49 protein-coding genes, 1 tRNA gene and 2 pseudogenes (1 of these 52 running past the window's edge) are annotated in these 42,631 nt (G+C 49.3%); 31 read left to right on the top strand and 21 right to left on the bottom strand.

The genetic code is table 11. The features are described from left to right. The 12 genes from C510_RS0110615 to C510_RS0110540 form a co-directional block, all read left to right on the top strand. The coding region (locus C510_RS0110615; protein WP_018711320.1) for a TetR family transcriptional regulator C-terminal domain-containing protein at positions 1-294 on the top strand (294 nt) is incomplete at its 5' end. 296 nt (positions 295-590) lie between these two features. Further along, complete coding sequence (locus C510_RS0110605) at positions 591-1,085, top strand: hypothetical protein (protein WP_018711319.1); 495 nt, start codon at positions 591-593, stop codon at positions 1,083-1,085. Positions 1,086-1,237: 152 nt separating this feature from the next. Beyond that, positions 1,238-2,002: a DUF4274 domain-containing protein gene (locus C510_RS0110600; RefSeq protein ID WP_013616524.1), complete on the top strand. Its 765-nt coding sequence runs from the start codon at positions 1,238-1,240 to the stop codon at positions 2,000-2,002. Between the two features lie 89 nt (positions 2,003-2,091). Next, positions 2,092-2,454: a hypothetical protein gene (locus C510_RS0110595; RefSeq protein ID WP_005650152.1), complete on the top strand. Its 363-nt coding sequence runs from the start codon at positions 2,092-2,094 to the stop codon at positions 2,452-2,454. A 69-nt stretch (positions 2,455-2,523) separates the two neighbouring features. Continuing rightward, a complete protein-coding gene (locus C510_RS0110590) occupies positions 2,524-2,967 on the top strand; it encodes a hypothetical protein (RefSeq protein WP_018711318.1) in 444 nt (147 codons plus the stop codon). 69 nt (positions 2,968-3,036) lie between these two features. Next, positions 3,037-3,762, top strand: a complete 726-nt coding sequence (locus C510_RS0110585; protein WP_025892393.1) for a hypothetical protein — start codon at positions 3,037-3,039, stop codon at positions 3,760-3,762. A 77-nt stretch (positions 3,763-3,839) separates the two neighbouring features. Next, the gene (locus C510_RS0110580; protein WP_018711316.1) at positions 3,840-4,175 is read left to right on the top strand and encodes a hypothetical protein; all 336 of its coding nucleotides are present in this window, start codon (positions 3,840-3,842) and stop codon (positions 4,173-4,175) included. A gap of 76 nt (positions 4,176-4,251) precedes the next feature. Continuing rightward, positions 4,252-4,728: an HU family DNA-binding protein gene (locus C510_RS0110575; RefSeq protein ID WP_018711315.1), complete on the top strand. Its 477-nt coding sequence runs from the start codon at positions 4,252-4,254 to the stop codon at positions 4,726-4,728. Positions 4,729-4,936: 208 nt separating this feature from the next. Further along, on the top strand, positions 4,937-5,380 hold the full coding sequence (locus C510_RS0110570; protein WP_018711314.1) for a hypothetical protein: 444 nt from the start codon (positions 4,937-4,939) through the stop codon (positions 5,378-5,380). A gap of 1,005 nt (positions 5,381-6,385) precedes the next feature. Next, positions 6,386-6,580, top strand: a complete 195-nt coding sequence (locus C510_RS0110555; protein ID WP_018711310.1) for a hypothetical protein — start codon at positions 6,386-6,388, stop codon at positions 6,578-6,580. A 180-nt stretch (positions 6,581-6,760) separates the two neighbouring features. After that, the gene (locus tag C510_RS0110545) at positions 6,761-7,618 is read left to right on the top strand and encodes a helix-turn-helix transcriptional regulator (RefSeq protein WP_018711308.1); all 858 of its coding nucleotides are present in this window, start codon (positions 6,761-6,763) and stop codon (positions 7,616-7,618) included. Positions 7,619-7,701: 83 nt separating this feature from the next. After that, on the top strand, positions 7,702-8,313 hold the full coding sequence (locus tag C510_RS0110540) for an RteC domain-containing protein (protein WP_018711307.1): 612 nt from the start codon (positions 7,702-7,704) through the stop codon (positions 8,311-8,313). 1 nt (position 8,314) lies between these two features. Here the strand turns inward: C510_RS0110540 and mobC are convergent, their stop codons facing one another. From mobC to mobA, 3 genes are read right to left on the bottom strand one after another with little or no spacing between them, the layout of a single operon-like run. Continuing rightward, entirely contained in the window at positions 8,315-10,330 is a 2,016-nt protein-coding gene (gene mobC, locus C510_RS0110535; RefSeq protein ID WP_018711306.1) for a conjugal transfer protein MobC, read from the bottom strand. Positions 10,331-10,390: 60 nt separating this feature from the next. Next, positions 10,391-11,617 carry a conjugal transfer protein MobB gene (gene mobB, locus C510_RS0110530; RefSeq protein ID WP_018711305.1) on the bottom strand — a complete coding sequence of 409 codons (1,227 nt, stop codon included), beginning with the start codon at positions 11,615-11,617 and terminating at the stop codon, positions 10,391-10,393. Further along, complete coding sequence (gene mobA / locus C510_RS0110525) at positions 11,592-12,035, bottom strand: conjugal transfer protein MobA (RefSeq protein WP_025892394.1); 444 nt, start codon at positions 12,033-12,035, stop codon at positions 11,592-11,594. Before mobA ends, mobB begins: the two co-directional genes overlap by 26 nt. A 747-nt stretch (positions 12,036-12,782) precedes the next feature. Here mobA and C510_RS0110515 point away from each other — a divergent pair. Genes C510_RS0110515 through C510_RS0110445 form a run of 15 tightly spaced genes read left to right on the top strand, consistent with a single transcriptional unit; the run spans position 12,783 to position 24,080 of the window. Next, positions 12,783-13,541, top strand: coding sequence for a ParA family protein (locus tag C510_RS0110515; protein WP_018711302.1), 759 nt, complete (start codon positions 12,783-12,785; stop codon positions 13,539-13,541). Positions 13,542-13,544: 3 nt separating this feature from the next. Then, entirely contained in the window at positions 13,545-13,904 is a 360-nt protein-coding gene (locus C510_RS0110510) for a DUF3408 domain-containing protein (RefSeq protein ID WP_018711301.1), read from the top strand. Between the two features lie 11 nt (positions 13,905-13,915). Beyond that, positions 13,916-14,626, top strand: coding sequence for a hypothetical protein (locus C510_RS0110505; RefSeq protein WP_018711300.1), 711 nt, complete (start codon positions 13,916-13,918; stop codon positions 14,624-14,626). Between the two features lie 30 nt (positions 14,627-14,656). After that, complete coding sequence (locus tag C510_RS0110500) at positions 14,657-14,959, top strand: DUF4134 domain-containing protein (RefSeq protein ID WP_018711299.1); 303 nt, start codon at positions 14,657-14,659, stop codon at positions 14,957-14,959. Positions 14,960-14,985: 26 nt separating this feature from the next. After that, complete coding sequence (locus C510_RS0110495) at positions 14,986-15,309, top strand: DUF4133 domain-containing protein (RefSeq protein ID WP_018711298.1); 324 nt, start codon at positions 14,986-14,988, stop codon at positions 15,307-15,309. After that, complete coding sequence (locus C510_RS0110490) at positions 15,306-17,810, top strand: TraG family conjugative transposon ATPase (protein WP_018711297.1); 2,505 nt, start codon at positions 15,306-15,308, stop codon at positions 17,808-17,810. Before C510_RS0110495 ends, C510_RS0110490 begins: the two co-directional genes overlap by 4 nt. A gap of 4 nt (positions 17,811-17,814) precedes the next feature. Further along, positions 17,815-18,099 (top strand): DUF3876 domain-containing protein, encoded by a 285-nt coding sequence (locus tag C510_RS0110485; protein WP_018711296.1) that lies wholly within the window; start codon positions 17,815-17,817, stop codon positions 18,097-18,099. A 27-nt stretch (positions 18,100-18,126) separates the two neighbouring features. Next, positions 18,127-18,756, top strand: a complete 630-nt coding sequence (locus tag C510_RS0110480; RefSeq protein WP_025892395.1) for a DUF4141 domain-containing protein — start codon at positions 18,127-18,129, stop codon at positions 18,754-18,756. A gap of 2 nt (positions 18,757-18,758) precedes the next feature. Next, positions 18,759-19,766, top strand: coding sequence for a conjugative transposon protein TraJ (gene traJ / locus C510_RS0110475; protein ID WP_018711293.1), 1,008 nt, complete (start codon positions 18,759-18,761; stop codon positions 19,764-19,766). A 30-nt stretch (positions 19,767-19,796) separates the two neighbouring features. Then, positions 19,797-20,420 carry a conjugative transposon protein TraK gene (traK, locus tag C510_RS0110470; protein ID WP_018711292.1) on the top strand — a complete coding sequence of 208 codons (624 nt, stop codon included), beginning with the start codon at positions 19,797-19,799 and terminating at the stop codon, positions 20,418-20,420. A gap of 6 nt (positions 20,421-20,426) precedes the next feature. Next, complete coding sequence (locus C510_RS0110465) at positions 20,427-20,720, top strand: TraL conjugative transposon family protein (protein WP_018711291.1); 294 nt, start codon at positions 20,427-20,429, stop codon at positions 20,718-20,720. Beyond that, positions 20,698-21,984 (top strand): conjugative transposon protein TraM, encoded by a 1,287-nt coding sequence (gene traM / locus C510_RS0110460; RefSeq protein ID WP_018711290.1) that lies wholly within the window; start codon positions 20,698-20,700, stop codon positions 21,982-21,984. Before C510_RS0110465 ends, traM begins: the two co-directional genes overlap by 23 nt. Before the next feature lie 34 nt (positions 21,985-22,018). Next, positions 22,019-23,017, top strand: coding sequence for a conjugative transposon protein TraN (gene traN, locus C510_RS0110455; protein ID WP_025892396.1), 999 nt, complete (start codon positions 22,019-22,021; stop codon positions 23,015-23,017). A 1-nt stretch (position 23,018) separates the two neighbouring features. Next, positions 23,019-23,606, top strand: a complete 588-nt coding sequence (locus tag C510_RS0110450; protein WP_018711288.1) for a conjugal transfer protein TraO — start codon at positions 23,019-23,021, stop codon at positions 23,604-23,606. Between the two features lie 15 nt (positions 23,607-23,621). Continuing rightward, the gene (locus tag C510_RS0110445) at positions 23,622-24,080 is read left to right on the top strand and encodes a DUF3872 domain-containing protein (protein WP_025892397.1); all 459 of its coding nucleotides are present in this window, start codon (positions 23,622-23,624) and stop codon (positions 24,078-24,080) included. 208 nt (positions 24,081-24,288) lie between these two features. On the opposite strand, the gene C510_RS0110440 is transcribed toward C510_RS0110445, so the two are convergent. The 7 genes from C510_RS0110440 to C510_RS0110410 all read right to left on the bottom strand — a co-directional run bounded on the left by C510_RS0110440 (position 24,289) and on the right by C510_RS0110410 (position 26,472). Further along, positions 24,289-24,534, bottom strand: coding sequence for a DUF6956 domain-containing protein (locus C510_RS0110440; RefSeq protein ID WP_018711286.1), 246 nt, complete (start codon positions 24,532-24,534; stop codon positions 24,289-24,291). Next, positions 24,531-24,761, bottom strand: a complete 231-nt coding sequence (locus C510_RS0110435) for a DUF3873 domain-containing protein (RefSeq protein ID WP_025892398.1) — start codon at positions 24,759-24,761, stop codon at positions 24,531-24,533. The genes C510_RS0110440 and C510_RS0110435 overlap by 4 nt, the downstream gene beginning before the upstream one ends. An 11-nt stretch (positions 24,762-24,772) precedes the next feature. Further along, on the bottom strand, positions 24,773-25,030 hold the full coding sequence (locus tag C510_RS0110430; protein ID WP_018711284.1) for a hypothetical protein: 258 nt from the start codon (positions 25,028-25,030) through the stop codon (positions 24,773-24,775). A gap of 28 nt (positions 25,031-25,058) precedes the next feature. Beyond that, positions 25,059-25,646: a hypothetical protein gene (locus C510_RS0110425; protein WP_025892399.1), complete on the bottom strand. Its 588-nt coding sequence runs from the start codon at positions 25,644-25,646 to the stop codon at positions 25,059-25,061. A gap of 123 nt (positions 25,647-25,769) precedes the next feature. Next, positions 25,770-25,961 (bottom strand): hypothetical protein, encoded by a 192-nt coding sequence (locus C510_RS0110420; RefSeq protein ID WP_025892400.1) that lies wholly within the window; start codon positions 25,959-25,961, stop codon positions 25,770-25,772. A 19-nt stretch (positions 25,962-25,980) separates the two neighbouring features. After that, entirely contained in the window at positions 25,981-26,202 is a 222-nt protein-coding gene (locus C510_RS0110415) for a hypothetical protein (protein ID WP_025892401.1), read from the bottom strand. Positions 26,203-26,211: 9 nt separating this feature from the next. Then, a complete protein-coding gene (locus tag C510_RS0110410; protein ID WP_025892402.1) occupies positions 26,212-26,472 on the bottom strand; it encodes a hypothetical protein in 261 nt (86 codons plus the stop codon). Positions 26,473-27,034: 562 nt separating this feature from the next. Here C510_RS0110410 and C510_RS0110405 point away from each other — a divergent pair. After that, positions 27,035-27,313 carry a hypothetical protein gene (locus C510_RS0110405; protein WP_018711279.1) on the top strand — a complete coding sequence of 93 codons (279 nt, stop codon included), beginning with the start codon at positions 27,035-27,037 and terminating at the stop codon, positions 27,311-27,313. A 131-nt stretch (positions 27,314-27,444) separates the two neighbouring features. Here the strand turns inward: C510_RS0110405 and C510_RS16455 are convergent. The 11 genes and pseudogenes from C510_RS16455 to C510_RS17925 form a co-directional block, all read right to left on the bottom strand. Further along, positions 27,445-27,873 (bottom strand): annotated as a pseudogene (locus C510_RS16455) (ribonucleotide-diphosphate reductase subunit beta); the annotation flags it as partial. A gap of 2 nt (positions 27,874-27,875) precedes the next feature. Beyond that, positions 27,876-28,325 carry a hypothetical protein gene (locus C510_RS0110395; RefSeq protein ID WP_018711277.1) on the bottom strand — a complete coding sequence of 150 codons (450 nt, stop codon included), beginning with the start codon at positions 28,323-28,325 and terminating at the stop codon, positions 27,876-27,878. A gap of 2 nt (positions 28,326-28,327) precedes the next feature. Further along, positions 28,328-28,522 (bottom strand): hypothetical protein, encoded by a 195-nt coding sequence (locus C510_RS0110390; protein WP_018711276.1) that lies wholly within the window; start codon positions 28,520-28,522, stop codon positions 28,328-28,330. A 149-nt stretch (positions 28,523-28,671) separates the two neighbouring features. Next, a complete protein-coding gene (locus C510_RS0110385; RefSeq protein WP_018711275.1) occupies positions 28,672-29,085 on the bottom strand; it encodes a virulence RhuM family protein in 414 nt (137 codons plus the stop codon). 40 nt (positions 29,086-29,125) lie between these two features. Next, a complete protein-coding gene (locus C510_RS0110380) occupies positions 29,126-30,385 on the bottom strand; it encodes a site-specific integrase (protein WP_018711274.1) in 1,260 nt (419 codons plus the stop codon). Between the two features lie 274 nt (positions 30,386-30,659). Further along, positions 30,660-30,732 (bottom strand) — tRNA-Lys (locus C510_RS0110375). A gap of 131 nt (positions 30,733-30,863) precedes the next feature. After that, positions 30,864-31,946 carry an acyltransferase gene (locus C510_RS0110370; protein ID WP_018711273.1) on the bottom strand — a complete coding sequence of 361 codons (1,083 nt, stop codon included), beginning with the start codon at positions 31,944-31,946 and terminating at the stop codon, positions 30,864-30,866. A gap of 103 nt (positions 31,947-32,049) precedes the next feature. Next, entirely contained in the window at positions 32,050-33,261 is a 1,212-nt protein-coding gene (locus C510_RS0110365) for a DUF418 domain-containing protein (RefSeq protein WP_018711272.1), read from the bottom strand. A gap of 163 nt (positions 33,262-33,424) precedes the next feature. Continuing rightward, positions 33,425-34,855, bottom strand: coding sequence for a hybrid sensor histidine kinase/response regulator transcription factor (locus C510_RS0110360; RefSeq protein WP_018711271.1), 1,431 nt, complete (start codon positions 34,853-34,855; stop codon positions 33,425-33,427). Beyond that, positions 34,828-36,981, bottom strand: coding sequence for a ligand-binding sensor domain-containing protein (locus C510_RS0110355; protein WP_025892404.1), 2,154 nt, complete (start codon positions 36,979-36,981; stop codon positions 34,828-34,830). The genes C510_RS0110360 and C510_RS0110355 overlap by 28 nt, the downstream gene beginning before the upstream one ends. A 50-nt stretch (positions 36,982-37,031) precedes the next feature. Further along, entirely contained in the window at positions 37,032-37,262 is a 231-nt protein-coding gene (locus C510_RS17925) for a two-component regulator propeller domain-containing protein (RefSeq protein WP_018711269.1), read from the bottom strand. 221 nt (positions 37,263-37,483) lie between these two features. On the opposite strand from C510_RS17925, the pseudogene C510_RS17920 reads away from it, so the two are divergent. The 3 genes and pseudogenes from C510_RS17920 to C510_RS0110330 form a co-directional block, all read left to right on the top strand. Further along, positions 37,484-39,139, top strand: a pseudogene (locus tag C510_RS17920) (carboxylesterase/lipase family protein). 110 nt (positions 39,140-39,249) lie between these two features. After that, positions 39,250-42,432 carry a SusC/RagA family TonB-linked outer membrane protein gene (locus tag C510_RS0110335; RefSeq protein WP_025892405.1) on the top strand — a complete coding sequence of 1,061 codons (3,183 nt, stop codon included), beginning with the start codon at positions 39,250-39,252 and terminating at the stop codon, positions 42,430-42,432. Positions 42,433-42,452: 20 nt separating this feature from the next. Further along, positions 42,453-42,631 carry the start of a RagB/SusD family nutrient uptake outer membrane protein gene (locus tag C510_RS0110330; protein WP_025892406.1) on the top strand. 1,507 nt of this gene lie beyond the right edge of the window, so only the first 179 of its 1,686 coding nucleotides appear in the window; the start codon lies at positions 42,453-42,455; its stop codon lies beyond the right edge, outside the window.

Genomic DNA, 42,631 nt, shown 5'->3' with positions numbered 1-42,631 from the left:
TGCAGCTACAACTTCTACTACTTCCACCTGCTGATGCAAGTGCGGCAGTATTACCCCGATGCCGGGGCGAAGTTCGCCGCCCTGTTCGAGAAAGACCGGAAGCTGTGGCGCGACATCATCGAGCGGGCAAAGTCGTCGGGCGAAGTCCGTGCGGAGGTGGACACGGAGGAAACCGTCGCCATGTTCCGCGAGGTGTTCTACGGCTTGTCTTTCGAGCAGGCTTTCCTCTCCGGGCTGGACACGGGTGAACTCTCCCGCAAGCTCCGCTTCATTTATTCACTGATTAAAGCCTGACCCGTTCAGGCTTTTTTTATGCCCTCCGGCATCCTTTCTCTCCCTCCTGAAAAATCTTTTGCGACTTTTCCAAACCGTCTGGTTTGTTTCTTGGATTCTTTTCGTACCTTTGGGGGCATGGAGGTCAGGATATACGCCCCGCATGGCGCGGGTTAGCGGAATGTCTGACATCTGACGGGTGTTGCTATTAGAGATCAGGAAACACACCTGCCAGGTGTCGGTTATCGAAATATCCTATACCTACAGGTGTATTTATAAACAAATTACCGATAATAACAAAATAAATTAATTTCATTATGGGACTATTTTTAAGAATTACATATCAATCGCAAGGAGGTAGAACACCTGAAACAGCATTTAAGAATCAAAAGATTTTAGATGAAATTATAGATGGCTTAAACGATTTTGATTGGCAAGAATCAAATTCGACCAAACTAACTACTCTTGATCCTCAATATAGTCATATTGCAATTGACGCAATTCTTAGATTTTTCCTTTCTGAAAATATAGAAGGTGGCAACTTAAAATCATTTTACAGATACCTTAAAAAAGATGATAAACTTATAATAGACCAAATGCTCACAATTGACAAATATGATAACTTGTCCGAAATTGAAACAAGAAAGGCACTTTGTGATGATATATTCCTATATTTCAAAGATGTTATCTTGAAATATAAAGAACGCTTTCTTGATTTTGATGCTGTTGTTTTTATCCCATTGCTTGAAGAAAGGTTTGAGGAAATAAAAAACGGTAAAATAGTAAGTAGAAGAAAATATGAACAATGGTAATTATAGTTTATCAGAGAAGGCGAGTAAATAGCTTTATCTCATTTCTTCATCGAAATTTTATAAATCAAAATAAGTAAAAAATATCGGTAACAAAGCGTGATAACGCTTGACAGCGTTCCCCGCTAAACCATTATCGTCAATATTCATAAAATATGAAAGATGAAATAAAACAATATATAGACAACCACATTGTTGAAAATCCAAACATTGACTTAAACAAGTTGTCTGTATTAACAGAACCTGACGAACTACACTATCTCGCAAGTGTTGTGAATTGGGATATTCATATACCATTAATAGAATGGATTGTGAAGCAATCTATATGTAGCGAAGCTACTGCTTTAATGATTTTTTGGCAGGCACAACCACAAGACTTTACTGTTTATAGGTGGAATGAAACTCAAATAAAAGAGGACATCTCTGTCTTCCACCTTATAAAGATTATCATCATCAACTATATTAATGGATTTTATCTTAAAACAGATATACATTACAATCCGGCAAACGACAAAAAGGATATTTCTGTTATTCCGGATTTTATGTATAAAGACGTCAAAGGAGAAGAACCATATAGTATTTATGATGAACAGGACGTGAAGTCTTGGTTTGGTGAATATCTGTATAAGCAGATAAATTCTTGTTCATCAACTATGGATTTATATGGTATAGCTTGTAATCTTCCCATTCTTGGAAATATAGATACAGTCTTTCATATTTTAAGGCATCCATTATGTGATAAAGGTATAGCTTTTATGTTGTTTTGGCGATTTGAGCCTATTGTCAGTGAAGATATTCTCAAACAATTTATTTCAGAAATCTGCCAAAAGAATTATCCCGAAATAATTGAATATAAACATGATTGGAATAATTCAAAAGCTATGTGGAATATTCCTGAAATAATGATGAAACCCGTATAAAATGACGATAACAAGCACCTGTGCCGCCTAACGGCGGCAAGCTGCAAACCATTAGTCACAACTTGAAATAACTTATAAATTAAAGCAATATGAATAAAGATATAATAGTAGTAGAAGATGAAAAAGAAATAGCCATCTTTCATTACAAAGCGTTTTGCGAACTTTTGGTAGAGTGCATATCTATATATGGAAATACTACCATAGAGAATGCACAGCAATTGGTTAAAAATTTTTATCCGATTCAACATCCAATAGAAAGTACTATTGCTGTTTCTATCTTTGCTCACGAACCCTTTTATTACTGGGCAATGCTTGCTCGATATGGTGAAATGTATTGGCTTGGACATCCTGAACGTGAAGAAATCCCCGACAGTTATCAGGAATGGTTAGATAATGCTTTAGCCAGATATGGTTTGGATGAGTTTTATGATTTTATAGATAAACAAGAATAATAACGTGACTAACAAAGCGTGATAACGTTTAATAACGTTCCCCGCTTAGCCATTAGATATAATTGATTCATGAGATATACAGTTAATATAATAGTGAGTATAAAGGATGTTATTAAGAAGATGGATATTGAAATACCAGAGTACATTTCAAATATCCAGTCTTTCTATTTATATCTTAAAGAGAAATGTGACTTACCACAGCTTAGCCAAGGTGAAGTATGTATTTGCAGTAAGGACAAGAATAGAAATATAACTTTATTTGTTGTGACTAATACAGAATCAGTTCTTTACACTCCTTTTAAGGATATAAGTATGTTTGCTTCTATTTCTCCTCTTTATATTTCTTATTGTAGCACTATTGCACGAGCAGAAGAAATATTTCTCGCAAATGAAGGTTCTCACTATTATATGTGGCATGAGGGCTATGAAGATGAGTACTCAAAGTATGGAATTACTAAAGAACAAGAGGAAGAATGGCTACAAGAACACTGTTTATCTCCCAAGATTCCTTAAATATATCTAACAAGGTCGAGCCAACAGCTAAACGCTGTTTCTCACCAAACCATTAGCTGTAATAGAAGCATGAAAAAGATTATTTTCTATATATTGGCATTTCTGCTTTGTCTGCCTACACAAGCACAACAGCGTTTCTTCGGTGTCATTCAGGATGCGGACGGATATACAAATGTACGTGACATAAGTGGAACGGTAATAGGCAAATTATTGGATAATCATGTGTTTGTTGATTGGGATGCACAAAAGAGCCATAAAGAATGGCATAGCGTAGAATATGGAACAGAAACGGGCATAACCAAGACATACCCGAATGGAAACACTCATACAGGAGAAATTCATAAAAACCGCATTCGTTATTTGGCTGATTTGCCACAGTTGAAGAAACAGCCGCAAAGTACGGATAAATATCTTGTATATGCCAACGACACATTAATCGTAGAAATAGGCTTCCAAGATTTTAATCCCCAAAGACACACCATTGTTTACGATTTGGGAACAGGTTTTATTCGGAGCATTGACGGTTGTTCTGACTTGATAGGCATAGAGAATAATATTCCGCATGAAGAATATGCGTCTATCACTGTCAAGCATCCTGCCGGAATATTGGAATTTCCAACAGTATATATAGCGCATCTGTATGAACCAAGCCCGAACAATGTTGTCGTGGCATTGGGTAAAGGGAATACACTGTTCATCAGCACACAGAACAGTGACGGTGCAGGTGGATATTATGCCGTATGGACAGTAGAAAATTATTTTGTTAAAAGTCTGTTTGTGTTACATGACTTTTGACTAAAATACAGCTAACAACGCAGGATAACGGACAAGCCGTTCCCTGCTAACCATTATGAACAATTAGAGTACACGATATGAGAAATGAAATTTTACAGTTGAAAGATTTAGGTCGTATGCCTAATGAAAGTATCAATGATTCTGATAGCATTGATGAATTGGTAAACACTTATGATGCTTTATTAGAGCAAATACAACTCCCTATATCATTCGATGAAGCTATGGTGCTGGTACAAATCTTCCCTGAAAATGCTTTTTATGATTTGCAGTGGAGCTTACTAAGACTTGTAGAGTCCGTTTGTGTTGATGATGATAGGTACATTCAATTAATAAACTCTTGCCCAAGTCAAGAATGGCGGGACACTCTAAATGTTCGCTATGCAAATTATAAAAAGGCACAAGAGGTAAAGTAAGTTCATAACAAGCCGGGATAACGGACTAACGCCGTTCTCTGCTAAACCATTATAAACCCCTTAAAAACAAACGACAATGAGCATTTTTTTGAAAGCGGTACAACGCATCAACCCGTCAGAACCGGACGAGCCTAAGAAATGGTATCCCGTTCAGTACACCACCAAGATGGTGGACGAGAACGAAGTGGCTATGCTGATAGCCGACGAGACGACCCTCAACCCGATGGAGGCGGCGATGGCGATACGCCAGTTGCGCAAGGTGGTGCAACGCCTGCTGCTGGACGGCAAGAGCGTGAAGCTGGGCGACTGGGGCACGTTCAACATCACCCTCAACACCGAGGGCGCCGAGCGCAAGGAAGACCTCACCGCCCACAACGTGAAGCGGGTGAACATCAACTTCCAGCCCGCCGACGAGATGAAAGCCGCCATGCAGAAGGCGGACTTCGTGTGGCTGGACAAAATCGTGGAAGGCGGCACGGCTTCCGGCGGCGATGACGAGGAAGGGCTTCCCTCCGTGCAGGACGACGAGACGGAAACCCCGTCCGAAGTCTGAACGACTCGCCCCGGCAGGTTGCCCGACCCGTTTCCGTGAGTCGGGCAACTTGAAATCGTGAGTTGGGCAACTCAAAGTTCTGAGTTGGGCAACTCAGCTCGGTGAGTCGGGCAACTCACGGAAACGAGTTGGGCAACTCGGAAAAGTGAGTTGGCGGGGGATTGGTGCTTGGCAGGTGTTGTTTGGGATATATTAGATACAATTAGAAATGAATATACCAACCGTAATAAAGGAAATACTTGTTCATAACCATTGGGACGAGTTTAATTTTCAAATGATGCAGGATTGTTATATAAACAAGTTAAGACAATCCTATTCAAAGTTTGATTATCCTTTGAATGAAAGGATTATAAGCAAAATTGCTCTATTCTATAACATGAAATTAAAGTTGAACCAGTATGATATTCTTTATTTTGATTTCAAGAAAATAAAGAAATACAGTCCGGAAGCTATGCAAAAACAGGCTTTGAAGTTAAAGGTCAATAAGGTTATTTATTTGGCAGACATTCATCCCGGTTATTTAACCGTATGGTTAGATGAACAAGAGCAAGTGTGGGCTGATTATGACAATCTTGTTTATTATTACGGCAGTGATATATTCAGTGGCGTTCAAAATATAGTATCGGGCAATATTCTTGAAACCATAAATTAGTATCTAACGACGAAAGATAGCATCAGACGATGTTCCTTTCCAAACCATTATCAAATCCGGCACACTGGATTGCATCCCGATTGCTATCCCCTCCCGTAAGTTTAGTCCGTCCTTTTGTATATACATCCAAACTGGCTTAAACCTGTTTCCATCGGCAGCAAAGTATGTGCCCGGCGAAAAAGAGAAAGCGGCATTTCCTTTTTCGCCAGTTTCAAGGCTGATGGCTCCGGTGGTTGGCGGGGGAAATGGCAGGATGCCTACAGCCTTTCTTCCCCTTCCGCCAACTCTTTTGCGACTTTTCCAAACCGTTTGGTTTGTTTCTCCGATTCTTTTCGTACCTTTGGGGCATGGAGGTTAGGATATTCGCCCCGCATGGTGCGGGTTGGTGGAATGTCCGATGCTTGGCAGGTGTTGTTGTCAATAAACAAATAACGTACATATATGAATAATACAACAAAAGTAAGAATTGTATATGAATGTAGCATAATAGGCATTGTTTTGCTGACATTCTTAAAAAGTATGTTCCCATACATGGGGGCATGGTGGCAAGTAGCTATTATCGCTTCACTTGTAGGACTATGGTTCTCGTTGTCTTATCTGAAACGTCATAATTATAGATGGGGTTTCAGCTACATAGAAAATCACTTATACATTGACCTGTTATTGAAAGTACAGAAATGGTTTCAGAACGCTACAATCATAGCCCTATTGATACCTGTCTTCTTAACAGACCTCATGTATAATCATTTTTGTTTTGTAGCATATATATTGCTTGTAGGCATGTTCTTAGGTGTGAAGCTGGCTACTTACACTGTAGAGTACGCCATATATAAAAGCAAATTCATTGGAAACAAAGGAAGATAACCCCTGAACGGTTGTTTTCCACCAAATCATTTGTCTGTTCTATTACTGTATCTATGTCGTTTCCCTTGTTGTCCAGTTGGCGACTTTTTATCTGTTGCTTAGTAGCGCATGAGGAAATTCAAATTGGAAAGTAAAATAATTATGGACTATATTACAGCAGAAAGATTGGGTAGAGTTCTTATATGGGCATGGAACAAGTATGTGAAGAAAACTGCCATTCCTTACAAGGAGATTGACTTTCATTATCCGGATTGGCTCTTTCTCTTGACAGGTCTTGTCTTTTGTGGAATTGCGCTGGGGATTATCCTGCTTTATTTTGCATTTTGGAGAACATAATCGTTTTGGATGAATGAAACAATGAGCAAACCGGGCAAATTAAAGGCATTTGGCAGGGAACGATAAACATAAACAAGCTAAATCCCTACTGTGCGGCATTTCCGGCGGAAATCGGAACAAGCGGACACGTGCAACCGGTTATCTTTACGAATTCATCGAACAATAAAAAACATACCGCTTATGAATACAGACTTCATCGAACAGTTGTCCGCCACCGCCCCGGCAGGCTTGGAACAGACCACCGCCGCCCTGTGCGGAGAAATGAAAGGGCTGCTGAAAGCCCGCACCCCGAAGCATTACCTCGCGCTGGAACCCTACGCGCGGGACACAAGGCTATGCCACCACATCCTTGACCTACTGACGGGACAGCCCGCGCTGCCGGAGGTGTCGGCTCCCGGATGCCGCCCGCTGCTGATGCTGCTCGCCCTGTCGGAAGACACGGAGGTGCAGAACCGGCTGCTGCACGAACTGGCAGAGCCTTGGCGGAAAGCCTGCCGCACGCCGGAGATGCTCTACCTGTGCGACGTGCTGTACCAGACCGGCATCCCCCGCCCCCTGTACAATCTGTGCAACGAGGTGTGCGACTATTTCTTTGTGGAGCGGCGCAAGCAGATAAGCCGCCAGCCCACACCGCTCACCGAAGCGGAGCTGCAACATGCCGAGAAACGGCTGAAGCCCCTGTATGCCGCCGTGTTCCGGCTGAAGGTGAACCGTTACAGCTACCGCACGAACAGCGTGGAGGAACTGGCGGGGATGCTCTGCATGAGCGTATCGACCTTCCGCGAGAAATTCAGCAGAATCTACCGGAAGTCCGCCAACAAATGGTTGCAGGAGCAGCGCATCGGTCAGATACGGCGGGACTTGAAATACCACTACGACCGCCCGCTCAGGGAGATAGCCGAGAAGAACGGCTTCGAGTCGGCCAACCGGTTCTGGGAGTTCTGCACGGGACAGATGAAGCAAAGCCCCAGCGAGCTGCACAAGGAGCTGTACGACGAGCTGTGCGAGGAACGGCGGAAGTTCTATCTGGGCGAGTGACGGCATTTCCGGCGAAAAGCGGAACAGCCGCGCCTGTCCCCGTCGCTATTTTTGTCATCCATAACCGACAAAAATAGTTTCATATGGATATCTTCTATCTGTGCCCCTACCTGCTGTTGCTGGAACAGGGGGATTGCGATACCGAAAGGCTGAATGAGGCAAGCGACGATTTCATACGCCACCTCAGCCATCTGCATGAGGAACACGGCAACCACACCTGCGTGTTCCTCCATCTCCAATACACGAAGTTCCGGCTGACCATCCTGCGGGAACGCTACCACAACAACGGGCAGAGCCATCTGGTGTGCTACTGCCACGTGGTGGGAGCTATCATGTATGTGGAAAACACGATGGAAAGGATGGAAAAAAGACGGGCGGGTTCCGGAAACGGAGAAGCCCGTCCGCCCGGCGACGGGCCTCCCGTGCTGTGGACGGACGACGCCATCCACCTTGTCGAACTGCTTTATGCCTGCCATGAACTGAAGCTGTTCAATGACGGCGAAATCACGCTCAAGCAAGTGGTGGAATATGTGTGCAGCGCACTGGGCGTGGATGTGAAGAACGCATCGAGCTACTATGCCCGGATGCGCCGCCGCAAAGCGGATGACCGCACCTATTTCATCGACCGCCTGCGTGAAGCCCTGCTGCGGAAAATGGATACGGACGACGAGAAGCAATACCGGCGGAACAAATAGCCTACGCCTGTTTGTTCAACTCCAGCAGGTGCTTCAGATTCGGGTCATTGGCAATACGCTCCAGTTCGTCGGCGACAATCTGCCGGGCTTCCTCCTTGATGCGGTTGTAGTTCTCCTGCACCATTTCCTTCATGCGGTCGATGCCGTCGGCATCCCTGAAGTCGGTGATGACCGGTATCTTCTGGTAGGTCTTTTCCTCTTCGGCGATTTTCTTGGCATCGACCACAATCTCGCAATGGAAAATCTTCTGCTCGATTTTCTCGCCGAAGTTGTCCGCCACCGAACCGACGAACATACCCTGTGTCAGCGAGGAAATCTTGCTCGGCGGGATAAGGCTGTCCATCTGGGTGGAGATGGAGGTGGACACGTCGTTGCGGTTGATGGAGATGGACTGCCGTTTCTGCAAGATTTTGCCGAAGCGCTCGGAGAGCGTCTTGGCTGTCTCGCCCACCACCTGTCCGGAGAAGATGTTGCCGACGGTGTTGATGATGACCTTCGCCTCCTTGTCGGTATAGTCGCGGATGAGCTGCGAGAAGTCCTGAAAGCCCAGCAGCACGGCCACCTTGTTGCTACGCGCGGTGGCGATAAGGTTATCCAGTCCCTTGATGAACACGGTGGGCAGCTCATCGATGATGATGGAGCTTTTCAGCCTGCCTTTCTTGTTCACCAGTTTGACGATGCGCGAGTTGTACAGTCCGAGCGCCGCCCCGTAAATGGCCTGCCGGTCGGGGTTGTTGCCGATGCAGAGCACCTTCGGCTCGTCAGGATTGTTGATGTCGAGGGAGAACTCGTCGGCGGACATCACCCAATAGAGCGCCGGGGAAATCATGCGCGAGAGCGGTATCTTGGCCGAAGCAATCTGCCCCATGAGCTGGTCGGCAGCCCCGGCGAGCCATGCGTCGAGGAAAGGGCTGAGGTAGTTCTCCAGTTCGGGATAGGAGGACATGATGGGGAAAATCTGCTCGTAGGGCTTGTTCAGGAACTCGACCGCATGGGGGAAGGTGCAATACTTTCCGTTTTTGTAAATGCGTAAAAACCAAATAATTGCAGCAAATAAGATGGTGGGGGACTCGACGAAGAAGTCGCCCTGCTTGGCCGCCCAAGTGCGGTTGAGGTTGAGCATGATGTTGTAGGAACTCTCGTAGGCATCGGAGATGTCGGTCATGAACTTCGGGTTGAGCGGGTTGCAGCGGTGGCTGCGCGAGGGGTCGTCGAAGTTGATGACATAGAACTTCGGCCTGACCTTGTAGCCGTCCAGATGGCGGAGCAGGTGGTTGTAGGCGATGGTGCTCAAGTCCGGAAACTTGAAGTCGTAAATATAGGTGGCATAGCCCTTTTCAATCTGCTGTTTGATATAGGAATTGACCACGGCAAAGGACTTGCCGCTGCCCGGCGTACCCAAGACAATGGAGGCACGGAAGGGGTTCACCACGTTTATCCAGCCGTGCCACATCTTTTTCCTGTACCAGAAGCGGGTGGGCAGATTGACGGAATACTCGTTCTCGATGAGCCGGGTCTCCTGCATGAAGGATTCGTTCTCGTTGTTGAACACGTCCTCCATCAAGTTCTGCCGGAGCAGGCGGGACATCCATACCCCGGCGGCCAAGAGGCAGCCGTACCCTGCGGACAAGGTGAGCAAATAGAAACCGGTACGCGCCGAAAGGGGCAGCGGCAAATCAAGCAGCCACCAGTTGAAGAAAAACAGCACGATGCCGGCGGCAAGCGCCGCCCAGATATGCGTCCACCTGATTTTTTCCTCCTTCACGCCTTTCGTTCCCAAGCAGGAGAGCGCCAGAAACACGAGGGCGAACAGCTTCGTCCAGAGGATGGACGAGAACAGCCCGGTCGTCCGCTGGAAATTGAGCAGAATCCTGTCCACCACCCCGATGTCGATGTTCCATTCCTTCATCGAGGGGTAGCAGAACCAATATACATTGACTATGACGAACAATACGCTGAGGGCACGCATGAAGTCCATGACTTTGGCCAGCCCTCTCAAATCATCTTCCTGTGACATAATGAATAAGTTGTAATTAAACGGTGATTGAAAATCGGTTGAATGTTATCCGGACTGCATTCAGTCCTGCCGCCCGTACCTGCGGCGGCGTTTCTTCTTGTCAGGCTTGAGCAGGCGCGGATAGCGCGGCACGGTGCCGGTCTCCGGCTCGATGACGGACAGCAGCCCTCCCAGTACCTTGCCGTCCGTACCGGGTTCCGGCGCAGGCGCTGCCATATCCGGCTGTACCTTGCAGACCGGTTCGGATTGCGGGTTGAAACGCGCTTCCAGCGCATTGGCGGAGAACTCCTTGCCGAGCCGGGAGCCGTTGAGCACGGTACGGCTCTCGTGGTCGATGAAGGTTACTCCGTAAATCCTGCCGGATTCACCCAGACGGAGCACCAAATCCACGTTCATGGCAGCCAGACGGCGGCGGAAATCCGCCTCGTCCCTTGCCTCCCGCAATGCCCCGGCCAACGGAGGGCGCAGCCGCTCGCGGCATCCGTCCGCCCTGATTCGGGAAGCCGACCACTCCATGCGCCGTTGCAGCCCCTCCGCCCCGGCCATCTTGCCCAGCCGTGCCGACTTGATGGGAGTCACCACCTTGTTGCCGTCCGCATCCAACGCCGTATAGACAATGCCGTGATAGGTGCGCCCGCCCGCTTCGCCCCTGACTTCCTCCATGCCTATGTTATATAAGGAGAGCAAAGCCCGGAACTCGCCCATCGACTGGAACCGGTAGAGCTTGAGCAGCGGCTTGACGGTATCGGCTATCTGCCGGCGTATGTCGCCGCGCCCGGCATCCACCGGGCGGAGCTTCCAGTCCTCCGCCTTCTTCTGCCCCTTGGCCGGATGCAGCCCGTACTTCTGTTCCAACTGTTCGGTTATCTCTTTGCTCCGGCGGTGCTCGAAACGGTCGGAAATCTTCCTGCCCCCGCTGTCCACGCGCAGGGACACGATGTGGATGTGGTGGCGGTCGATGTCCTCGTGCTTGAAGATAAGGAAAGGCTGGCTGCCGTAGCCCAGTTTCTCCATATACTCCCTGCCGATGGCGGCAAGCTGCCCGTCGGTCAATACATCGTCGGGATGCGGATTGAGCGAGATGTGTATGACCGGCTTCTCGGTGCGGTAGTGTGAGGGGAGCCATGCCGTGAAAGCCTCCATCGCTTCGCCCATGCGGAAATGCCCGTCTTCCGGGTACGGGAGCAGGTTGGCGTCCAATATCTTCGCGTGCCCTTCCTCCACCTTCGTCTGGTTGTATGCCAACGCTCCGTACAAGTCCTTACCCGTGCTGATTTTCGCCACCATACCTTTTGAGTTCTTCGGAAAGTCCGACAATGCGGCGGCTGAGCGCCACCAGTTCGAGGGTCAGCTTCTCCAACTTGTAGAGCAAGGCCAACGCCTTTTTCTCGGTAAAATGCACGTGCAGTTCCTTGACCGTCTGGTTGTAGTTCACCCCGACGGCACGGTACTGCTGGTACAGGGCGGTGAGTCTGGCCACATACTCCATCGTGCCCCGGTCGGTGCGTATAACCCGGAAGCTGTCGCCGAAGATGCGCGCGGCGATGAACTTCGACTTGGACGAAAGGCCGGACTGTTCGTAAAGGGTGAGGAACCGGGCGTGCTGCGCGGCATCGAGATTGACGGTCTCGCGGTGGAAAGCGGGCGCGGACTTGGGTGTCCGTCCGCCTTTCCTTCTTTTCGGATGCTGTTGCTGTTCGTTCATGCTTGCTGTCATTAAAAGGTGAAAACTCCCCGTCTGCGGTCTTGCCGCCGTTATGCCCCTCCCTTGCAATTTGCGACTTCGGAGCCAAATTGCGCCCCCTGCAAGGGCAAGCGTTTTTTGCGGCAGAAGCGGATGCGTGCTGCAAAAAACACAGCTTGCTATGTTCTGGCGAACATACATTTTCCCCGCCGGCGGGGAAAACGCTTTCCTTGAAAGCGGACAATAGCGTAACGGTCGGCCTCTGACCATACCGACGGATTTCATGCCGCAAAGGTAGGAAGCGAAGCCGTTTGCCGCACACGGGCTGCACCGGCCACATCATGCCATTTTACAGCCACTTCGCACGCAAGGGATAAAAACCGCCCGGACAGTCCCGTTCCCGGCGGGCTTCAGTGCCGGATCGTCTGATTAATCCTCCTTCTGTTGCAACGTTGCAGCGTCGGTACAGTCAGCTGACCAACCATTTGGGTAGCCAACCGGACTGACGGTTGTCCGGCTGCACCGTCAGACAATCTGCCAAAGGGATGATGAAGCAGGCAGCCGTTCAGCCGAACCTGCCTCCAGCCCTACCGCTAACCAGTCCTCCGGCTGTCCGACAGGCAGTCCGGCCGGTTGCACGCACAGCCGACCAACCAGCCACTCCGCGCCAAAGCCGCGCCACTCGTACCCCGTCCCGCCAAAAGCCGGCATTTTCTCGCCCGTTCCGCTTTCCTTTGCCGCATCATTTGAAACGGAACGGTTATGACAATGGAAAAGGAAACACTTTACATCGCCTTCTCCACCCAGAAGGGAGGGGCGGGCAAGACCACCCTGACGGTGCTTACCGCCAGTTACCTGCATTATGTCAAGGGGCTGGACATAGCGGTGGTGGACTGCGACTACCCGCAGCATAGCATCGCCGAGATGCGCAGGCGCGATTTGAAGACGGTCATGGAGGACGAACATTACAAGGCGATGGCCTACCGCCAACTACAACGCATCGGCAAGAAAGCCTACCCGGTCATCGAAAGCACGGCGGAGGATGCCGTCACGAAGGCGGAGGAACTGCTGGAGAAGCTGCCCGGCACGGATATCGTGTTCTTCGACCTGCCCGGCACGGTGAACAGCGGCGGCGTGTTGCAGACGCTGGCGAACATGGACTACATCTTTTCCCCCATAGCCGCCGACCGGGTGGTGATGGAAAGCACCCTGCGCTTCGCCACCAAGCTGAAGGAAACACTGGTGGACACGGGCAAGACGCACATCAAGGGGCTGCACCTGCTGTGGAACATGGTGGACGGGCGCGAGAAGTCGGAACTGTACGGCGTGTACGAGGAAATCATCCGGGAGCTGGGGCTGGACGTGCTGGACACGTTCCTGCCCGACAGCAAACGCTTCCGCAGGGAACTGACGGGGGAACACAAGGCGGTATTCCGCTCGACCCTGTTCCCGGTGGACGGCACGCTCGCCAAAGGGAGCCATATCCGGGAGATAACCGAAGAAATCCTACGTATTATCGGGAGGTAAGCCATGAACGGACGGAAGAAAATCAGCCTGACGGAACTGGACGAAAGCTCCATAGTCGCTTCGTTCAAGGAAGAAAAGCCCGTACAGCCCGTCACCCCGGCGATGAAGCCGGAGGCCGGAACGGAGCCTGAAAGCGAATACCTGCGCCTGTTCATCCATGAATCGCCCGTATGCGCGCGGCTGGGCAAGACCATCTACCTGCGCAAAGAGTTCCACGAACGGATACAGCGCATCGTGCAGACCATCGGCGGCAACCGCGTGTCGCTGTTCAGCTATGTGGACAACGTGCTGGAGAAGCATTTCGCCGACTGGCAGGGAGAGATAGAGAAAGAATACAGCAGACAACAGACCGGAATTTTCTAAATGGAACCATCATGACAACAGCCATCATTCTATGTATTGCGGGCTACCTGCTTTGGGTAGCGGCCTACCTCGCCTACGAGCGGTATAGCCGGCAAAGAAAACAATGTAAAAACGACGAAGTGCTGCCCCGGAACATCGCCGACGCAGCCGAGATTTTAGGCAAGAGCACATTTTTCCTCAGCCACTCCACGCCACAAGAACCCCGAAAAACGGAAACCGGCAAACCGGCGGAGGAAGGGGATACTTTTGCAACGGAAACGGGGAAATATCCCAAAGTGGTGTCCGCCGACGAACTGGACGCGCTCTTTGCTGAAGGCAATCCCCTGCCGGATGAACTGGAGCACATGGAGGACATGAGCGAGCCGATGGAGTACCGGGACACGGAAGCCGGTGAAGAACCGATAGACGAGGACGAGATGCTCGAAGGGTGCACGCCGCAGGCATCCGGCCTCCGCTTCGAGGACATGGGGCTGGCGGTGCGCATAGCGGTAGATGACACCGGAGCCACCGAAGCGGAACGGCAGCAGGCCGGGCGCACGTTTGCCGAACTCAGGGGGACGCCGATGCTGGAGCAGCTCACCGCCGGGGACGCGGAACGGGAACGGCGCATCGCCTCGCTCATCGAGCAGCACCTTGCCGGCTACCGCAGGCAGCGGCAGCCCGGACATTCCCCTGAAGACAGCGGCGTGCCGGAGGGCTTTTCCATCAACGACATTGTTTAACGCGGTCTATCCGCATAAAAACCATATTTTATGAACACAACAAAGAAAATCTTTTTCATGGCGGTCTGCCTGACGGCAGCCGGGGCGCTCTATGCGCAAGGTAACGGACAGGCGGGCATCGAGGAGGCCACGCAGATGGTGACCTCGTATTTTGACCCGGGGACGAAGCTCATCTACGCCATCGGCGCGGTGGTCGGCCTGATTGGAGGCATCAAGGTATACAACAAGTTCTCGTCGGGTGACCCGGACACATCGAAGACGGCGGCCTCGTGGTTCGGGGCGTGCATCTTCCTGATAGTGGCGGCCACCATCCTGCGCTCGTTCTTCCTCTAATCCTTCCATATATAATAAAGGTATCTATGGAATATGAACTGAACAAGGGCATCGGGCAGAACCCGGAGTTCAAGGGGCTGAAGGCACAGTACCTGTTCATCTTTGCCGGAGGGCTGCTTGCCGTGTTTGTGGTGTTCGTCGTGATGTACATGGCGGGGATAGACCAATGGGTATGCATCGCCTTCGGCGCGGTATCCGCATCGGCGCTGGTATGGCTTACGTTCCGTCTGAACGCCAAGTATGGAGAACACGGGCTGATGAAACGGCTCGCCAAGCGGCAGCACCCGCGCTACCTGATAAACCGGATTACCGTCCGGAGATTGTTCACCCCAAAGAAAAAGAGCGTATGAGAAACCTGTTGAAAACTACGACATTGGAAAGCAAGTTCCCGCTGCTTGCGGTGGAGTCAGACTGCATCGTCTCGAAGGACGCGGACATCACCGCCGCCTTCGAGGTGGAACTGCCCGAACTGTTCACCGTGACCTCCGCCGAGTATGCCGCCATCCATGCGGCATGGGCAAAGGCCGTGAAGGTACTGCCGGACTATACGGTGGTGCACAAGCAGGACTGGTTCGTGGGCGAGACATACCACAGCCGGGAAGAAGGGGAACGGCTCGGCTTCCTCTCACGGAGCTACGAACTCCATTTCAACGAACGCCCGTTCCTGAACCACCGGTGCTACCTGTACCTGACCAAGACGACGAAAGAGCGGATGCGGATGCAGAGCAGTTTCTCATCCCTGTGCCGGGGCTTCATCCTCCCCAAAGAGGTGAACCGCGACATGGCGGCGCGCTTTCTGGATGCCGTCGGGCAGTTCGCCCGCATCGTGAACGACACGGGGCTGGTACGCCTGCGCCGTCTTCCGGGCGACGAGATTACCGGCACGGAGGAAAAGGCCGGGCTGCTGGAGAAATACTTCTGCCTGTCGCTGGAGGACACGGCGGTGCTGGAGGACATCGAACTGGGCGACGAGGGGGTGCGCATCGGCGACAAGCGGGTGTCGGTCTATACGCTCTCGGAACTGGACGCGCTGCCGGGCAGGGTGGGCACGGACAGCCGCTACGAGCGGCTCTCGACCGACCGCTCGGACTGCCGCCTCTCGTTCGCCAGCCCGGTGGGGCTGCTGCTGCCGTGCAACCACCTCTATAACCAGTACCTGTTCATCGACGACAGCGCAGAGAACCTGCAACGCTTCGAGAAGACGGCGCGCAACATGCAGTCGCTCTCGCGCTACTCGCGGAGCAACCAAATCAACAAGGAATGGATAGACCTCTACCTGAACGACGCGCACTCCTACGGGCTGACTTCGGTACGCTGCCACTGCAACGTCATGGCATGGACGGACAACCCGGACGGGGTGAAGGCTGTCCGCAACGAGACGGGCAGCCAGATTGCCTCGATGGAGTGCAAGCCGCGCCACAACACGGTGGACGCCGCCACGCTTTATTGGGCGGGGATGCCGGGCAACGCGGCGGACTTCCCGGCGGAGGAATCGTTCTACACCTTCATCGAACAGGCGCTCTGCTTCTGGACGGAGGAAACGAACTACCGCAGTTCGCTTTCCCCCTTCGGGCTGAAGATGTCGGACCGCATCAGCGGCAAGCCGCTGCACGTGGACATCTCCGACCTGCCGATGAAGAAGGGCATCACGACCAATAGAAACAAATTCGTGCTGGGCGGTTCGGGCAGCGGCAAGTCGTTCTTCATGAACCACCTTGTCCGGCAATACTACGAACAGGGAACGCACATCGTGCTGGTGGATACCGGAAACTCGTATGAGGGGCTGTGCTCGCTGATACACCAGAAGACCGGTGGCGAGGACGGCATCTATTTCACCTACACCGACGAGAACCCGATAGCGTTCAACCCGTTCTATACCGACGACCGGGTATTCGACATCGAGAAGCGGGAGAGCATCAAGACGCTGCTGCTCACCCTGTGGAAGAAGGACAACGAACCGGCCACGCGCTCGGAGGAAGTGGCGCTCTCCAACGCCGTGTCGCTCTACATCGAGCGCATCCGGTCGGGGGAGGTGGAGGAACCCTCGTTCAACACCTTCTACGAGTTCGTGAAGTCTGACTACCGGCGGGTGCTGGAAGAGAAGCAGGTCAGGGAGAAGGACTTCGACCTTGCGGGCTTCCTGAACGTGCTGGAACCCTACTACCGGGGCGGCGAATACGACTTCCTGCTCAACTCGGGCAAGCAGCTTGACCTGCTCACGAAACGCTTCATCGTCTTCGAAATCGACCAGATAAAAGACCATCCCATCCTGTTCCCCGTCACGACCATCATCATCATGGAGCTGTTCATCAACAAGATGCGCCGTCTGAAGGGCATCCGCAAGATGGTGGTCATTGAGGAAGCGTGGAAGGCCATCGCCTCGGCGAACATGGCGGACTACATCCGCTACCTTTACAAGACCGTCCGCAAGTTCTACGGGGAGGCGGTGGTGGTGACGCAGGAGGTGGACGACATCATCTCCTCGCCGATAGTGAAGGAAAGCATCATCAACAACTCGGACTGCAAGATTCTCCTTGACCAGCGGAAGTACCTGAACAAGTTCGACCAGATACAGACGCTGCTCGGGCTGACGGACAAGGAGAAGGGGCAGATTCTCTCGGTGAACATGTCCAATGACCCGGCGCGCAAGTACAAGGAGGTGTGGTTCGGGCTGGGCGGCGTGCAGTCGGCGGTCTATGCGACGGAGACCTCGCTGGAGGAATACCTCTGCTACACCACCGAAGAGAGCGAGAAGGTGGAGGTGCAGCGCATGGCGGAGAAACTGGGCGGCAACATCGAGCTGGCCATCAAGCGGCTGGCGGACGAGAAGCGCGCCGCGAAAGGGACATGAGGCCATGGAATATGAATACCTGTTCCCCCTCCGCCACATCTGCGGACGGTGGAAAAATGGCTGCAAGTCCCCGCCCGTCCGGGTGTTCCGCGAAGGCGGGGCATACCGCATCCGTTTCAGCTACCGCTGGGGAGCCGCCCTGACCGGCACGCTCTACCGGAACGGGCAAGGGACATGGGCAGACCTGCCCGAACGGGTGCAGATTGCCTACGACGCGGAAAACGACCGGCTCGTGATAGCTTCGGAAGGAACGTATGTACGGGAGCCGGAAGAATATGAATCCGATTGACAACAAACATTTTAATCAACAACAGCAATGAAAAGAACAGCAACCATCTGCCTTGCGGCACTGCTCTGCACCGCCACGACGGTCAGAGCGCAATGGGTCACCTTTGACCCGTCGAACCTCGCGCAAAGCATCGTGAACACCACGCGGAACGTGATACAGACCACCACGACCGCCGAGAACATGGTGAAGAACTTTCAGGAAACGGTCAAGATTTACGAACAGGGGAAGAAGTATTACGACGCGCTCAAATCCGTACACAACTTGGTGAAGGATGCCCGCAAGGTGCAGCAGACCGTGCTGCTCGTGGGCGAAATATCGGACATCTACGTGAACTCGTTCCAGAAGATGCTCGCCGACGGGAACTATACGACGGACGAGCTGGCCGCCATCGCTTCGGGCTACACGAAGATGCTGGAGGAAAGCAGCGGGATGCTCGACGAACTGAAGACGGTCGTCACGCAGACCGGCCTGTCGATGACGGACAAGGAGCGCATGGACCTGATAGACCGCATCTACCGGGATGTGAAGAACCACCGCAACCTTGTGCGCTATTACACGAACCGCAACATCGGCGTGTCGTACCTGCGCGCCAAGGAGAAGAACGACACGCGGCGCGTGCTCGACCTGTACGGAACCGACAACCAAAGATACTGGTAGCCATGACGGGGGAAGGGACATTCAGCAACCTGCATGAAGTGTTGCGCAGCCTTTACGAAGAGATGATGCCCCTGTGCTCGGACATCACGGGCGTGGCTACCGGGGTAGCCGCGCTGGGCGCGCTGTTCTATGTGGCCTCGCGGGTATGGCAGGCGCTCTCGCGTGCCGAGCCGATAGACGTGTACCCGCTGCTCCGCCCGTTCTGCATCGGGGCGTGCATCATGTTCTTCCCCACCTTCGTGCTGGGGACTATCAACGGCATCATGAGCCCCATCGTCACCGGCTGTCACGGCATCCTGCAAGGGCAGACGCTCAACATGGAGGAATACGCCGAGAAGCGGGAGAAGCTGGAATACGAGGCGCTGGTGCGCAACCCGGAAACCGCCTATCTGGTCAGCGACGAGGAATACGAGCGGCAGATAGAGGACTTGGGCTGGACGCCTTCGGAACTGAAGACGATGGCGGGCATGGCCATCGAGCGCGGCAAGTATGAAATCAAGCAGACGATAAGCAACGCCTTCCGCAGCTTTCTGGAACTGCTGTTCCAAGCGGTGGGGCTGATACTGGACACGCTCAGGACATTCTTCCTTATCGTGCTCTCCATTCTGGGGCCGCTCGCGTTCGCCATCTCGGTGTATGACGGCTTTCACGGCACGATGGTGCACTGGATATGCCAGTATATCAGCATCTACCTGTGGTTGCCCATCTCTGACCTGTTCAGTTCGGTGCTGGCACGCATACAGGTGCTGATGATTGAGAAGGACATCGCCGCGCTGACCGACCCGAACTTCGTGCCGGACGTGAACAACTCGGCCTACATCATCTTCATGCTCATCGCCATCGTGGGGTACTTCACCATCCCGACGGTATCGACTTGGGTGATTCAGGCTGCCGGCGCGGGCAATTACGGCAAGCAGGTGAACAACTCCGCCGTCAAGACGGGGAAGGTGGCGGCTGCCGCCACCGGTGCCGGTGCGGGGCATGTGGCCGGAAAGCTCAGGGGCAAATGATTCATTTATTGGTAACAAGAACTAAAAGAAATGGAATTCAAGTCATTAAAAAACATCGAAACGAGCTTCCGGCAGATTCGCACGATGGCGATAGCCTTTGTCGTGCTGTGCGCGCTGGTCACGGGCTACGCGCTGTGGAGTTCGTACAGCTTTGCCGAGAAGCAGCGGGAGAAAATCTACGTGCTGGACAACGGCAAGTCGCTCATCCTCGCGCTCTCGCAGGACTTGGCGCAGAACCGGCCTGTCGAGGCGAGGGAGCACGTGAGGCGGTTTCACGAACTGTTCTTCACGCTCTCGCCCGACAAGGCCGCCATCGAGGGCAACATACGCCGGGCATTGTACCTGTGCGACGAGAGCGCCTTCCGCTACTACAAGGACTGGGAGGAAAAGGGATACTACAACCGCATCATCTCGGCGAACATCAACCAGACCGTGCAGGTGGACAGCGTGGCGTGCGACTTCGACCGCTATCCCTATATCGTCACCTGCTACGCACGGCAGTCGCTCGTCAGGAGCAGCAACATCACTGAAAGGAGCCTTGTCACCCGCTGCCGCCTTTTGAACTCGGTGCGTTCGGACAACAACCCGCACGGCTTCACGATGGAGCAGTTCACCATACTGGAGAACCGTGACTTGCGGACAATGGAAAGGTAGGCGCGTATGGGAAGAATGAGGAAATGGCTCGATTACATCCCCGACCGGATAAGCGGCGGGATGCGTTACGTGTGCGGAAGGATGTCGCCCGACGTGCGGCTCATCGTGGTGGTGGCGGTGCTGGTGGGATTCAGCGCCCTCTCCATCTACATCACCGTGTCGTCGATATACAATATCGGCAGGCGCGAGGGGGAGCGGATAAGAATCGAAAGGATGCGGCAGTTGGAGCTGCATCCGGGCACAGCCCATGACAGTATAAACATTAAAGATTGGAACAATGGAAGAAACAAAGCAGAGTAAACAGCCGGAACCCGGAAGGAAAGCCGACGGGAAACCGAAAGAGACAAAGCCGCTGACACCGGAGGAGGTGCGGCGGCGCAGGAAGATGCTGGCCTATCCGTTGATGCTGCTCGTGTTCGGCGGGGCGATGTGGCTGATATTCGCGCCGTCGGAAAGCGGCGAACCCCTTCAGGACGGCTTCAACGTGGAGGTGCCCATGCCCGAAGAAAAGGGGATGCCCTCCGACAAACGGGCGGCCTACGAACTTCAGGCGTTCGAGCGCAGGCAGAAGGAAAAGATGAACACGCTGCAAGACTTGGCTGTGGCGGAAAGAGACGGGAACGATGAAGCGGACGAAGATGTGTTCCAGACCCAAGAGCCGGCGGAAGCCGGGCAGTCCTCCATCCGCACGTCGGCGGATGCCTACCGGGACATCAACCGGCAGATTGGCAGCTTCTACGAGCAGCCCGAACCGGAGGACGACCAGAAGACGCTGGAACTGGAATGGCGCATACAGGAACTGGAGCGTCAGGCGGAGGAAGGCCGCCGGGCAAAGGAGGCGGCGGACGAGCAGCTCCGGCTCATGGAGAAATCCTACGAAATGGCTTCGCGCTACCTGCCGCAAAACGATGTGAAATCCGTCCCGACAACAGCCGGCACGGACAAACCGAAGGCCGTCCCGGTAACGCAGGTGTCGGAACAGGTCGTGTCAAGGCTGGCGCAGCTGATGTCGGATGCCGAGTTCATGGAGCGGTACAGCCGTCCGCACAACATGGGCTTCCACACGGTAACAGACCAAGCGCACACGGCAGGCAGGAACAGCATCCGTGCCTGCATCTGCCGCACGGTAACGGTCAGCGACGGCAAGGAGGCGGAAATCCGCCTGCTCGAACCGGTCGAGGTCGGGGATACCTATATCCCGGCAAACACCGTGCTGACGGCCACCGCGCGCATCAACGGGGAACGGATGGACTTGTCCGTCACTTCCGTCGCCTACAAGGGAACTATTATGCCGGTAGAGCTGGAGGTGTACGACACGGGCGGCATGAAAGGCATATCGGTGCCGGGGTCGCAGGAACTGACCGCGCTCAAGGAAATGGCGGCCAACATGGGTTCGACGATGGGCAGCAGCATCAGCATCTCTACCGATGCCGGCGCGCAGCTCGCCTCCGATTTGGGGCGCGGCGTGATACAGGGCATGTCGCAGTACCTCTCCACGAAGTTCCGCACCGTCAGGGTGACGCTCAAGGCCGGGCATGAGGTGTTGCTCGTGGCAAGAAAATAACCAATATGTATAACTTAATTATTGACAAAGACAAATGAAGAAAATGATGCTTATGGCGGCGTTCATCGCCGCAATGACCCATGCCCATGCGCAGAAAGTCGTGGAGGAGACCGACCTGAAGGAGAAGGTGGAAACGGCTGTGCCGGAAGATACGGGGGATGATGGCACAAAACGCAGCCCGTCCACCGGCGACCTGTTCGACGGGCTGACACGCCCGATAACCTTTGACCGCATGATACCTCCCTATGCGCTGGAGGTCACGTTCTACAAGACCGTCCACATCATCTTTCCCTCCGCCATCAAGTATGTGGACTTGGGTTCCGCCGACATCATCGCGGGCAAGGCGGACGGTTCGGAAAACGTGCTGCGCGTGAAGGCCGCCCTGCGCGACTTCTCCCGCGAGACCAATCTGGCGGTGATAACCGAAGACGGGAGCTACTACACCTATAACGTGAAGTATGCCGACGAGCCGACCAAGCTGAACATCGAGATGAAGGACTTCCTGCATGACGGGGAAGCGGTGAACCGCCCGAACAACTCTCAGGAAGTTTACCTGAAGGAGCTGGGCAGCGAATCGCCCCTGCTGGTGCGGCTTATCATGAAGTCCATACACAAGGACGACAAACGGCTGGTGAAGCATATCGGCTGCAAGCGGTTCGGCATCCAGTCCGTGCTGAAGGGCATCTACACGCACAACGGGCTGCTCTACTTCCATACGGAACTGAAGAACTCGACCAACGTGCCGTTCACGGTGGACTTCGTGTCGTTCAAGGTGGTGGACAGGAAGGTGGCGAAGCGTACCGCCATTCAGGAGCAGGTCATCGTGCCGCTGCGTGCCTACAACTACGTGACGGAGGTCGGCGGCAAGAGCCGGGAGCGCACGGTGTTCACCCTGCCCAAGTTCACCCTGCCCGACGACAAGCAACTGGTGGTGGAAATCAGCGAGCAGAACGGGGGAAGGCACCAGCAGTTCGTCGTGACCAATGCCGAACTGGTGCGTGCCCGTGTCATCAACGAACTGAAGGTGAAGTAAGATGAAACGGACGCTTTGTATCATCATCAGCATGGCACTGTGCCTTGCCCTTGCGGACAAGGCGCAGGCGCAACGCTGTCTGCCGGGCATGAAGGGGCTTCGGCTGACGGCAGGCATGGCGGACGGCTTCCATTCTTCCGGCAAACGGAACGAGCTGGGCTACCATTTCGGGGTGTCGGTGGATTCCTATGCGAAAAGGTGCGGCAAATGGGTGTTCGGCGCGGAGTACCTGCAAAAGTACCATCCGTACAAGGATATACGTCTGCCGGTGTCGCAGTTCACGGCGGAGGGCGGCTACTATTACAACTTCCTCTCGGATGCGAACAAGGTGTTCCTCTGCTACGTGGGCGGCTCGGCAATGGCGGGCTATGAAACGGTGAACTGGGGCGAGAGCCTGCTCTATGACGGGGCACGCATCACGGACGATGACGCCTTTGTCTATGGCGGCGCGGTATCGCTGGAGATAGAAACCTACATCACCAACCGGACGGTGCTGCTGCTCCATGCGCGTGAACGCTGCCTGTGGGGTGGCGACACGGGAAACTTCCACTTCCAGTTCGGGGTGGGGCTGAAATTCATATTGGACTAATAAACACTCAATAAAATGAAAAGAATGACTGAACTGATTTTTACCGCCGGCTTCGTACTGATAGCCGCTGTACTGCTATGCGCCTGTTCGGACAAACTGGACATCCGGCAGGCATACGAGTTTGACTTGGCGACACTGCCCGTGCAGACCGACATCGTACAGGGCGAGGAAGCCGAAATACGCTGCCAGCTGGTGCGTAGCGGCAGATATGAGGAAACGGAGTATTTTATCCGCTATTTCCAGCCCGACGGGAAGGGCGAGCTGCGCATGGAGGACGGCACGGTACTGGCTCCCAACGACCTCTACCCGTTGCCGGGCGATACTTTCCGGCTTTATTACAGGTCGCTCTGCACCGACCAGCAGACGATTGACATCTACATCGTGGATTCATTTGGTCAGACGGTAACCAAGAGTTTTTCGTTCAACAGTGCTACGGCGGAAGGTTCGGAAGATTCAGCCCAACCCGCCATATAAACCGACGGCCATGCTTTATCTTGTTATCGCTTACTTGACGCTTCTTGCCGCGACAGGATGTTGCATCGGGCGTTCCATACGCCATGCGCCGACGGACACCGAACTTTGGGGAGAAGAAACGGACTGACTTTCTTTATCTCCTATAATATATGGAAAAGGTCAGGGCTTTTATCTGCTCTGACCTTTTTCTGTTCCATGCCTGTACCGGTTATCGGACTTGCAGGCGGTCGATAGGCAAGTATTGTTCCAGCCATTCCCTTACGTGCTTCATGTTGTACTCGGAAGTGATGACTGCCGTATGGTCGTTTATCGGGGTGAAGCGTGTGGACTCGTAAGTATCGACCCATTCCTTCAGCGTGGAAACTCCCCATGTATCGGTGTCCTCAAACATGCCGTCCAAAACCCGGATGGGTTCGCTGAAAGTGATTATCAGCGTGTCATAACTGCCATTCATCGCTGTGCCTCCTTTCTTCCTTTTTCCGATAACCATCCGTCACGCTTGCGGCGGCAGTCCTCCAAAGTCGGAGCCACGCAGGAGAACAGCTCTCCATCGGATGCCCTGTAATCGTATTGCACCAGCGTGCGTTTTCTTCTTCCGATGCCGGTCTGGAACTTCTCGAACTGTTCCGAACCTGCCTTCCGGCAGGTCGAAACTCCGTTTTCCGTCATTCTTGTAGTCATAATGCAATTTGCTAAAATTCAACAATCAACAATCGGTTTTCCATGCACCTTGCCGGGTCTGACGCCATCCTCTGCGTGAGCCACAGATGGTGGCTGCCATATCCGAAGGCAAAGAAGCGGTTGAACACCTTGCTCCGGGCGAACACTTCCATCAGTCCGCGAAGTTCCTGCTCGTCCTTTGTGAGTGTCACGGAGTTGATGAACTTAATCAACGTATCGGGTATGCGTTCATCCCACCCGAAAATCATGCTTTCAATCTTTACGTCCATAATCATTTGGTGTTATATGTGTGAATAATCAGAATAGACTTAACTGCTGCGGAGCGGTATAGCGGCGCTTTACCTCCTGTAATCCGGCTTTCAGCCTGCGGATATACTTCGGGTTGTAGTTCCCCCTGTCTGTCAGGGAGCGGCGTTCCGCATCATTATAGATTCTTTCCAACTGGCGGATGCCGCTCGCTACCGCTTCCTTGTAATCGGCAATGGGTTCCTCCCATACCGAAGGGCGGCTGCCGCCTCCTGCCGTGCCGGTACACCAGCCCACCGTAACGACATACATGCCGTTCACGGACTGGCCGATGTGTATTACGTTGGAATTGTCCAGCCGGATTTCTTCCACGATGGGCAACATGCCGCTTATCCACCCGTATTCGTTAAACTGCCTGTCCACATAGCCGAAAATGAGCCTGCGTTCGTAGGTGTTCACATTCAGTACAACGTGATGCACACTTTCACCGAAACCCTCGAAGTAGGCGGTCTGTTCCTTGTCATCTTCTTGGATTGCCCGGATATAGCGGGAAACAATGTGCTGTTCACGCCTGCAAGCATGGTATTCCGTCAAAGCCTGTAACTTTTCCTCTTTCGTCATTTGGGATAATGTTTTCATACGCCTTTCTTCTTTTAGGTGGTTAAAATTCTTTGGAAAAGGTGTGCAGGGATTTTTTCATCCCATGCACACACAATCGTTTCAAATGTAATGTTCATACTGTTTCATTTTTAATCCGTATCCCTATCTGATATATCTTTCCAGATACTCTTCCTTTACGGCAAGGGCTTCGGCGTAGATACTCAGCTGGGCTGCAAACCTGCTTTGGTAATAGCTTCTCTCCATGTCGTTCTTCGACAATCTGATATGTTCCTTAATATCACTCAAATGCCTTTTTACGATATGGCTGTAATAGTAAAGTTTTCTTCTATCCATACTACATAAGATTATAATGTCAGACCATGATTTTTAGAATTTCTCTCCAATATATAGGCTCCACCTCGCTGAGAAGGAAGTCTATAAAATCTTTTCTCGCTTCTTTGCACAATTCCCAGAAAAGTTTCTCAAAGACGGTAATATTACCGTTCAGATAAGTTTCTACCATGTACACGAAAATGTTGTCCACCTCATAATACTTGCATTGCTGCGCGATAGTCTTGCTGTACCGTTTCATAATGATGTGATGTTAGAGAGTTAATAACCAGACCACGAAAGCAACAACCAAAACAAACGTAAGCAGGAACACAAGGCAGCCCCACAGGAAACGGACTACACCCGTAAGGAAGTTCCACACGAGCCACAACCCGATGAACCACACAAGGACGGAACCGCCGTACAGACCGGTGCAGATTGCCGCAAGGATGAACCTCACCGCCACTCCCAAGAATTTATGCAGAGGCAGATTGGGAAGCGACTTATTTCCATTTGTTTCTCTTGTTGCTTTCATAATCACGACATTTTTTTTATGCATTGACGAGTTGGGTGAGCTGACTTATTTCGTAAGCTGGGCAAAGGACAGGGTTTTGCAGAAGCAAATTTTTTCGCCAGAATACTACCTGAGCCTGCGAAGTGTGGAGATTGTGGAGAAAAAATTTGATTAGTCCGTCAAAACCCGAAATTACCTTTGCGCACGTAATAAGTCAGCTTACCCCACTTCTCAATCGCACTCCGTGGAGTGATGGGGAATGAAAGCGGCAAGAGAAACATTCCACAGGGGCTTTGATTTTTTTCTGCAATGGACTTTTTCCAAAGGAGGTTTTTAAGGAAGGCAATGGATTATTGACTTTATTTTCTTACCTTTGTGCCAGCGGTGCAAATAGTATCGTGGTAATGTTGTTCATTTACCGGCATCCAGAAATCGCCAATTTCAAAACACGAAGGTAAATGAACCGGGTAGGTTATACCTTGACGTAACCTGCCGGTTCACTTCGTGTTAAGCGTTTGGCGATGCTTTGGGTGCAGTGGCCGGCAGCGTTACGTCATTTTAATTATAAATATAACCGAAGATGATGGAATTACAAGCTACGCCTTTGGAGGGCATCGTCCGTTCTTCCGACGGAACACTCTTTTACCTGTTTCCTATTCAAGACATGTCTACTTTGCAGACCGTAAGAGGTCATCTTGCCTGCGCCATTGACGTGCTGAGCAATCAGGAAGAAAGCTCGCCGGAGCAACGTCTGGAGGCAATACGCACGTTGAACAGCCTTGTGGCGGCATTGAGCGTACATGACGGAGACCATTATAGTGCCATTGATTCCGCCCTCGAAGGCGGCGCCCCAAATCTATAAGTCGCCCAAGCCGTTTTTGTGAGTTGCCCAACTCATTCTGCCGAGTTGCCCGACTTGTCGGGCTGAGTTGCCCAACTCAGCACTTTGGGTTGCCCGACTTGTGGAAACGCCGGAGGCAACGGTTTTCTTTTTTATCCTTTCTCTGTCTTTACTGTCCGTCCCAAGAACAGGCCGGTAACGGAGTTGGCTCCAAGCTGCATCAGCCTGCGTTTCATCTGCGTGAAGTTCTCGCCGGTGGACACAATGTCGTCCACGAGGAACACATCGCGTCCCTGAAAACAGGCGGGGTGGAATATGAGGTTGGAGAGCTTGTCAAGGCCGTGAGTGCCTTTCATCTGCTCACGGTCTTCCCTTATCCACGTGGCACGGAAGCCGTCGGTGATTTTCAGGCGGCGTGAAAGGAGGCTGCAAAACCGGGCGAAACGCGCGGCGTTGCGCTCACGGGTAGCCGCCGGGATGGGGATGAGTACGGCATTGGCAGCCTTTTCCTTGTAGAAAGGCATACGGGCGATGCAGAGGGAGAAGATTTTGGCGACGAGGGCCGCCTGCTGCCCCTCCTTGATTAATAAACAAGTATATCTTTGAACATATTAGAAGATGATATAATTTTATTTATAATCTTATTTTGCTCTATTTTCAGCCTTGATGTATTTATTTCATATAAGTCTAAAACTGTATAAATCCCTTCAAACAAAAACTCTAATGCGCATTTATTAGGGTTAGATTGCTCCATTATAAATTTATAAGGTAAAAATATGGTGTATTCAATGTCTTTCTCCTTTTTGAAAATAGTTGGTCCACATATTTCATTTGTTAATAATTCTTTTTTTGCAGATATACGGAACATTAATTCATATTCTGTTCCATAAGATTGTTCAAATTTAGGATTCATTTCTACTAATTTAGACACTTCTTCTGATAAAAAGCGTTGAAATGATGAACTAAAGGGGAATGAAATCCCAGCTTGTATATAAAGTTGTCCAAAATATATTTTCATACTAATGATTTCCATTTTTAGGTTTGAAACTTTTTTTGATTACCTTTTGGCATCTCTCCTATTTTATCGTAATACGGTTGTAATCGTGCTATTTCTGCACTTTTTGCTTCTAAAGTTGTTGTTATACTTAAATCTTCCACAATAAGCCCTTCTACATTGCCCATAGATTCCAAAATAGCGCGCAACTCATTTCCGTGAGTTGCCCGACTCATGGAACGAGTCAGGCAACTTGCTCTTAAAAACAGGCATCATAGGGGAAGAATTGGTGTACAAAATCGCTGTTGACGGACAGCCGGTGCTTCTTCTGCGCCGTTATCCACTTTTCTATCTGTGATTTGTTTGTTGCCATGTTTCTTATTTTTTAGTTGTATGAAATGAATGTCTGGTTGTCCGAAGCGTTGAACACGACAAGGACTTCGGGCTGCTTCTCTTTCAACCGTTTGTATTCGCACAAGGAGTTGAGCACCCACTCGCGGAACAGCTTCGTACAATAGGTGTTGATGCGGAAGCTGAGAAAAATGACGGCCTCCAGATTGTAGTAGGTAACGTATAGCTTATCCTGCTTCTCCGTAATGGTCGCTTCACTTTCATTCAGGATACGCGACTTGAAGATGGAGCGCATATTGGCATCTATCGTCTGGATGAATACTCCGAACAGGCGGGCAAGCTCGTGCTTGGTGAGCCATACGTTGCCGTTCTCCAACTTGACACTGACTGTGGGGTGGCGGTTGATGTCCTCCAGCCCGGTAATGGTGATGTTTCCTCTGTGTAGCATAGGGGTATCGTTTTTTAATTGTGAGACAAATATAATGGATTTAGCCCACCTTTTGCGGTGTTCCACCCTGCATAGTTCTTAATTTACGTTCCAATACATTCATGTCATGACTCAGCTTCCTATCCACGACACGCGCATAGATTTGTGTGGTCTGGATGTTGGTATGGCCGAGCATTTTCGACACACTTTCAATGGGTACACCTTTTGTCAGGCAAATTTCGGTCGCGAACGAATGACGTGCAAGATGATAGGTTATTCGCTTGTTTATCTGGCAAATAGCTGCTATTTCCGCCAAATATTCATTCATCTTTTGATTACTGATGACCGGCAAAAGTTTACCGTTCTTTGTCTTGCCTTCGTATTTGGCAAGAATCTCCAAAGGAATGGGCAGCAAGGGGATAAGAGATTCCACTCCAGTCTTCCCTCTGTCCTTCATAATCCACTTCTTGCCGTCCACCCCGATTTTGATGTCTTCGGCGGTCAGCGTATAGATGTCGCAATACGGCAGACCGGTATAGCAACTAAAGATGAAGGCGTCGCGCACGTGTTCCAACCGTTTCGACTGAAACTCCTTGTGGTAAATCGTGTCGATTTCTTCCTGCGTCAGATAGCCTCGGTCGGTCTTGTCGAAGTTGAAGCGGAAATTGTTGAACGGGTCAAGAAAAGACAGGCCGCTTTTCTGCGCGAACAACAAAATCGTGTGGAAACGCTGCACAAACTTCATGGCTGTATTGTTGCTCACCTCGCATTGTTCCCTCAAATACAGGTAGAAGTTCTCAATGTGAGTAACGGTAATTTCCTTGATGGGAATATCCGAAATGTTATATTCGCTTTTCAGGAACTCTATCATCCGCTGCTTGGTCAGCTCATAGCGTGAGTAGGTCTTTTGTGTGGCGGTCTTGCCGACTTTTTTGGCATACTGTTCATTATGTTGGGTAAAGTAGCTTATCAGCGTCTTTTCCTTTTCCTCCAATCCCAAAAAGGCATTGCGGATTTTTTCAGGTAGGGCATAGCCATCCGTATTCATCATACGTGTATAGTGCATGGTGATAGCCGCCCGGATTTCATCGAGTGTCTTGTTCAGTGAGGATACTCTGAGGTTTTCTTTTTTCTCCGCACTCTGCTTATTGACAACCGCCCGCCCGAGTTTCGTATCCCAATTATCGGGATGAACATCCAGCTTGCTGCTGAACTGCACTTGGTCGCCGTCCACCGTGATGCGTACCATGATAACCACATAACCGTTTTTCTTCGGCTCGTTCTTCTTCAGATAAAAGAGAATTTTGAATGTCGATTTCATACCGTAACATTTTATCGTTTGCAAAAGTAATTTTCTCTGTCCAAAGTTACGGTGACAATCGAATGCCAATATTCGACAAATGAGCGATTTACCCTCAAAATCGTTACGGTTTTTGCGGTAACGGAATACCGTAACGATTTAGTAACGACGAATCTTCATAGGGTGGCTTTTTAAGGTCATTTTCCTGTCGCTACAGGGTAAGAAAAAAGCTCCCTAACCTTTTGGATTAGAGAGCTTTGTCTTTGTTTGTCAGGAGTTTGTCTTTACTCCCCAGTGATCCGCTTGGGGCTCGAACCCAAGACCCCAACATTAAAAGTGTTGTGCTCTACCTGCTGAGCTAGCGAATCAAACCTGTGTTGCAGTCATTTCCTGATTGCGAGTGCAAAGGTAGTGCTTTCTTTTGAATCTGCAAAACTTTTCGTGATTTTTTTTCTGAAAAAGTGAATAAATCGCTTTTTAAAGGCTTGGTATACTCTTTTTAAGAGCCTAACCAATACTTGGCTTTCGGTAAATAAGAGAGTAACCACACTATGATAAAGGATGTAAGAAAGCTACATAAGGTAATTACGGGTACCTGATAATATACACGTCCTAAGGTATCTTCCAGTAGTTCTCTGTATAAGTTGATAAAAATCATATGGCTGAGGTATACCGCATAGCTTAATAAAGAGAAACGGGTGATGAAATGTCCGATTGCGTTGTTTCCTTTCCATCGGATACGGCTGACCAGTGAAAAGACTGCATATGCCATAATTGCAATGTTTATTCCGCAGAAACGCCAGCATACTTCCAAGTCACTCATGGAGCTTACACGAGGGAGGCGGTATTGGTAGATACAGACCGTGACCAGGTATCCCGTAATCAGCATAATCAGGGAGGTACGTATGGAAAGCGGTCCGTAACGGCGGATGTAGTGTCCGAGCAGAAAGTAGCCGACAAACCCTGTGAAATAATGCAGCATCGGAGTCGGATTCCAGAAACATTCACCCAGAACGAGCGGAAAATACAGGTGGATGTAGGGGAGGCACGTAGTGAATAGCCATAATCCCAGGTAGGCCTGGAGCTGTTTCCGGCTACATTGCTGGAGCCATGGGGAAAGGACGGGAACCAGCAGGTAGAGGCCGAGAAGCATGTAAACGAACCAAAGGTGTCCTATTTCGGTACCGAAATTGACCGGAATGTGACAGATGTTCAGCAGACATTCCTGCCACGTATCGCCCCGCTGGAACATGTAATAAATGGCATAGACGATGCACCAGCAGACGAAAGGGAAGAGAACGCGGGTGAAACGCCGTCGGAAAAAAGTGCTGGTCTTTTCCCGAAGCGGTAGAAGAAAATAACCGGAAATCATGACAAACAGAGGAACTTCAATGGGAGTCAGGCTGTTTATCCATCCTACAATAGGGGTATCTGCGTTGCGGACAATCGTCAGGTCCGGATAGGCATAGTACGGTTCGATGACATGTTGCCAGATGACCAGGAAACAGGCCAAGGTACGGAGTAAATCGAGGGCGAACAGCCTGTTGGGCGCCGGAGCGTGCGGGGTGGGAGGCGTTTTCATATCGGTTATCTTTAAGGTATTCATTGACTTGCTTAGAATACCTTAAAGATAGGAACTCTGTGGGTTCTGGCATTTGCCCTGTGTCAAAATCGGCCGAAGGGCTTCAAATCCAGGTGAGTTTCTTCCAGATTCGTTCCAACGGTCCCTGCTTATGGCTGGAGAGCCAGAAACGGCTGAACAACATTTGAATGATGACAATTACTATTCCGATAAGCAGACAGACAGTAGCCCCGGTATATCGGTAGAGGCCTAGTCCGAAACCATAGAACAGGGTAATTCCAATGATGGACTGAGTGATGTAATTGGTCAGACTCATCCGTCCGTAAGGAATGAACAGACGTTGGAAGCCATAGCCTTTTTCCTTGCTGAACCAGGCAAGAACGAAACATCCGGCCAGTACGGTCATCAGTAGGAAATTGGAGATGGACGAGGTCGCGATTTCCAACGGCATATTGAGGGCGGCATTGCCTCCGGTCCAGTCTGGATAGGAAATCTTGAGCAGATAGAAAGGTATAAATAGCAGGACGGCTCCTCCAATCAGTCTTTTCCACCACATAATCGACTGTTGGCTTTTCACGAACAGTTGTAGTCTGCCTGCTACCAGACCGAACAAGAAAAGACCGCCTATCTGACAGATACGTCCGTTCTCTATCTGCCACAGGTTACCGTAGAGTTGTCCGTAAGTGATGTTCGACTGTACTACTTCCAGAAAACTTCCGCTTTCCATGACCGGTTTGGCCAGGCTGGCGAACTTCATCCAGTGATTCCCGTATTCGATGAAAGGAATTCCGTTGGCTGTAAGTAGCAGACGTATCCATTCCAACGGTTGCAGAATCAGCAGGATAGCCAAAGCTAAAACGGTCCGTGTCTGACAACGGCATACGGCAATGAGGAGTAATCCCATGACGGCATACAGGAACAGGATATCGCCGTTGTAGAATAGGGAGTGCAATTGCGAGAACATCACCAGCAGTAGCATTCGCCAGGCGAAGCGTCCACGGAAAGGAATCCCCCTGCGTTGCGCATTGTCATATTGGATGAAGAAACTGAATCCGAAAAGCAGTGAGAAGGCCGAGAATGCTTTCCCTGCCAACAGAAACCAGGTAGTCTGCCAGATACCTTTATCGATTGTGGTCAGCCATTGGGGAGCATTTTCCGGTATGAAGTAGAGATTGTAATGTTCTAGGCAGTGGATGATGACGATGGCACAGAGGGCGATTCCACGCAGGGCGTCCACCACTTCCAGACGCTCGTTTTTCCGGATTCCGGTAGAAGATGTCGGTTGTTGAATGTTTGTCTTTAGTTGTTGTTCCATAGTTCAGATAGTTTGGGCGCAAAGATAATTATTGTTAGGGAATGAAACAAGTTTCCATGATTTAAGATTCATGTTCTATGGAGATTGTCCGTTCATTTGATCGATTTCTTCACTTGGCTTGAAGATTGCCTGATACCAAATGGGATAGAGTCAACCTCTTTTGTCATTGAACCTCACTCGGTGGAATACCGAATTGCCGTTTAAAGCTCCGTGAGAAGTTAGCCAGTGAGGAAGCCCCTACCTTGTAACATACTTCGCTTACTGTATAATTGCCGGACTTGAGTAGCTGCATGGCTGTATTCATCCGGTAAGTGATGAGGAAATTCTGCGGTGTCTGTCCGGTGAGTGATTTGATTCTGGCATACAGGCTACTGTAACTCATCCCCAGTTCCTTGGCCAGTAGATTGATACTGAACTCCTCATCGTCCAGGTGCTGATCCAGCTGTGCATGAAGTTTCTCCAGAAAAGTATGGTCATGCTCATTCAGCATGGTTTCGTGTATCTTTTCTTGGGAAATATGTCCGGAAGTGAGATTCTGGATGATTCGCTGTATTTTTTGCCGGTTGGCTAAAAGGTTTTCTACTACCGCTTTCAGGTAAAACGGGTCGAAAGGTTTACCTACATAAGCGTCTGGGCCACAATCTAATCCTTGAATGTTGCTTTGGGTGTCACTTTTAGCTGTGAGCAGAACGACTGGAATGTGTCCCCATTCAGTACTTGCTTTGATGATCCGGCATAATTCGTAGCCGTCTTTATGAGGCATCACTATATCGCTTAGTATGAGGTCCGGCACATTCAAAGCCAGGCATTCCAGCACTTCTTCTCCATTGGATACCGCCATGATATGGTAATCCTGATTTAACAATCTCTGCAAGTAATTGCGTACCTCCATATTGTCCTCAGCTATTACCAGAGTTGCCTTTTTCTCTTTGGAGGACTGGTCGGTACTGGACGGATTAGGGAGTATTGAAGTTGTAGTAAAAAAAGATGTATTATCGGCGAACTCGTCTTTGTGGTATGCTTCCCGGTGGATAGGAAACTCTACGATAAAACAGGAACCTTGTGGCACATTGGGCTTATATGTAAAGCTTCCTTTATGTAGATGAGCCAACTGTTGTGCATAGTGTAGGCCGATACCCGATCCGGCCACATTCATTTTGGTATCGAGTCGGTTGAAACGTTTGAAGATGTTTTCTTTTTTTTCGGGTGGGATACCTATGCCGGTATCTTTGACCTCGATGTACGCATGTTGCTTGTCGGTATGAATGTATACAGTGATGTGTCCACCATCAGGCGTATATTTGATGGCATTACTGATCAGGTTATAGAGTATTTTTTCTATCTTTTCCGCATCAAAATATCCGTCCTCTACTTCTTCATGCCGGACTTCCAGCGTGATGTCTCTTTGGTGGACAATGAACTGGAAATTTTCGGTCAAAGAACAGATGAATGTTCCGATGTTTCCGGATGTTACGTGTAGTTCTTTTTCTTCTTTCTCACTCTTGTTTGAATCGACAATCTGTCGTGATAGTTGAAGTAGCCGTTCGGCATTCCGCTGCATGGTGTTCAGCAGTTGGCGGCTGCTTTCGTCCAAACGTTGTGTACTAATTCCTTGAGGGGAGCATAGGTGAGTGACAGCGGAGTACGGAACTCGTGTGAAATGTTTGTTACGAAATCGATGTGTTCCTGGTTCATTTCTTTCTGCCGTTCAGCGAGTGCAAGTCTTTCCTGCTGTACCCTCCAGCGTACAATAATCCAGATGGACAGCCCGGTAAGTGCGATACCCAACAGCCAATAGGACGTAATGGCCCATGGGCTTTTCCAAGGTGCGGGCTGGATATGTATATTCATGCTCAGCTCGTTTTTCCCCCATTCTCCGTTGAGCTTTCTGACTTTTACTTTGAACGTGTAGTTCCCTGAGGGTAGGTTGGAATACGTCACCCGCTTGTTTGTCCCTGCATTGATCCATTTTTTATCGAATCCTTCCAATTGATAGGCATAGTTTAGTGAGGCTCCATATTTGAAATCCAGTCCAGAGTACCAGAATGTAATCATGTTGTCACGATAGTCAAGCAGAAGACGATCCGGAAGATTTCGGATAACCTGATTGCCTACGATGACAAGGTCCAGGTTGAGTGGAATTTCTTCGGCTTCTTCGGCTTGCTTGTCAGGATATACAACGGTAATACCTCCAGAACCTCCAAAGTAAATGGCACCGTTAGGGGCTATGGCACAACAGTTTATTCCATAAAGGTTACCTTTTGTGAAACGTTTGTCATAAACGCAGGAGAAAATGTCGTTTTGTACATCATATTTAGTGATATGGGTGGAAGTACTGAACCAGATGTTTCCGTTCTTATCTTCGATGACTGATTTTATATTGTTTTCAATCAGTCCGGATGTTGTGTCAAATCGTTTGATTTCATGGGTCTGAGGGATATATTTGATGAATCCCGTGTTGTAGGTACCAATCCAATAGGTACCTTTGGGGTCTACCGTGATTGTATTGGGATTAGCTACGAACAAACTGTCCAGAGGTATGAACTGCTGGTCGTCTCCGAACTTATAGATACCGTTGGAGATTGTGAACAGGATCATGCTCCGTGTCGGTTTCAAGGTCCTCAGTTGAGAGAAAGAGATTCCGTTAGGGACATACTGATAGGTAAAGTCTCCATTAGGGGTCAGGATGGCAAAGCGGTCTGATAGGGTTGCCCATATTCTTCCCGATTTGTCTTCACTGATAGAAAACACATTGTTCGGAAATGAATAGGTCCGTTTCAGGTTTAGTTTTCCCTGTTGGGTGGAATACTGTCGAACTTCTAAATAATTATTTATAATCCAGATATCGTTGCGGCTGTCTATGAACAGATTTCCAAAAAAGAGATCTGTTTTCCAATGAGACACAATCTGATCGGACTGTATATTGTAACAGATGATGTCTTTACTGCTGCGTATCCATAGAAAGCCCTCCTGATCGAAAGCAAGGTCTTTGATGAAAGGGTCTTTCATGGATTCCTGTACGGAGGAAAGATTGCTGTATGTCAATTGGGCCGGATAATATTGGAAGTCATCCTTTTGATTAGACAGCCATATCCCGTTATGTGAATCGATATAGCATACATAGGTCTTGTCTTTTAATTTCTGATGGGTATGGATATGGAGCAGGCTGTCCTGTTGGTTGTTGTAATAATAGATTCCTTCATTGGCTATACCGATAAGTAATCCGCCTTGCTGATAAGGCTGCAGGAAATGTATTCTCTTCTGTCTGCTTAGTTGGTTCAGGGAGAAAGGAATTTCCAATCGTTTCTTGGAACGGACATCGTAGCACAATAGTCCTTGGTCTGTTGTTACCCACATTCTTTTCTGTTTGTCCTCCATAAGATGCTGGATGCTGACATCAGGGGGGCAACTGATGGTCTGCAATAGCTTCAAATCCTTATTGAGGATATTTATTTTGTTTGCATGAATCTGTGTATTGGCTGTCCATATCTGTTGCTCGGAAGAAATGATGATTGGCCGTATGATACCCATTCCTTCCTTGGAAAAGTAGACTTCTTCTTTTAGGGTGTGCTTGTTGACTTTGGCAATACCTTTCCGGTCTGTGATGATGAGTGAGTTTCTGTCCAGATCCAGAATACGGCCGATGGGATTGAATCCTACCTGCTGGAGATGCCTGAACCTGTTGTTCTCCCAAACGCATAAGCCACATTCGTTCGACATCCATAACCGCTGGTCAGAATCAAACAATAGATTTGAAGTATAGTCACTGTTTAAGGCCGTTGAATCTTTTTGCGCATAGAAGATGGCATAATTGGAACGTTGTACCGGTTGAGACCATGATTGGTTCCTATCCAGATATATCCTTGGGAGTCTTCAGCAAAGGAAGTGATGAAGTTACTTGAGATGTTCCCAAACAAAAATGCTTGGGCATACAGACTGGATTTTGGCGTAGCCAGTAATGTTATGCAGGCGTAGAATATCAAATAAAGGAAGCTTCTCATGTCGGTGTGTTTTTCAATTGCAAGTTTAGGTAGAATAGGTAAATTTTCCAAGAAAAGTACCAGTAAAAATGCATTTAAGGAGAAAATGAAGATTTTGAAAACTATTATAAAGAAATTGACAAGTGCATTTGTAATTGTTGATAAGAGCCGTCAAGAAGATGAAAAGCTTTTTTCTCCTTTATTTCCTACCTTTATAAGTGTTAATTAAAAGGGGGAAAACTATGAAAACAAGCATTTTAAGTTTGACGAAAGGTGTTTCCTTACTTTGTTTGGGCACCTTGTTGTGTGGGCTTACTGGATGTTCGGGAAAGGCCGAACAGAAGGTGGATGTACAGGATGAGCAACAGTTATTCATCGGTGATTCCATTGCGATTGCGCAAACCAAGTACGGAAAGGTAAAGGGTATATATTAAGAGGTGTATATACCTTTTGTGGAATTCCTTATGGAGCCAGTACTGCCGGTGAGAACCGCTTTATGCCACCTAAAGAACCGGAACCTTGGGAGGGAATCCGACCGGCTGTATTTTGGGGTGACACGGCACCTCAGATTACGGAAGGAAAATACCGTAACAGTTACAGTACGTTTACAGACCATTGGAATTATTATGACGTAAGTGAGGATTGCCTGATGTTGAATGTATGGACACCAGGATTGACCGACGGAAAGAAACGTCCGGTGTTGGTATGGCTTCATGGCGGAGGCTTTACAAATGGGAATGCTATTGAACAGGACGGTTATAAAGGGGAAAATATCAGCCGTTATGGCGATATTGTGTTTGTATCAATGAATCATCGGCTGGGTCCTATCGGTTTCAGTGATTTTTCAGGGGTGGATAACAAGAAATTTGCCGAGTCCGGTAACGTCGGTATATTGGATTTGGTAGCAGGTTTGAAATGGGTACACGAAAATATAGAACAATTCGGAGGCGATCCGAATAATGTAACTATCATGGGACAGTCTGGTGGTGGCGCCAAAGTCTTTAGTGGCTATGGCTGAAACAAAAGGGCTTGTGCATAAGGCAGTTGCATTAAGTGGGAATACCACGGGAGCCATTGATAAGAACTACAGTTCTTCTTTGGGGAAATTTATATTGAAAGAAGCGGGCTTGAAACCCTCTGAAATGAACAAACTTCAAGAGATGCCATGGCTGGGTTATATTGCTTTGGCTAATCGTGCAGCGGCTAAGTATAACGAACAGAACGGAGGAAATGGAATGATGCGTGGAGCCTTTGGACCGGTGGGTGATGGTTTCCATGTTCCGATGGATATTTTTTATTCGGATGCACAGGCTCCGTCCAGTAAGGTTCCTATGCTGTTCTGTACCACAACGTGTGAGTTCTCTATAAGCCGTGACAATGCTGAATTGGAGAAAATAGACCGGAAACAGCTGGTAGAATGGGTGAACAAACTGAAAGGCGGTAATGGAGAGGGGATTGTTGCTGCTTATGAAAAGGCGTTTCCAGACAAAAAGCCTATTGAACGGTTAGGCTTGATTATGAGCGCCCGTGATAAGGTGATAGCTACTGCCAATGCCAAAGCGACTCAGGCTGCTCCTGTTTATCTCGCATGGTTCGGGTGGAATCCTCCTTTGTTTGATGGACGTATGCGTGCGTTCCATTGTCTGGATATCTGTTTTTGGCTGAAGAATACAGATTTGATGCTGACTCATACCGGCGGTGGTAAACGTCCGCGCGATCTTTCTATCAAGATGACCGATGCCTTGTTAAGTTTCATGCGTACCGGTAATCCTAGTTGTGCAAGTCTTCCGGAATGGCCTGAATATACAGCCGAGAAGGGGGCCACAATGATGCTGAATGATGAATGTAAGGTAGTATACGATCCGGATAGAGAGGCCCGTAAGTCTCTTTCCGAATAAGATGCTTTTCTATCAGTCTTTTTGTTTCATGGTCTGACTGGTTGAAGCCAGGCCATGAAACGGATTTGAGATACATTACTTTGGATATTATTAACCTTAACTAATTGAGTATGAGAGAAACATGTAAGAAAAGCAACACAGGTATGCGTTTATGCTGTGTTGTATGGTTATTGTTTGTTTTGGCGGTTACCGGTTTACAGGCCGCAACACTTCAGGCAAAAAAGGTAACAGGTGAAGTTACTTCTGCTACTGATGGTTCTCTGTTGATTGGTGTTAGTGTACAAGTACAAGGATCTTCTATGGGAACCATTACGGATTTGGACGGTAAGTATTCTTTGGATGTCAATGCGGGAGAAACACTGGTCTTCTCATACATTGGCTTCAAGACTCAGTCTGTCAAAGTCGGTACTTCCTCTACAATTAATGTCGTATTGGAGGAAGATAATGAGGTACTTGATGAGGTAGTAGTTGTCGGTTATGGAGTACAGAAGAAAAAACTGGTGACAGGAGCTACCGTTCAGGTGAAAGGTGAGAATATCGCTAAGTTGAATACAACGAATCCTTTACAGGCCATGCAAGGACAGACCCCTGGTGTGAATATCGCTTCTATTTCAGGGCAACCTGGCTCTGAACTGAAAGTCAGTATTCGTGGACTTGGAACCGTCGGTAATGCAGAACCTCTATATTTGATTGATGGAGTGCGTGGCGATATCTCTAACTTGAATCCTGCCGATATTGAAAGTATTGATATCCTGAAAGATGCAGCTTCTGCCGCAATCTATGGTGCTCAGGCTGCTAACGGTGTTGTATTGGTAACGACCAAGAGCGGTAAAGAGGGAAAGGCCGAAGTTTCTTTCGATGCATATTATGGTGTCCAGAATGTCGTAAAGAAGGCCGAGCTGCTGAATACAGAGCAATACATGATGATTATGGATGAACAACGCCTCAACAGCGGTAACTCAACTCCATATGATTGGAGTAGCTATAAATCAATCTATGATGCCAATGGAAATCTGTATGATACTGACTGGCTGGGAGCGATGTTTAAGGATAATGCTAAATTACAGAGCTATACGTTAGGTGTGTCAGGAGGATCATCTACTTCCAAGTATTCTATTTCGATGGGATATATGTCTCAGGAAGGTATCATCGGCGGTGAAGATGTGTCCAACTATTCCCGCTATAATTTCCGTGTAAATTCAGAGCATAATCTGTTTAAGGACTTGCTGAAGGTCGGTGAACAGGTGAGCTTCGTTTACAGAAGAAATACAGGTATCGGAGTAGGAGGCCAGTATAACAATACCTTGCGTGGTGCTTACAGTGCTGCTCCTTTTGTTCCGATTTACAGTGACAACAATATTTACGATTCACCTTATAATGATACATCTAATTCTGACTGGAACCCGGAAGACGGTAACCCATACGGTTCTATGATGACCGCAACCAACAATGAAAATAAGAATGCTTTCTTTGCTGGAAACGTATATGCAGAGTTACAACCGATTAAGAATTTGAAAATCAGAACAGTATTTGGTGCCAATTACTATACAAACGAATATCGTAGTTTCTCACCGCTGTATCAGTTCGGTTCACAAAGTCGTAATACACGTACCAGTGTGACTCAGAATATGCGGCATACACTGGAACTGACCTGGACAAATACGGCTACTTATGACTGGAATATAGAGGACCATGCTTTCAACGCTTTGATTGGTATGGAGTCCTATCAGTATGGCGGTACTTATTTAAGCGGTTCCAACGGTGGTTTAAGAGAAGGTTTTGACAATTGGGACCATGCTTTCATTACAAATGCTACCGGTTCTTCTACAGCTGAAGGTATGAGCGTTAGCGGTTATCCGTTGGACGAAACACGTACAGTATCTTATTTTGCCCGTTTGGGTTGGAACTGGAAAGAAACTTATATGTTGAATGCTACGGTGCGCACGGACGGTTCTTCCCGTTTTGCACGTGGACACCGTTACGGATTCTTCCCTTCCATATCTGCCGGTTGGATTCTGACGAATGAAAAGTTTATGAAAAATACGAGCAGTTGGCTGGATTACTTGAAACTGCGTGTCAGCTGGGGACAGGTAGGTAATCAGAATATTGACAATTATCAGTATCTGGCTCCTATCAAGATGACAAATGTGCATTATTTTTATGGTATTTCAGGAAACAGTACTGCGGTAGAAGCCAGCGCTTTGGGTACTAACTGGGGAGCTTATCCTAGTCGTTTGTCGAATGAAGCACTTACCTGGGAAACTTCAGAACAGACTAATATCGGATTTGATGCCCGCTTTTTTGCTAGCCGTTTGGGCATAAACTTCGATTTTTATATCAAAAGTACAAAAGACTGGTTGCTCCAGGCTCCTATTCTGAATACAACCGGTACCGGTGCTCCTTACATCAATGGAGGAGATGTGAAGAATACAGGTGTAGAACTTGCCTTGACCTGGAATGATAATATCGGTAAAGACTTTTCATACAACATCAGTCTGAATGGAGCGTTCAATAAGAATAAGGTGGGCAAAATCCCGACCGAAGACGGTATCATTCATGGTAGTAGTAACGAATTGTATAACAATGCTGCTGAGTTTTACCGTGCCGAGAATGGAGAACCTATCGGTTATTTCTGGGGATATCAGACTGCTGGAATATTCCAGAATGAAAGAGAAATCGAAGAATGGCGTGCTGCGGGTAATGGCATTCTTCAGGCTGACCCTCAACCCGGTGATGTACGTTATGTAGATGTCGATCACAATGGAGTTATTAATGATGACGATAAGGTGAATCTGGGTAATGGTATCCCTGATTTTACCCTTGGTTTCAATATCGGTTTTGAATACAAAGGATTTGATCTGTCGTTGGTTGCCAATGGCGCTTTCGGACATCAGATTGTCCAGTCTTATCGTAACCACACTCGTCCTCAATCTAATTATACAGTGGAAATTCTGGAAAGATGGCATGGTGAAGGAACCAGCAACAGGATACCTCGTGTAACTGATTCTAACATTAACTGGGAATTCTCTGATTTGTATATACACAATGGCAATTATTTGCGTCTCAGTACTTTGACCTTGGGATATGATTTCTCTAAACTGTTCCGTTTCAAAGCGTTCAAACAGGCTCGCTTGTATTTCCAGGTTCAGAATTTGCTGACTATTACCAAATATAACGGTATGGACCCGGAAGTCGGTTATGGTGCCGATTCGAATGCATGGGTATCAGGTGTGGACCTCGGATATTATCCACGTCCACGTACTGTGCTGGTAGGTGTTAATCTTAAATTCTAATTTGTAAAAGTAAAAGAGGTATGAAAAAGATAAATTTCAATATAGTAGGGGCAAGTTTTTTATGCTTAGGCCTGGGAATGACATCTTGCACTCAAAGTTTCTTGGATGTAGAATCCAAGACAGAATCTACTACCGGTAATTTCTATAAGACGGAAAAGGATGCTTATCGGGCTTTGTTGGGCTGTTACGACGGTTTCAG

Origin of the sequence: Phocaeicola barnesiae DSM 18169 = JCM 13652 (genome assembly GCF_000374585.1) — a bacterium.
GTDB classification, from domain to species: Bacteria; Bacteroidota; Bacteroidia; order Bacteroidales; family Bacteroidaceae; genus Phocaeicola; species Phocaeicola barnesiae.
This window is presented reverse-complemented; position numbering and strand designations above follow the sequence as displayed.

Coding starts and splice junctions, on each gene's coding strand:
- C510_RS0110605 (WP_018711319.1), top strand. CDS start 591: ATGGGACTATTTTTAAGAATTACATATCAATCGCAAGGAGGTAGAACA.
- C510_RS0110600 (WP_013616524.1), top strand. CDS start 1,238: ATGAAAGATGAAATAAAACAATATATAGACAACCACATTGTTGAAAAT.
- C510_RS0110595 (WP_005650152.1), top strand. CDS start 2,092: ATGAATAAAGATATAATAGTAGTAGAAGATGAAAAAGAAATAGCCATC.
- C510_RS0110590 (WP_018711318.1), top strand. CDS start 2,524: ATGAGATATACAGTTAATATAATAGTGAGTATAAAGGATGTTATTAAG.
- C510_RS0110585 (WP_025892393.1), top strand. CDS start 3,037: ATGAAAAAGATTATTTTCTATATATTGGCATTTCTGCTTTGTCTGCCT.
- C510_RS0110580 (WP_018711316.1), top strand. CDS start 3,840: ATGAGAAATGAAATTTTACAGTTGAAAGATTTAGGTCGTATGCCTAAT.
- C510_RS0110575 (WP_018711315.1), top strand. CDS start 4,252: ATGAGCATTTTTTTGAAAGCGGTACAACGCATCAACCCGTCAGAACCG.
- C510_RS0110570 (WP_018711314.1), top strand. CDS start 4,937: ATGAATATACCAACCGTAATAAAGGAAATACTTGTTCATAACCATTGG.
- C510_RS0110555 (WP_018711310.1), top strand. CDS start 6,386: ATGGACTATATTACAGCAGAAAGATTGGGTAGAGTTCTTATATGGGCA.
- C510_RS0110545 (WP_018711308.1), top strand. CDS start 6,761: ATGAATACAGACTTCATCGAACAGTTGTCCGCCACCGCCCCGGCAGGC.
- C510_RS0110540 (WP_018711307.1), top strand. CDS start 7,702: ATGGATATCTTCTATCTGTGCCCCTACCTGCTGTTGCTGGAACAGGGG.
- mobC (WP_018711306.1), bottom strand. CDS start 10,330: ATGTCACAGGAAGATGATTTGAGAGGGCTGGCCAAAGTCATGGACTTC.
- mobB (WP_018711305.1), bottom strand. CDS start 11,617: ATGGTGGCGAAAATCAGCACGGGTAAGGACTTGTACGGAGCGTTGGCA.
- mobA (WP_025892394.1), bottom strand. CDS start 12,035: ATGAACGAACAGCAACAGCATCCGAAAAGAAGGAAAGGCGGACGGACA.
- C510_RS0110515 (WP_018711302.1), top strand. CDS start 12,783: ATGGAAAAGGAAACACTTTACATCGCCTTCTCCACCCAGAAGGGAGGG.
- C510_RS0110510 (WP_018711301.1), top strand. CDS start 13,545: ATGAACGGACGGAAGAAAATCAGCCTGACGGAACTGGACGAAAGCTCC.
- C510_RS0110505 (WP_018711300.1), top strand. CDS start 13,916: ATGACAACAGCCATCATTCTATGTATTGCGGGCTACCTGCTTTGGGTA.
- C510_RS0110500 (WP_018711299.1), top strand. CDS start 14,657: ATGAACACAACAAAGAAAATCTTTTTCATGGCGGTCTGCCTGACGGCA.
- C510_RS0110495 (WP_018711298.1), top strand. CDS start 14,986: ATGGAATATGAACTGAACAAGGGCATCGGGCAGAACCCGGAGTTCAAG.
- C510_RS0110490 (WP_018711297.1), top strand. CDS start 15,306: ATGAGAAACCTGTTGAAAACTACGACATTGGAAAGCAAGTTCCCGCTG.
- C510_RS0110485 (WP_018711296.1), top strand. CDS start 17,815: ATGGAATATGAATACCTGTTCCCCCTCCGCCACATCTGCGGACGGTGG.
- C510_RS0110480 (WP_025892395.1), top strand. CDS start 18,127: ATGAAAAGAACAGCAACCATCTGCCTTGCGGCACTGCTCTGCACCGCC.
- traJ (WP_018711293.1), top strand. CDS start 18,759: ATGACGGGGGAAGGGACATTCAGCAACCTGCATGAAGTGTTGCGCAGC.
- traK (WP_018711292.1), top strand. CDS start 19,797: ATGGAATTCAAGTCATTAAAAAACATCGAAACGAGCTTCCGGCAGATT.
- C510_RS0110465 (WP_018711291.1), top strand. CDS start 20,427: ATGGGAAGAATGAGGAAATGGCTCGATTACATCCCCGACCGGATAAGC.
- traM (WP_018711290.1), top strand. CDS start 20,698: ATGGAAGAAACAAAGCAGAGTAAACAGCCGGAACCCGGAAGGAAAGCC.
- traN (WP_025892396.1), top strand. CDS start 22,019: ATGAAGAAAATGATGCTTATGGCGGCGTTCATCGCCGCAATGACCCAT.
- C510_RS0110450 (WP_018711288.1), top strand. CDS start 23,019: ATGAAACGGACGCTTTGTATCATCATCAGCATGGCACTGTGCCTTGCC.
- C510_RS0110445 (WP_025892397.1), top strand. CDS start 23,622: ATGAAAAGAATGACTGAACTGATTTTTACCGCCGGCTTCGTACTGATA.
- C510_RS0110440 (WP_018711286.1), bottom strand. CDS start 24,534: ATGAATGGCAGTTATGACACGCTGATAATCACTTTCAGCGAACCCATC.
- C510_RS0110435 (WP_025892398.1), bottom strand. CDS start 24,761: ATGACTACAAGAATGACGGAAAACGGAGTTTCGACCTGCCGGAAGGCA.
- C510_RS0110430 (WP_018711284.1), bottom strand. CDS start 25,030: ATGGACGTAAAGATTGAAAGCATGATTTTCGGGTGGGATGAACGCATA.
- C510_RS0110425 (WP_025892399.1), bottom strand. CDS start 25,646: ATGAAAACATTATCCCAAATGACGAAAGAGGAAAAGTTACAGGCTTTG.
- C510_RS0110420 (WP_025892400.1), bottom strand. CDS start 25,961: ATGGATAGAAGAAAACTTTACTATTACAGCCATATCGTAAAAAGGCAT.
- C510_RS0110410 (WP_025892402.1), bottom strand. CDS start 26,472: ATGAAAGCAACAAGAGAAACAAATGGAAATAAGTCGCTTCCCAATCTG.
- C510_RS0110405 (WP_018711279.1), top strand. CDS start 27,035: ATGGAATTACAAGCTACGCCTTTGGAGGGCATCGTCCGTTCTTCCGAC.
- C510_RS0110395 (WP_018711277.1), bottom strand. CDS start 28,325: ATGGAAATCATTAGTATGAAAATATATTTTGGACAACTTTATATACAA.
- C510_RS0110390 (WP_018711276.1), bottom strand. CDS start 28,522: ATGAGTCGGGCAACTCACGGAAATGAGTTGCGCGCTATTTTGGAATCT.
- C510_RS0110385 (WP_018711275.1), bottom strand. CDS start 29,085: ATGCTACACAGAGGAAACATCACCATTACCGGGCTGGAGGACATCAAC.
- C510_RS0110380 (WP_018711274.1), bottom strand. CDS start 30,385: ATGAAATCGACATTCAAAATTCTCTTTTATCTGAAGAAGAACGAGCCG.
- C510_RS0110370 (WP_018711273.1), bottom strand. CDS start 31,946: ATGAAAACGCCTCCCACCCCGCACGCTCCGGCGCCCAACAGGCTGTTC.
- C510_RS0110365 (WP_018711272.1), bottom strand. CDS start 33,261: ATGGAACAACAACTAAAGACAAACATTCAACAACCGACATCTTCTACC.
- C510_RS0110355 (WP_025892404.1), bottom strand. CDS start 36,981: ATGTCGAACGAATGTGGCTTATGCGTTTGGGAGAACAACAGGTTCAGG.
- C510_RS17925 (WP_018711269.1), bottom strand. CDS start 37,262: ATGAGAAGCTTCCTTTATTTGATATTCTACGCCTGCATAACATTACTG.
- C510_RS0110335 (WP_025892405.1), top strand. CDS start 39,250: ATGAGAGAAACATGTAAGAAAAGCAACACAGGTATGCGTTTATGCTGT.